Below are 56435 nucleotides of genomic sequence, written 5' to 3'. Positions count from 1 at the left end.
CACGACGCGCCCGTCACCGAGCGCTGCTACGGGCTCATCGGCAGAATCGAACAGGGCGGCGACGACGTATTCGTCGAAATGTTTTTCAAAAGCGAAGGGCATATCAGATCCTCATACTCCCCCGGCTGCCGGGGGAGGTGGGTTTTACCGAAGGCAAAAGACGGAGGGGGGCTTACACGGGAGGAGGGGCAAACGCCAGAGCTTGCCGTTAGATCGCAAGATACCCCACCACCACGCCCTACCGGGCGCGGTCCCCGGCTCCCCAGCAAGCTGGGGAGGTATAAATTTGGCTTACTGCGCGATACATGCCTCGAAACCGGCGCGCAGGGCGGCCTCATCGAGGTGGCGACCGATAAATACGGCGCGGCTCAGGCGATGTTCGCCCTCTTTCCACGGCTGTTGCAGTTCACCTTCGAGGATCATGTGCACGGCCTGAAACACCAGACGCTTCTCCTCGCCCTTGATGCTGAGGATGCCCTTGGCGCGCAGGATGTCCTGCCCCTTTTCGGCCAGCAGCTTGTCCAGCCAGCGTGTGAACTTCACCCCATCGACCGGTGCTTCCGACGACAGGGAGACCGAGCGGATTTCATTATCGTGGATGGGGTTCAGATGACCGTGCGTGTGATGAGAGTGGTCATGGTCATGATGATCATGGCCGCAGTGTTCATCATGCACGTGACCGGGTTCGCCATGCGCCGGGTTATGGCCGTGGTGGTGATGCCCGTGGTCGTGCCCATGGTCGTGATGGTGGTGATCATGCCCGTGGTCATGATCGCAATGGTCGCCGCAATCGGGGCCATGCTCATGGTGATTGGCGACCGATTCCATCTTGTCGAGATCGAAACGGTGCTGGTTCAGCAAGCTTTTGATCTCCACGCCTGAGCGTTCGGCGCGCTCAATGGTGGCCAGCGGGTTGAGGCCACGGATGCGCGCTTCGACTTCGTTCAGTTCTTCCGGCGTCGCCAGATCGGTCTTGTTGAGGATAACGTGGTCGGCAAAGGCAATCTGTTCCTTGACCACGCGGTCGGTCTCCAGCGCCGAACGGAAGTGTTTGGCATCGACCAGCGCCGTCACCGAGTCGAGATAGGTGCGGGCCTTAACCTCTTCATCGACAAAGAAGGTCTGGGCCACCGGGCCGGGATCAGCCAGGCCCGTGGTTTCGACGATAATAGCGTCAAAGCGGCCTTTGCGCTTCATCAGGCCCGACAGAATGCGGATCAGGTCGCCACGCACCGTGCAGCAGACGCAGCCATTGTTCATTTCGAACACTTCTTCGTCGGCACCGACGATCAGGTCGTTGTCGATGCCGATTTCACCGAACTCATTGACGATGACCGCGTATTTTTGCCCGTGGTTTTCGGACAGGATGCGGTTCAGGAGCGTCGTCTTGCCGGCCCCCAGATAGCCGGTGAGGACGGTAACGGGCGTTTTGGCAACGGAAGCGGCGGTATCGGCCATGGGGGAACCTTATATAAGTAGAGCCATCTGCACATATGGCGAGCGCAACCCGAAAAGTGCCATAAGACTTTGAATGGCGGTTTTCGGGTAAAGTGGCGCGACCCGCCCGCAGGGCGAAAACACGCCTTAAGTAGGCTTTTGCCGGGGGAAATCAAGCCTCGCGCGGACCGGGTGTCAGATTCCTGCGGCAGGGGCGTAAACAGGCGTTGACTCACTGAGCAAAAACTATATAAAGCGCCCCTCTCTTCCGAGGGTCATGCCCTGCGGAAAACCTGATTTTTGCGCGAACCATTGGTTTTTATACCGGTCGGGTTTGCCAGTCACTAAAGCTTAGAGGCTAAACCGATGTATGCGGTAATCAAGACCGGCGGTAAGCAATACCGCGTTGCGGCGGGCGATCTGCTCGTCGTTGAAAAGCTGGAAGGCGACGCGGGCGCTGCCATCCGTTTCGAAGACGTGCTCCTCGTTGGCGACGAAGCCGGTGCCGTGGTTGGCGCGCCGCTCGTTGACGGCGCTGTGGTCGAAGGCACCCTGATCGAAACCCGCAAGGGTAAGAAGGTGAAGATCTTCAAGAAGATCCGCCGTCAGGGCTATCGCCGCACCACCGGCCACCGTCAGCCGGAATCGGTCATCCGCATCACCGCTCTGAGCGGTGCGGGCAAGTCGGCCGCCTGGGAAGGCACCGTTTCGCTGGTGACCAAGGCTGAGCTGGACGCCCGCGCCCGCGGTCTGGCCCCGAAGGCTCTGGCTGAAGCCGTTGAGGCTCCGGTCGTCGCCGAGGAAGCCGCTGCGGCTCCCAAGAAGAAAGCCGCTCCGAAGAAGAAGGCTGCCGAAGCCTCTTCCGAAGAAGCGTAATCGCAACCGTTTAGAGGAGTTCAACAATGGCTCACAAAAAGTCCGGCGGCTCGTCGCGTAACGGCCGCGATTCAGAATCGAAGCGCCTTGGCGTAAAGCGTTTTGGCGGTGAAAGCGTCCTCGCGGGCAACATCATCGTCCGTCAGCGCGGCACCAAGTTCTTCCCCGGTGACAATGTCGGCCTTGGCCGCGACCACACCCTGTTCGCCACCGCGAACGGCAATGTGAAGTTCACCACCAAGCGTGACAACCGCTGTTACGTGTCGATCGTGCCGCTCGCCGAAGCTGCCGAATAAGCGACCTGATACAGATGCTTCAGGTCGCGCTTAGTCACTAAGCCGATCTGGACATGGCCTTTGAACGGGGAGTCCGGATCAGTTTCCGGGCTTCCTTTTCTTTTGGCCCCTTCTCTTGTTCCCCGTTCGTCAGGCCCCAGCTATTTGCGAAAAGCTTATTTTCGCAGGGGCACGGGCGGCGGAAATTTTATGCGGTCTGTGTCACCTTAGGACCACATAAAAACCGAAACCTCCCGACATCCTGATCTGGGTCTGAAGACTATCGGACCCATCGCACGCCGGCGCCTTTCCCGAAGCGAAAGCCGTCCTTCGTCTTTATCTTTAAAGGAACGGGGTATCATCATGATCATCAGAACACCCGAAGCCCATGGATTCACTGGCTCTCATCCGGCTGTGGCTGGCCTCAAGCGCGAAGACCTGCGCGCCGGCCGCAGCGGCTATGCCGTGCAGACCAAGCGCCTTTATCTCAGCCCGCTGTGCCTGGATGATGTGGACGATGTAAAGGCGATCTTCGGCCATCAGTCGGTGGCCCGCATGACCCACGCCATCGCCCATCCGTTCAGCGACGCCGATGCGCGGGCCTATGTCGAAAAGGCGCGGCACAATTCCTCGCCGCGCCTGCCGGTGTTTGGCATCCGTGACGCCGACGAAACCCTGATCGGGGTGGTGGGTCTGGAGCGCACGACCTGCGGTCAGGCGTCGGGCCTGCATCAGTTCGGCCCGTCCGTCGGCATCTGCATTGCCCCCGAACATCAGGGGCAGGGCTTTGGCGTCGAAGCGCTGGAAGGCCTGATCGGCTATGCCGAACGCTTTGGCGGTCACCGGGTGCTGCATGCGGCGCACTTTGCCGACAACGCGGCCTCGGCGCGGATGCTGGCGCGGGCGGGGTTCCTGTACACCGGCCGCCGCACACCGGAAACCTCGCTGGCCCGTCAGGGCCCGCACGAGGCGCTGCATATGATCCGCCTCCTTTAAATTCAGACATGTGATCAAATTGAGCATAAGGCCTTTCGCAAAATTTGATCTTCCCTTCAACTTGGTTCACAAAGGCGGCTTCCGCTTCCCGGCGGTAGCCGCCTCGCTTTTTGATCACCTCTCGCCCCTGATACCCCACTCATGAAATTCCTGGACCAGTGTAAAATCTTCATCCGCTCCGGCAATGGCGGCGCGGGCTCCGTGTCGTTCCGCCGCGAAAAGTTCATTCCGAACGGCGGGCCGGACGGCGGTGACGGCGGCAAGGGCGGTTCGGTGTGGGTTGAGGCGGTCGAAGGGCTGAACACCCTGATCGACTATCGCTACCAGCAGCATTTTAAGGCCAATACCGGCACGCACGGTATGGGGCGGCAGATGCATGGTGCCAATGCCGAAGACCTCGTGCTGCGTGTGCCGGTCGGCACTCAGGTGTTCGAGGAAGACCACGAAACCCTGATCGTCGATCTCGACACGCCGGGGCAAAAGGTCATGCTGCTCAAGGGCGGCAATGGTGGCTGGGGCAATACGCGCTTCAAAGGCCCGGTCAATCAGGCCCCTGACTTCGCCCTGCCCGGTCAGGACGGCGAAGAAAAGTGGATCTGGCTGCGGCTGAAACTGATCGCCGATGCCGGTCTTCTCGGCCTGCCCAATGCCGGGAAATCGACCTTCCTTGCGGCCTCGTCTGCTGCGCGCCCCAAGATCGCCGACTATCCCTTCACCACCCTGACCCCCAATCTGGGCGTCATTGATCTGGGGGCCGAACAGCGTTTCGTGATTGCCGACATTCCCGGCCTGATCGAAGGCGCTTCGGAAGGGGCCGGGCTCGGCACGCGCTTTCTGGGCCATGTTGAGCGCACCAAGGTGCTGATCCATCTGGTCGATGGCACGCAGGAAGACCCGGTCAAGGCCTATAAGGTCATCCGTAACGAGCTGGCCGCCTATGCCGAAGACCTGGCCAAGCGCCCGGAAATCGTGGCCATCAACAAGGTGGATTCGCTCGATGCCGAGGCGCGCAAGGACCTCACCAAAAAGCTGAAAAAAGCATCGGGTCAGACGCCCTACCTCATTTCCGGCGTCACCGGCGAAGGCGTGCGCGACCTGTTGTTTGCTGCCCATGCCAAGATCGTCGAAGGCGAGAAGGCCGAAAAGGCCGGCGACTCGCCCGCCCCTTCCACCTATGATCCGTGGGATAGATAAGGCGTGGTGTGGGGCGTCGCAGCGATTGGCTTCCCTTCCTCCTCCCCTGCGTCAGCGGGGGAGGTGTCGCGGCGCGCGCGTCAGCGTGGCGTCCGTGACGGAGGGGGCGCACGCTGATGTGGTTCGCCGGTCCAGCCCCCCTCTTCCATACACTGAGCCACGGTGCCTTGCGACCGGGATTCCATCTCGAACGCGGCATGAAGATCGGCCTGTTCGGCGGGTCATTCAACCCGGCGCACGAAGGCCACGCCCATGTGGCCGAAACGGCGCGCATGCGTCTGGGGCTCGATCGCATCATCTGGCTCGTCTCGCCCCAGAACCCATTGAAATCGAAGCGCGATACGGCCCCTCTGAGCGAGCGCATCGCCGCCATCCGTCCGTTTGTCGGGCCCAAGGACATTATTTCGGATTTTGAGACCCGCATCAGCGCCACCTATACGCTCGATACGCTACGCGCCCTGAAAGCCCGCTATCCGGGGGTGCAGTTCGTGTGGATCATGGGCGGGGATTCGCTGGCGAGCTTCCACCGCTGGCGCGGCTGGGTGCAGATCGCGCGCATGATCCCCATTGCCATCGTCTCGCGCCCCGGCGTCCTGATGAAAAGCCGACTGTCGCCCGCCGCCCGGCGCTTTGCCCACTACCGGCGCAAGGAGCGCGAGGGCCGCATCCTCAGCGGACTTCCGGCCCCGGCCTGGGCCTATCTCAAAGGGCCGCTGCACAATATCTCTTCGACGGCCCTGCGCGCCCAGCGCAAGAAGGTCGCCGAGGGGGAAACCCCGCCCTCATTATAAAATTGGCGGCGGTTGCATTACTAACCGTGACCTTGGCCCCTGTCTGTGCTAGGGTGCGGTCAACTTATCCACATATGGAGTAAAACCCTGTCTCGTCAGCTTGCGCAAGACGCGCATTCGGAACCCGCCGCCCTCCCGGCGGACATCGACCAAAGTACCGCCGATTTCGAGGAAACCTCGCTCGAAACCCTCATCCTGAACAAGCTGGATGACGACAAGGCGCAGGACATCGTGTGCATCGACCTGCGCGGCAAAAGTTCGGTGGCCGACACCCTGATCATCGCTTCGGGCCGTTCGCACCGCCACGTCGGCGCTCTGGCCGATCACGTCATGCGCGCGCTGAAAGACGCGGGCTTTGGCAAGGCGCGCGTCGAAGGTCTGCCGGCCTGCGACTGGGTGCTGCTCGATGCCGGCGACGTGGTGGTCCACCTGTTCCGTCCGGAAGTGCGCAGCTTCTACAATATCGAAAAGATCTGGTCGGTGTCGTCGAACCACACGGTCGATAGCCACTAATGTCTTTATACCTCCCCGGTTCGCTGGGGAGGGGGCTGATCGTGTGCGATTTTGGGGGCCTCGCGGCTCCCTTTTTATTTTAGCCTCTCATGAAACTTATCCTCGCCGCCGTCGGCAAGCTCGGCAACACCCCGGAAAACACCCTGACACGCGACTATCTCAGTCGCGCCACCCTGAGCGGCCGCCCGCTGGGGCTGGGTCCGGCGGAGTTGCTGGAGATCGAGCCGAAAAAGACCGCAAAGTCTCAGGACTCCCTGCTCAACAAGGCGCGGGAAGCCGAGGCCATTCGCGCGGCACTAGGTGAGGGCGTGTGCCTGATCACCTGCGATGAGCGGGGTGAGCTTCTGACCTCGCGTCAGATCGCCCAGCGCGTCGATAAGCTGAAAGACTCCGGCGAGCGCAAGCTGGCCTTTCTGATCGGCGGGGCGGACGGGCTCGACGCCGAACTGGTCAAATCGGCGCGCTTTTCACTGGCCTTCGGGCCTCAGACCTGGCCGCACGCGCTGGTGCGGCTGATGCTGGCTGAGCAGATGTACCGGGCGACGACGATCCTTAGCGGGTCGCCCTATCATCGGGATTAGAAGAGTTTTTCCGGGCGCTTCTGGAGCGTGCAATAGCCTTCTTCGTATTCACCCGGCCCTTCCTTGATCAGGGTCGAGCCCCCCAGCGGCAGCTTGCCGTCGGTGCGTCGCGCCAGATAGGCCCCCGTATGACGATCCAGCGTCACGCGCAACTGCGCGCCGCGTTTGGTGCGGGCATTATAGAGGTCGTAATAGTTGGCGCTGATCGTTACGCGGCAATCGAGCGTTTCGCAGGCCGTGTCCTTCAGCAGGCTCTGATGGCGCGGATCGGCCATCACCATTTTGAAGCGCGCCGTGTCTTCGGGAAAGACGTCCGACAGCTCGACCTCCAGATAGAATTGACCTTTGGAGATCAGGCCCTTGGGCCCAACGACCTGGGTTTCGCACTTCAGGTCGTGGGTGACGCTGGGGCTCAGCGGCAGGGCCTCGGAGGGGGCGGTCGGCGTCACTATGGGTGGCACGGCGGCTATCACGGGCGGCGGTGGCAGCGACACGGACGGAGCCATATGGGCGACCACAGCCGGGGAGGTGTGCGCGTCGGTTTTGGCGACCGGGGCGTTCTGTAACTGCGTATAGGGGATTGGTCCCTCCGGCAGTCTGGGCGCGGGCGCGACGGCCTTGGGCTTGGGTTTCGCCTTGGGACGCGGCTTGGGTTTGGGCTTGGGTGCGCTCTCTTCCCCCACAGGTCCCGACGCGCCTTCGCCGTCGGGCGGTTCGGCATACGCGGCGCTGCTCAACAGCGCACAGGCAAGGAGGAGGGCGAGGCGCTTCATCCTACGATTCTTCCCCGAAGCGGTCGGACACCAGCGCCACCAGCGCATCGACGGCGGCCTGCGCCTGTTCGCCCTCGGCCTCGATGTCGATAAAGGTGCCTTTGGACGCCGCCAGCATCAGCAGGCCCATAATCGACTGCGCATCGACGCGCGACTCGTCTTTGAGCACGTAAATCTGTGCGTCGAACTGAGCGGCGGTTTTGACGAACTTGGCAGAGGCGCGGGCGTGCAGCCCCTTGTCGTTGACGATTTCGACGCGCGCCGTGATGGGAGTGGTGTCGCTCATGGGGCCCTGTACCGGTATTGCGGCGATTTTAACCGCCTCTGTCTTAGCGGGGCGTTAACACCTGTTTACCCTAAGCGCAAATCCCTTACCCCCTCGGTTCGAGATACTGTGTCTGCATGGAGCGCTGGGTGTCGTCGAGGGCCATTCGGATGAGGGATTCCATGCACCATCTTGCGGCGCCGGCGTCCTGGCGCTTGATGGCATCGAAGACGCGTCGATGGTCAGGGATGGGATCGCGGGTTAGGGCCTGATGGCGCTGCTTGAAGCGCGTGGACCAGGCGACAGCGGCGCCGATGGAGTGGCTCAGGGAGGCGAGGGCCTCGTTATGTGTGGCGTGCATGAGGGCGTCGTGGAAGTCGAGATCGGCCTTTCGCCCGGCCTCGGTGGCCAGGGTCTCGGCCTGCATGAGGTCGAGCGCCTTATCCATCAGGCGCAGATGCTCGTCCGTGCGGCGCAGCGCCGCCAGTTCGGCCGCCGCCGGTTCGGTGATCAGACGCAGCTCAAACAGGCCCTTGATGAAGTCCTCCGACGGCTCGGTCTCGAACATCCAGCCCAGCACCTCCGGATCGAGCACGTTCCAGCGGCGGCGCGCCGTGACGCGCGTCCCGGCCTTGGGGCGGCTTTCAACCATGCCCTTGGCCGCCAGAATGCGGATGGCCTCCCGATAGGCCGAGCGGGAGATATCGAGGGTCGAGGACGAGTCGATCTCATTGGGCAGGACTTCGCCGGGCTGATAGACGCCCTTGAGGATGTCCACCCCCAGCCGGTGGGCCAGTGCCCCGTGCAGGCGCCCCTGAAAATGCACGCCGTAAGCGGAACTTGGGGCGGAACTGTCCCTGGCCGGGGAGCGGTCAAACGAAGCGGCAGGTCGGGTGTCGGTCATGCAGGTCCCTGGCTAATTCCCCGTCTCCCCGCTCGCGGAGAGACGGGTGTAGGAGAATCTCCGTATGATCATAAACTCGATTTGACAAACGGCAAAGGCGGGCCTAAGTCACAATCAATTGTCTGAGTTTTAAAGAGTTAATGGCCGCGCATCCTGCCCCTAACCGCCAGACACTTCCGGGGGATGCGCTTGATCTATCGGGAGCGACCGCATGACCCTTCGCCTGATCCAGTTTGTCGATGCCCACGCAACGCGTGGCGTGGCCGCCGCCGAGGATGACGGCTCGGCGAAGCTTATTCTGGGCGTGACCACGACCTATGAGCTGGCCAGGGCCGCCATCGCGGCCAAACGCTCGATTGCCGATCAGGTGGCGCAGCAGGGGCTGGGTGATGCGGTGGACATTGCGCTGGCCCTGTCCGAAGGCCGCGTGCTGGCCCCGATCGACCATCCGGACCCGGCCCACCTGCACCTGACCGGGACGGGCCTGACGCACCTGGGCTCGGCCGAGGGCCGCGACAAGATGCACGCCAAGGCCAAAGAGGCGGGTGGCGAAGAAAACCTGACCGATTCGATGCGCATGTTCCTGATGGGCGTGAAGGGCGGCAAGCCGGCCTCGGGCACGGCGGGGGCGCAGCCGGAATGGTTCTATAAGGGCAATGGCTATGCGTTGGTCGGGCCGGGGGCCGAGCTGGTGTCGCCGGGCTTTGCCGAGGACGGCGGCGAGGAGCCGGAAATGGCGGGCATCTACGTCATTGGCGAGGATGCACAGCCCTATCGCATCGGCTTTGCGCTGGCCAATGAGTTCTCAGACCACGTGACTGAGAAGCAGAACTATCTGTGGCTGGCCCACTCCAAACTGCGCCCGGCAAGCCTCGGTGTCGAGCTCCTGACCGGAGAGCTGCCGAGCCACGTCGAAGGCACGTCGAAGATCGTGCGCGGCAATGAAGTGATCTGGGAGAAGCCGTTTATCTCGGGTGAGGACAACATGTCCCACACGTTTGAGAACCTTGAACACCACCACTTCAAGTACGAGCTGTTCCGGGTGCCGGGCGATGTGCATGTGCACTGCTTCGGGACGGCGACGGCGAGCTTTGCTGATGGCGTGAAGACGCAAGCCGGCGACGTGTTCGAAATCGACGCCCGCCCCTTCGTCCACCCGCTCAGAAACCCACTCAAAACCACCGAACCTCTCTCCCACACCGCAAAGGTCGTGCGGTTGTAACGCCTGTCTTACACCTCCCCGGCACGCCGGGGAGGTAGGATTACCCTGCAAACGGAAACGCCGTGGCCGACTTGATCCACTCATCGACGGATAGGGTCTTGGTCACCGGCGGGGCGGCGCGTTCGCGGCAGTTGGGGCGTTCGCACAGCCGGCACATGGGGCCGGTTTCGACAGCCGCCGGGTTGCTGAGGTCGAGCCCCTTCGCATAGACCAGCTTGTCGGCGTATTTCAGCTCACAGCCCAGCCCCAGCGCCTGCTCGCTATAGGCCCCGCCGTCCCAGCCGCGCAGGCCCCGGTCGAGCGTGCGCGCCAGCGTGAAATAGCGCGACCGCTCGCCGCTCGGGCTTGCGGGGGTTTCGATCACCTGGGTGAGGATGCGGCCCGGCGACTGAAAGGCCTGATGCAGGTTCCAGCGCGGGCAGGCCCCGCCAAAGCGCGAAAAGGGAAACTTGCCCGCCGCAAAGCGTTTGGAAACATTGCCGGCGGAATCTATCCGCATCATGAAAAAGGGTACGCCGCGGCGGCCGGGCTGCGACAGGGTGGTCAGGCGGTGCGCCGCCTGTTCAAAACTGACGCCGAAGGGGGCACGCAGCAGCTCCAGATCGTAGCCACAGGCTTCGGCGGCGTCGTGAAAGCGGCCATAGGGCATCAGGGTCGCCGCCGTCAGATAGTTGAGCAACGCAATCTTGAACAGGCGCGCCGAGGCGAGGTCCGGGGCCTTGGCGCGTTCGACACGCGCATTCAGCTCCGCGCCGTATAGCGACAGGGCCAGTTGATAGACGATGGCAAAGACGCGCGAGGAGGGGGCCAGCGTCTCCGACAGCATCAGCCGCCGCCGGTGCGGATCGTAGCGCCGCTGATAGATCAGCATGACCGAGGCCGGCATGAAGCGCACCCCGATGCCAAATTCACTTTGCAGTCGGCGTTCGGCGGCGGCTTCGAGCGTGTGCGGATCACCGCCCAGCGCCTCGAACAAAGCCTCGCCGCGTTCATCGAAGTCCGGGAAGTGGTTATTGGCCGCCTGCACCTGATCGCGCGTCCAGTCGGCGGGCGAGTGTTCATTGAGGATTTCTGCCGAGCTGAGGTCGATCACCTCACGCACCTTGCGTTCTTTATAGGCGCGGTACAGCCGCAGCATGGCCTCGGCCACCGTGGGAGAGGCGGCGACCAGATCGGCGATTTCGCGGCGCGGTGCGTGCAGGTCCTTGAACAGCGGATCGCTCAGCACCTCGGCCAGATCGGCCTCACCCGACGGATCGGCCTCCGAGGTGAAGCTGCGCATATCGAGATCATAGGTCGAGGCCAGCTTCAGCAGCACCTGCGCCGTCACCGGGCGCTGATTGCGCTCCAGATGGTTGAGATAGGAGGGCGACACGCCAAGGTCTTCGGCCATGCGCGTCTGGGTCAGGTTCAGGTCGTGCCGCAGACGTTTGAGGCGGCCGCCCAGGAAGAGTTTGCGATCAAGTTCGGACATGGCTTAGTCCACGACCTTCAACTGAATCTGCCCGCCATTCGGTACATCTTTAATCTGAAAAGCGACATGGCCCGCAGAAGCAATCACCTCATCAGTGGGGGCTTGAGCTATATTGTCCGCTACATATTCACCGCCCAGAGGTGTCCAGAGCTTAAGACAGTAGCTGTAGCCCTCATGCAGATCGCCAATGGTGTCGCGTGCCATTTCGACCAAGCATCCCATTTTCCAATCCAACTGAAAATCCGCGTCCTGTAACAACAGCCTGTAATCTACCTCCCCACTGGCAATAGGTTCGCACAAAAGGTCTTCGGGGCATATTCTCCAGCGCTGGCCATCCATAGAGCTAAACAGAACATTTCCGAAGGCGTTCACCTCCAGCACCTGATCGACTTCGAAGCCAAGCCAGCCCCATTCCTTTTGAATGATGTCGCGCATGTTCATAACGGCCTTAGCAAGGGTGATGTTTCAGTCATTTAGTCATAAATTTACAAAGCGAACAAGGTCGCCTTTTGCCAAATGACGCGGCATTTACCCGCCAAACCCTCCCTTTTTCTGATTTTTGGCGCTTAATCGTCCCATCAACAGCGCGGCCAAGCCGCCGGAAAGGAGACGTATTATGACAAATTCACCCAACTTTACACCGTTCCTGAGCCCGTTCGACCTTGTGGCCGTCTATGCGTCCTCGTTCGGCGCGGCGGCCGTCCTGTCGCGTCAGGCCGCCCTGATGGCCCACCGCGAAAGCCTCAATCCCACCACCCCCCGACCTGAGCGTCGGGATACGGAGACCCTGTCATGACCACTTTCGAGCAACTGGTGCCCAATGCCCCCAAGGGGCGCTTCGACGGCATTACCCGTCCGTACACGCCGCAGGAGGTCGAAAAGCTGCGGGGTTCGGTCCTTGTGCACAATACGCTGGCCGAGCGCGGGGCCAATCGCCTGTGGCAACTCCTGCGCGAGGAGCCCTTTATCAATGCGCTGGGGGCCGTCACCGGCAATCAGGCCATGCAGATGGTGCGCGCCGGGCTCAAGGCCATCTACCTCTCCGGCTGGCAGGTGGCGGCGGATGCCAACACCGCTTCGGCCATGTATCCGGATCAGTCGCTGTACCCGGCCAATGCCGCCCCGGAACTGTGCCGCCGCATCAACCGCACGCTTCAGCGCGCCGATCAGATCGAGCACTCCGAAGGTGGCGCCAAGCGCGACTGGTTCGCGCCCATCGTCGCCGATGCCGAGGCCGGTTTCGGCGGGCCGCTCAACAGTTTTGAGATCATGAAGGCCTTTATCGAGGCCGGGGCATCGGGCGTGCATTTCGAGGATCAACTGGCTTCGGAAAAGAAGTGCGGCCACCTCGGCGGCAAGGTGCTGATCCCGACCCAGGCGCATGAGCGCAACCTGATCGCGGCGCGTCTGGCGGCCGATGTGATGGGCGTGCCCACCCTCACCGTGGCGCGCACCGATGCGGAGTCGGCGCAACTGATCACCTCGGACATTGACGAGCGCGACCACCCGTTCATCGACCGCGACAGCCGCACGCCGGAAGGCTTCTTCCGCCTTAAGGCCGGGACGGGGCTCGATCACTGCATCGCGCGCGGTCTGGCCTATGCCAAATATGCCGACCTGCTGTGGTGGGAAACCTCGCACCCGGACCTGGACGACGCGCGTCGCTTTGCCGAGGCCGTGCACAAGGTCCATCCGGGCAAGCTCTTGGCCTATAACTGCTCGCCCTCCTTCAATTGGAAGGCCAAGCTGGACGAGGCGACGATCGCCAAATTCCAGCGTGAGTTAGGGGCTATGGGCTACAAGTTCCAGTTCGTGACCCTGGCCGGCTTCCACTCGCTGAATAACGGCATGTTCGAGCTGGCCTCCGGTTACCGCGACCGCGGCATGGCGGCCTATTCCGAGCTTCAGCAGCGCGAATTTGCCAATGAGGCGGCGGGCTATACCGCTACCCGTCACCAGCGCGAGGTCGGCACCGGCTATTTCGACAAGATCGCCATGACCATCACCAATGGTCAGTCCTCGACTACCGCGTTGAAGGACTCGACCGAAACCGCTCAGTTTCAGGCTGAGCCCGCAGAGTAAAACCCTCAGAGTAAAACCCCCAGAGTAAAACCCGCAGAGTAAAGGAGAGTGCCGTATGAACGCTTACACCCGTCCTGATGCTATTATCGACTTCTGCCTCGCGCCGTTGAACCTCAATGCGGATGCGGCCGCCACGCAGGAAACCCGTCGTCGCCTTGAACACGTCCTGCGGACCTATCAGCTCAGGCTGGCGCAGCCGGTCGAGGTCGATTTCACCCGTATGCCGACCCTGACCATCAATGAGGCGGCCCACGGCTACGAGTAAGGGCGTCACCCCTGACAGAAATGACGCCTTTTCCACCTGCCCCTTCGCTGAACCTCGGCGGAGGGGCTTTGTTCATTTGACGCGCGGCGCGGCTTTCAGTAAGGCTTGGCCTCATCTCCCTGAGTTAGCTGGGCCTTATATCTATGAGCACCGTTCCTCCTCCCGAAGTCATCTATGTCGATGGTCACAAGGTCGCCTGCAATGGCGGCGGTGGCGCGCTGGGTCACCCGCTGGTCTATCTGGAACTTGGGGCCAATGGTGAGGTCGAGTGCGGCTATTGCGACCGCAAGTTCGTGCACAAGGACCACGCGCACGAGTACCAAAGCCCGGCACCGCGCCTCGAAGGCGATCACTAAAGCCAGCCGATCTGAGGGCATCCGATCGGCGCTTTCGTTTTTTGTTTAGCGCACTTTTTCATCCAAAAAGTGCGTCCCACTTTTTGGAAAGTGCTCTGATGAGATACCTTCACACCATGGTTCGTGTGAAAGATCTGGACGCGGCGCTCGATTTCTACTGTCGCGGTCTGGGTCTGTTCGAAGTGCGCCGCACGGTGAGCGAAAAGGGCCGCTTTACGCTGGTCTTTCTGGCGGCACCGCTCGATTCGGCCACGGCGACCGTTAATGGTGGCGACCGCGCCGCGCCGCATGTCGAGCTGACCTATAACTGGCCCGACGAAAACGGTAAGGTCGAAGACTATGCGGGCGGGCGCAATTTCGGGCACCTGGCCTATGAGGTCGATGACATCTATGCTGCCTGTCAGCACCTGATGGATATGGGCGTGGTGATCAACCGCCCGCCGCGCGATGGCAATATGGCCTTTGTGCGCTCTCCGGACGGCATCAGCGTCGAACTGCTACAAAAAGGGGCACCCAAGGCCCCGCAGGAACCGTGGGCCAGCATGCCCAATACGGGGAGCTGGTGATCACGCCACCTTGAGCGGTTCGATCTGGGCTTTTAACTCGTCGAGTCGTTCGCGCTTCGCCTTGCGCAGATCGTAGTCCTTTTGCAGGTTGAGCCAGAACTCCGGGCTGGTGCCGAGGAACAGGCCCAGGCGCAGCGCCATTTCTGCCGTGATGGCGCGGCGGCCTTCGATAATGGCTTTGATGGCCGCGCGGTCCACCTTTATGGCCGCCGCCAGCGTGCCGGGGCGGATGCCCAGATCGTCCAGAAAGTCTTCCTTCAGCAGGACGCCCGGCGGGTCGATGTCGATATAGTCCGTCATTTTCTGTGCTTTCCAGAGGCCTTGTGCTGTTTCAGTGATAGTCCACGAATTCGACTTCATAGGCCTTGCCGTCCTGCCATTTGAAGACAATGCGCCATTGGTCATTGACGCGGATCGAATAGAAGCCTTTGCGGTCGCCTTGCAGGGCTTCCAGCCGGTTTGACGGCGGAACGCGCAGATCATCCAGGCTTATGGCGGCGTGAAGGTAGATCAACCGTCGAAGTGCCTGTTTTTGCAAACTGCCATCCATGCGCTTGACGGCGATGCCCTCAAACAATTGATGGGTCTGACGATTAGCGAAGCTTTCAATCATGGTGTTGTCTATCACACAACGTATATGAGAGCAAAGCAATTGTTGTGCGTCGCGCAACATTGGCCTGCTGTCGCAATTTGACGGTTTGAATTGGCATCGTGCGCGGATGGCTTTATGAAGCCTGCACACCCCTTTTGAAGCGAGCCCTCATGTCCCCCAAACGCCTCGTCCTGATCGACGGTTCCGGCTATATCTTCCGCGCCTATCACGGCCTGCCGCCCCTGACGCGCAAGTCCGATGGCCTGCCGGTTGGGGCCGTGTCGGGCTTTTGCAACATGTTGTATAAGCTCATCAAAGAGAACCGCGGCGACGATGCGCCGTCGCATCTGGCGGTGATTTTCGACGCCGGGGCGCACACCTTCCGCAACGACCTCTATGATCAGTATAAGGCGCACCGTCCGCCGCCCCCCGAAGATCTGATCCCGCAATTCCCCCTGATCCGTCAGGCGACGAAGGCCTTTGGCATCCACAATGTCGAGCTTCTGGGCTTTGAAGCCGATGACCTGATCTGTACCTATGCCCATCTGGCCGTGCAGCAGGGGTTCGAAGTCACCATCATCTCGTCCGACAAGGACCTGATGCAACTGGTCAACGATCACGTCTCCATGCTCGATCCGGTCAAGGGCACGCATGTCGGGCGCGAGCAGGTGATCGAAAAGTTCGGCGTGCCGCCTGAGCTGGTCGTTGATGCGCAGGCCCTGATCGGCGATTCGACCGACAATGTCCCCGGTGCGCCCGGCATCGGCATCAAGACCGCAGCTCAGCTTATCCTCGAATACGGCTCGCTCGATGCGCTGCTTGAACGCGCGCATGAGATCAAACAGCCGAAACGCCGAGAGGCCCTGACCGACTTCCGCGATCAGATACTGATGTCGCGTGAGCTGGTGCGCCTGCGTTGCGATGTGCCGCCGCCGTGCCCCATCGAGGAATTTGCCCTGAAAGACCCGAACGCCGCCGAACTGGGGGCGTTTCTCGCCGAGATGGAGTTCACCTCTCTGGCGCGTCGCGTCGGCGGGTCGCTGGCGACGCTCGAAACGGCGCAGGCCACCCCGCGCGACCTCACGGCACCCGTGTCCAAGCCCCTGTTCGGCACCACGGCTCAGGTGAGCGCGCCGCGCCCGGCCACCCCCGAAGCGCTGCTGACACCGGTCGATTATGGCGCCTATCAGTGTGTTCAGGACATAGAGGCGCTGAAGGCCTATCTGGCGCAATGCCGCGCGGCGGGGGTGTTTGCCGTCGATACGGAAACCGACTCGCTGTCGGCCACGGCGTCGGGTCTGGTCGGCGTTTCTCTGAGCTGCGCGCCTGGGTCGGGCGTCTATATCCCGCTGGCGCACCAGTCGGACGATGGTGGCCTGGCCCTGTCCGGGGATGAGTTGAAACAGATCGCCCTGGTCGAGGCTCTGGCCGAACTGAAGCCGCTGCTCGAAGACCCGACGGTGCTGAAGGTGGGGCAGAATATCAAATACGACCTGTCGGTCTTTGCGCGTTACGGCATCCGCGTCGCGCCCTATGACGACACCCTGCTGATTTCCTACGTGCTCGAAGGCGGCCTGCACGGGCACGGCATGGATGAGCTGTCGGAACTGCATCTGGGCCACACGCCCATCCCGTTCAAGCAGGTCGCCGGCACGGGCAAGAGCGCCAAATCGTTCAAATTCGTCGATCTGAAACCCGCCACCGAATACGCCGCCGAAGACGCCGACATCACGCTGCGTCTGTGGCACGTGCTTAAGCCGCAACTGGCGCAAAAGCGGCTTCTGACCGTCTATGAGACGCTGGAACGCGCCATGCCGACGGTTCTGTCGGACATGGAACTGGCGGGCGTGCGCATCGACCCGCAGGTGCTGCGCATTCTGTCGCAGGACTTTGGCGTGCGTATGGGCGAGATCGAGGCCGAGGCGCACACCGTGGCCGGCCATCCGTTCAACCTCAATTCACCGCAGCAACTGGGGGCCATCTTCTTCGATGAAATGGCCCTGCCCGGCGGCAAGAAGACCGCGACGGGTCAGTGGGCGACCGACGTCAAGGTGCTGGAAGAGATCGCCGATAAGGGCACGCACGATCAGGCGCAACGTCTGGCGCGCCTGCTGCTCGATTATCGTCAGATGGCCAAGCTGAAAGGTACCTATACGGACGCTCTGGTCGAATATGCCGATCCGCAGACCCACCGCATCCATACCTCCTATCAACTGGCTTCGACCACGACGGGCCGCCTGTCGTCCAACGAACCCAACCTGCAAAATATCCCCATCCGCACGCTGGAAGGGCGCAAGATCCGCACCGCCTTCGTGGCGCGTCCGGGCCACAAGCTGATCTCGGCTGACTACTCCCAGATTGAACTGCGCCTGCTGGCCCATATCGGTGACATCGGCCAGCTTAAAAAAGCGTTTCAGGACGGCATCGACATCCACGCCCTGACGGCGTCTGAAATGTTCGGCGTCCCGGTCGAAGGCATGCCGTCCGAAGTGCGGCGCCGCGCCAAGGCCATCAATTTCGGCATTATCTACGGCATTTCGGCCTTTGGTCTGGGCAATCAGCTCGGCATCGACAATCAGGAGGCCGGTCGCTACATCAAGACCTATTTCGAGCGCTTCCCCGGCATCAAGGCCTATATGGACGCCGCCAAGGAACAGGTGAAGGCGACGGGCTATGTCGAAACCATCTTCGGCCGCCGCATCCACATCCCCGACATCCACGCCAAGTCAGCGGGCCAGCGTGCCTTTGCCGAACGCGCGGCGATCAATGCGCCTATTCAGGGCACCGCCGCCGACATCATCCGCCGCGCCATGATCCGTATGCCGGGCGCGCTCGAAGCGGCGGGCCTGACCACCACCATGCTGCTTCAGGTGCACGACGAACTGATCTTCGAAGCCCCCGAAGCCGAGGTCGAGGCCGCCAAAGCGGTGATCGTCAGGGTGATGAAACACGCAGCCCTCCCGGCGCTCGATATCTCCGTGCCGCTGGAGGTCGAGGCCAAGGCAGCGGACAACTGGGACGAGGCGCACTGACGCCTTATCCGGCTAACTACTTCCGCACCCCGGCGCTCTTGTCGCGCACGGGGCGGAATTCCGAACCGGCCTTCCATTGCGGCCAGTCGCGGCTATGGGCCAGATCACGCCCCAGCCGGTAGGCGAGGTCGATATCTTCGACCGCGCCGCTGAGGTCCCAGTCGGCGCTCCACGCATCGCAGGTCTTGTGATAGCAGTTGGCCGTATAGTCGGCGACCCAGCGCTCTCCGGCGGGGCGTCCACCTTCGATCAGATCAGCCCCGCCGCCCAGACCCATGATCAGCAGGGTCGGCACACCCCGCTTGGCCACCGAAAAGTGGTCGGCGCGATAGAACAGGCCGCGTTCGGGGGCGGAATCGGGCGTCAGGGTGCGCCCCTGAGCCGCCGCCAGCGTCGCCAGACGGTCTTCCAGATCGTTCTGCCCCATGCCGATCAGCACCATATCCTTTGCCTTGCCCGCCGTTTGCAGCACGTCCAGCGTGATATTGGCCACCGTGGTTTCCAGCGGATAGGTCGGGCGATTGGCATAGGTTTCCGAGCCCAGCAGCCCGCGTTCTTCGGCGGTCCATAGCGCAAAGACGACGCTGCGGTCAGGCCTTGGTCCCTGCACAAACTGACGGGCGATTTCCAGCACGGCAGCGGTCCCTAAGCCGTCATCATTGGCACCGGGGCGGATGGTGCGGCCCTGCGCGTCCGCCGGACCTATGCCATAGGCGTCCCAGTGCGCGCCGTACAGGATCGACTCGTCCGGACGGGTCTTGCCGGGCAGGCGGGCGATGACGTTGTGGCTCTGCACCTGATCGCTCTTGACCGCGGCCTCGATCGACAGGCGCGCATCCCCGATGGCGACCGGCTTGAAATCATCCCGACGCGCCGCCACGCGCAGCGCCTTGAGGTCCAGCCCGGCCTTGCGGAACAGGTCCTCGGCCGCCGCGCCGCTCAGCCAACCCTGAAACGGCACGGCCTGAAGCGCATCGGGTTGGCGCACCACGTCGAAGACTTCGGAATGCGGGGCGGTGACCGTGCTCCAGCCATAGCCCGCGCCCGGCGTTTCGTGGATGATCAGGGCACCGGCGGCCCCCAGACGCGCGGCAATCTCATACTTATAGACCCAGCGCCCGTACCAGGTCATGGCCCGGCCACCGAAACGCCCGGCCACCGGCTCACCGGCGGCGGCTTCGAAATCCGGATCATTGATCAGGAAGACGGCGATCTTGCCTTTGAGGTCCACGCCCTTGAAATCGTCGCGCTGACGCTCCGGGGCCTTCACGCCATAGCCGACAAAGACCAGAGGCAGGTCCTTGACCGACAGGCGCTCGACCGGGCGGGCTGTGGCCAGATAGATGTCCTGTTCGTGGATGAGGGGCTGCACACCTGCCGCCGTGCGCAGGCTCAGCAGCGAAGGTGGCGACAGGCGCGTATGGGTCAGTGGCACGGTCTGAAGATAGGTACCGTTTTCACCACCGGGCTCAAGGCCCAGCGCCTTGAAGCGTTCGCTCAGCCACGCAATGGTCTTGGCTTCGCCTGCCGTGCCGGGGGCGCGGCCTTCAAAGGCATCCGAGGCCAGTACCTGCACGTCCTGCGAAATCCGCGCGCCGTCGATACCGCCGGACAACTGCGCCAACGCCCCACTGGCGGCGAAGCTGGCGATCAGGCCGAGGCAGAACAGCGTGCGTTTCATGATCGGCTCTCCGTTACCAAACGCCTTTTATAGGTCCGCCCCCTGATGATGCGCAATCGGCATTTGCCCCTTCGCGGTTAGCTCGATAAGCTGGGGTCATGACCACTGTAAAACGCCTCGATCACTTCAATATCCAAACCCATGACATGGCGGGCACCATCGCCTTCTATGCCGATCTGCTGAATCTGGAGGCGCGTGCGGCGCCGGAGCGCGACCCGGCGGACCGCATGTGGCTCTATGATTCCGGTGACCGCGCCGTGATCCACCTCAACCGGTTTGGCACCGATAACACCATCCCGCGTGGAGTGGTGCCCGGTAACCCCACCGGGGCGATCCACCATATCGCCTTTGAATGCGACGGCTATGAAGAGACGATTCAAAAACTGAAAGACAAGGCTCTTTACTACGCCACCAATGATATTCCGCGTATTTGTTTGCGACAGATATTTGTCACCGATCCCAATAATGTTCTGCTTGAGCTGAACTTTCGTCAGTAGAGCGTTTCAATATTTACGAAACGGATTTTGAAGTTTCGTTTTTAAACCCGCATTTGTACTATAGTTAACGCTCTGTTCAGCATTAATGCGGAAAATTGGGAAGCATCCGCTCTTGATGTTCCTCCCCTATTTCCGTGTGCTCAATGTTTAAAAATTTTACCATTCGTGCGCGTATCATCGCCGCGTTCGCGCTCATCCTGTTCGGAACGGTCGGGCTGGGTCTTTTCAGCATCAACCAGTTAAACGCCGTCAATCGGTCTGTGGACGATCTGGGGTCCAACTGGCTGCCGACGGCCAATACGCTGGGGGACGCCTCGCAAACCTTTGAACTGATGCGTCTGCGTCAGGCGCAACTGCTCATTGTCGATGAGGCCGGGCGTCCGGAAATCATCGAGAATATTGCCAAGGCGTCGAAGGAGATGGACGCGACGCTCGAAAGCTACAAGACCATGATCGCCAATAGCGACGAGCAGGCGCTTGCCGACAAGATCTATGGCACGATGGACGGGTATCGCACCAACAGTCAGCGCTATCTGGATCTGGTGGCTGCGGGCGATATGGTGGCGGCGCAAACCTTCTTCATGAACGATATGCAGACTCAGGCACGTACGCTGCGCGACGCTATTCGTGCCGACCGCGCCTATCAGGTCGAGGAAGGTAACAAGGCCGCCGCTCAGGGTATCGCCACGGGCAAGTCGGCCGCGATCCTGATCCTGATCGCACTGGCGGGCACGGCCATTTTCGCTTCCATCATCGGCTTCCTGATGATCCGCAGCGTCTCGGTGCCCATTGCCCATATGTCGGATGTCATGCGCGCCCTGTCCGGCGGTCAGACCGATGTGAAGGTGCCCAATCTGGGGGAACGCAACGAAATCGGTCAGATGGCCTCCGCCGTTGAGGTCTTCCGCGACGGCATGATCCGCAATCTGGCGCTTGAGGCCGAGGCCTTGAAGGCGCGCGAAGACTCCGAATATCAGCGCAAGCAGGCCATGCGTGAGCTGGCGGCGGATTTTGAAGGGGCAATCGGCGGCGTGGTCGATATGGTCTCTTCGGCCGCCACGGAAATGCAGGCCACGGCGGCACAACTGACCGCGTCAGCGCAGGAATCCTCAGCGCAGGCGCAATCGGTATCGGCCGCGGCCGAAGAAGCCGGCACAAACGTCACCTCGGTCGCCGGTTCGGCCGAGGAACTGGGCGCTTCGGTGTCTGAAATCAGCCGTCAGGTTCAGCATTCGCTCGTCAAGGCGCGCGAGGCGGTGGGTGAAGCCGAGGCCACATCTGCCATCGTCAACGAACTGTCCGAAGCTGCCGGCCGCATCACCGGCATTGTGGATATGATCTCCGGCATCGCCTCGCAGACCAATCTGCTGGCGCTCAACGCCACCATCGAATCGGCACGCGCCGGTGATGCGGGCAAGGGCTTCGCGGTCGTCGCTGCTGAGGTGAAGACTCTGGCTACCCAGACGGCGCGCGCCACAACCGAGATCAACCAGCAGATCGCCGGTATTCAGGCGACCACCGAGCAGGCGGTGCGTGCCATCGAAAATATCTCGCAAACCATCCGCATCATCAACGACTCCTCGGCGACCATCGCGGCGGCGGTGGAACAGCAGGGGGCGGCGACAAGCGAAATCGTGCAGGCCGTCAATCAGGCCTCCATCGGTACCAGCGAAGTCACGCAAAACATCACCGGCGTGGCCCGCATGGCCGAAGAAACCGGCATGGGCGCGTCTCAGGTGCTCAATGCCTCCTCCGAACTGGCGCAACAGGCGGAGAAACTGCGGGCGCAGGTCAACAGCTTCCTGACGCAGGTGCGCGCGGCGTAAGGCGGTTCAACCCTCAAATGGAAGAGCCCGGCGGTGTCGCCGGGCTTTTTCTTTGTCGCGCCGGGCCTTTATGGTCGCATGAGCGGGTTCATGGCCAGGGCCAAACGTGTTCAGCGCCGCGGGCCGCCGCTATCAGGCCGCCAGTCCCGCCTGCACCAGCATGGGCTTCAACTGCCCCAGGGCAGCGGGATCCCCCATCAGGCTGGTCCGCACATCCGGGGCGCGCAACTGCTTCATCACCTCGGCCTTGGCCAGTTCGCTGAGCGCGCCCTGCGGCCCGGCCTGACCGGTGGCGAAGCTGAGCAGGGCGGTAATGCGCTGGATCGGGGTTTTGGAGCCTTTGAGGATGTGGGGAATAAGCTGAATGTCGCCGGCGATCTGCGCCCCGATCTGCCCCAGCCGCGCATGGGCGGCTTCGGTATCGGTTTCGCCAAGGCTCGCCTTGCTAACGCGTCGTTGCAGCAGGGCAAGAAGCTGAAGCCGTTGCCCCGCCGGCCGCTTGGGGTCGCGCAGATCGGTTTCGAAACGGTGCGCCGTAAGCGACGACATCAGCCAGCGCGCCGCCTGCTTCTTGTTGGCCGCGCCGACGACGTTCTCACACAGCCACAGGATGCGCTCAATCTCTTCGAGGCAGTGGGGCGCCCCGCGGGTCAGGCCTTCGACAAAGGCGCTGGACACCAGCATCTTGGAGCGTTCGATGAAAGCGTCGGAAATATCCTCGCGCTCGACCTGCTGCTGGCTGCCCGCGGTGAGCGCCAGCGCCATGGCGCGCAGGAGGTCGATTTCGCCGACCGGGTTTTCAGGCATCAGCCGCTTCACGCCGCGCAGTTCACTCAGCACATTGCGGAAGGCCTGAAGCCGCAGATCGCGGAAATGGCCCTGCCGGATCAGGCGGGCAAACTCTTCGAGGTGCGCCGGCGGCGCGGGCAGGGCGCGTCCAATGGCGCTATCCACCGCGCTCAGACGTTCAATGGCTTCGCCACTGACCATGTGGGTCAGAAAGGCCAGACCCTGGCCGAGCGTAATGTCGCTCCCCAGAATTTCGGCCAGCCCGCCCTTGCGTGCAAAAAGTTCGACCAGAGGCGTCTCAATTACGTCGAGCGCCCATTTCAACTCTGGCTTGCCAGCGATAGCCGTTGCGATGCGCGTCAGCGGCATCAGCTTGCGACCGGCATTGCGATCTGTGATCGTCAGTCGGGCCACAGCGCCGCCAAAGGCATAGCCGCGTTCCGGGGATTGCCCGAGGCGCGCCACCTGAGCCGCGATGTCGCCCGTGAGGTCGATCTCGCCGAAGACCTTTTTGCGTCCGTCACCGATGACACGGTTGATAGCCTTGTCCGACAGGTTGTTCCAGCGGCGCATGATCTCATGGATCGACGCCCCGGTCTCTTCGGACTCTGGAATGGCGATCTTCTGGATGGCGTGGGTCAGGTCGTTGGTCGAAACGTCGAGCCGTTCGCACAGGACTGGGCTGTGCAGAAGCTCAAACACGGTCGCACCCTGACGACGCAACCAGTCTTCGAGCACACGGGCAATGGTTTCGCGGGCGTGGCGGCTGTAAAGGTCCTGCGGCGAGGTGCAGACTGGTTCGGTAGGGCTGACCACCTTGGGCTTGCTCTTAGTCTCGGGCAGACCCTCAGTCAGCAAGGTGTAGGAGCGGAATTCGCCGGTATCGTCAGAAAAGACTTCCTTGGTAACCTTAATGGCGGCGGCCCGGCGGGCGGTCAGAAGCTCACGCGCCTGAGCGATGGCGGAGTCGCGGTCATTGAGCGCGTTCTGCAATACCCAGCCCGATTGCGGCGTTTTGCGCGAGAAAACTTCGTAGTGAATTTGACCGGCCATGAAGCCCCGACACGTTTCGTCAATATTGGCTCTTTATGACCCGCTTGTCACAAATGCTGCCATTCGCGTCGAATTGTGGACGAATCCTGTTAAATTAACGTTGAAGGCGCTGTGGGGCCTGATTATGACCCCGGAGCGGCCTATATTTGGTCAATAATTGAGTGTTTGGCGTAAATGGCGTTATAGGTTTACGCCAGACGACAGAGAACCGGAGGGCTCATGGCCAGAATTACCCTTGTCGATGATGACGAAAACATTGTCACCAGCGTTTCGCTGGCGCTGGAAAGCGGGGGACACACGGTGCAGGCCTATCATGACGGTGCGGCCGGTCTGGCTGCGCTTGAAAAGGATCCGCCCGATCTCGCCATTCTCGACGTCAAAATGCCGCGCATGGATGGTATGGAGGTTCTGCGCCGCCTGCGTATGAATTCCAACCTGCCGGTCATCATCCTGACCTCGAAGGACGATGAAATCGACGAGGTGCTGGGTTTCAACCTCGGTGCCGACGACTATATGCACAAGCCCTTCTCGCAGCGCCTGCTGCTTGAGCGGGTCAAGGCCGTCCTGCGCCGCGCCGGCGTTGTCGATCAGGGCGAGCCGCCCGAAACGCAGGAAGCTCTGAATGCCAAATCGCTAAAGCGCGGCAAGCTGGTCATGGACGCCGCACGTCACGAGTGCACCTGGGATAGCAAGCCGGTCCGCCTGACCGTGACCGAGTTTCTGCTGCTGCACGCTCTGGCGCAACGTCCGGGTTTTGTCAAAAGCCGCGACAACCTGATGGATGCGGCTTATGACGATCAGGTCTATGTCGATGACCGCACCATCGACAGCCATATCAAGCGGATGCGCAAGAAGTTCCGTTTGGTCGATCCGGAGTTTGACTCCATCGAAACCCTTTATGGCGTAGGCTATCGCTACCGCGAAGTGTAAATCATGGTGTCTGGCCGCCTCCCTCAGACCTCCCCGGTTGGCTGGGGAGGCATACCGCTCGACGTGAATCGCGCCGGATGCGGTGGAGAGGGACGCGCCTGATGCCCGGCACCGAACCTCAAACTCGCCTTTTTCTGCCCCTCTTCGCACGCATCGGCTTTTTCCGGGCGCGTTTGGGGCGGCTGATCCTGCTGCTGAATCTGGCCGGGCTGCTGATTCTGGTCGTCGGTGCGCTGGTGCTCAACGAGTTCCGTCAGGGCCTCATCGACAACCGCAAGGAGTCGCTGATGGCGCAAGCGGAGACGATGGGCGAAATTATTGCCGAAGTCGCCACCGCCGGCGATCCCGAGCCTTATCTGGAGCCGCAATACGCCGTCCTGGTTCTGGGGCGCTTTGTCCCGGCCGAACAACGCGCGCGTCTGTTTGACGCCAAAGGGCACCTGATCACCGACTCCTATTCGGTGTCTGAACAGGTGGATGTGCGTAATCTGCCGCCGATCGAGACCTCTGGCCCGGACCCGGAGCGGCGCAAGGCCCGTAACCGCAAGCAGGAACTGGCGCACGAGGCACTGGAGGCCGAGGTCAGACAGGCCCTGAGCGGTGAAGCCGTCGCCTCCGTGCGCTATAACGAAAAGGGCGAAAAGGTCGTTTCCGTCTCCGTGCCGCTCAAGCGGGTCAAGGCCATACTGGGCGTTCTGACCATTGAGGCCGGGGATGTGGACAAGATCGTGGCCGCGCAGCGCTGGGCCATGTTGCCCTTTATTCTTGTGGCGCTGGGCGTCAGCCTTTTCTCGTCTCTGCTGCTGCACTGGCTGGTCAGCCGGCCGATCCATCGTCTGTCGGATGCGGCCGATGCGGTCCGGATGCAAAAGGCACGCACCTTCTCCCTGCCGGACCTCGAATCGCGTCACGACGAGGTGGGCAGTCTGGCCCGTTCGCTGCAATCCATGACCGAGGCGCTGCAAAAGCGCATGGACGACATCGACCGCTTCGCCGCCGACGTGTCGCACGAAATCAAGAACCCGCTGACCTCGATCCGCAGCGCGTTGGAGACCCTCAGCCTCGTCAAGGACGATGCGGCCAAGGCGCGCCTGATGGCGGTCATCCAGCAGGATGTGCGCCGTGCCGACCGGCTGATTACCGATATCTCCAATGCCTCACGGCTTGATGCCGAACTGGCAAGGGATGTGCCCAAACCCGTCGATGTGGGGGCGCTGCTCGAAGACATTGTCTCGCTCTATCAGCACATGCCCGACGGGGCAGCAGTTAGCCTTGACCGGCAACTGACCCCGGCGGCCTCAAAGGTGATGGGCCGCGAAGGGCCGTTGGGGCAGGTCTTCCGCAATGTCATCGACAATGCGCGCTCCTTCTCTCCCGCCGGCGGCACGGTGCGCGTCTGCGTCGCCTATTCCGATGCCGACCCGAAGCGGCCGTTGCAGATTGTTATCGAAGACGACGGCCCCGGTATCCCGGCGGAAAATCTGGAGACCATCTTCCAGCGCTTCTACACCTCGCGGCCCAAGGGGACGGACTTCGGGCGTAATTCGGGTCTGGGCCTGTCGATCTCGCGTCAGATTATCGAGGCGCAGGGCGGCCTTATCTGGGCCGAGAACCGTCTGAACAGCGACGGCAGCGTCGCCGGTGCCCGCTTTACCATCACCCTGCCGAACGTGTATCAGTAACCCATACCTATCCCTCCCTAGTAAACTGGGGAGGGATGATTATCCGGAGCCCGTAGTTGTCCCGAATCATCCTTCACGCCACGTCGCTGACCGTGCCTGTCCGCCGACAGTGGCGGGGCGTGCTGCTGATGGGGCCATCGGGCATCGGCAAGAGCGATCTGGCCCTGCGCGCCCTTGAGGCCGGTTTTCAACTGGTCAGCGATGACTACTCCGTCCTGTGGGCCTCGGGCGATCACATTTTCGCCAGCGCCCCGGACACGATTGCCGGACGCATGGAGGTGCGCGGCATCGGCATCACGCCCCAGCCCCGCCGCACCCTCACGCGCGTAAGTCTTTGTGTACACTGTCAATTATCGCCGCCGGAGCGCCTGCCCGAAGCCGAGCTGACCCCCCTATTGGGTCATGAATTACCCACGCTGAGGCTCAACCCAAGGGAAGCTTCCACTGTGGCCAAACTGCTCACCCGGCTGCGTCTTCTGTCGTGATCCCGCGGATCGGCCTTGGCACCGTCGCATTTTCGTCCTAAATCGAAAGACCTTTTTGCAGTGCAGTGAATTGGGTCTATAATCGGGCTCTTGTGCCGCTCCCCGGACTCCCCTTCCGGGACAATCGGGCGGTCACGTGTAGGGATGACGTCTATATGATCGGACTGGTGATCGTGACCCACGGCGGTCTGGCGGAAGAGTTCGTATCCGCCATGGAACACGTTGTGGGACCGCAGGATCAGGTGACGGCCATCTGTATCGGGCCCGAAGACGACGTGGCTCAGCGCCGTCAGGATATCCTCAAGGCGACCTTTGCCAATGACAGCGGCGACGGTGTGATTCTGCTGACCGACATGTTCGGCGGTACCCCGTCGAACCTAGCCATCTCCGTCATGGAACAGACCAAGGCCGAGGTGATTGCCGGGCTCAATCTGCCCATGCTGATCAAGCTGGCGACCCTGCGCAAGCTGGAAGCCCTGTCCGATTGCGTGCAGCACGCGCAGGAGGCGGGCCGCAAATACGTCACCGTCGCCTCCTACGTCCTTTCGGGTGATAACTGATCGTCACCGCCCGAATTTAACCGCAAGGCGCGGGAAGCGCCGACGGGCCGTTGGCGTCACAATGGAGGTATCCGGTGAGTGAGGAACCATCCATGACCGCTGCCTTTGCCCTGACCGAAGACCCGCGCTGGCGGGCCCTGACCACCCGCGATGCGACGCAGGACGGCGATTTTGTCTATGCGGTGAAGACCACGGGCGTCTATTGCCGCTGCACCTGCCCGTCGCGCCGACCGAAGCCGGAGAATGTGCGCTTTTTCACCAGCGGGGCCGAGGCGCAAGCCGCCGGGTTTCGCCCCTGCAATCGCTGCACACCGGATGAGGTCAGCCCGCGCGCGCGTCAGGCGCAGTGGGTGGCCGAGGCCTGCCGCGAGATCGAAACCGCCGAGGTCGAGCCGACGCTGGACGCACTGGCGCAGCGCGCTGGCTTAAGCCCCTTTCATTTTCACCGGATGTTCAAGGCCGCCACGGGTCTGACGCCCAAGGCCTATGCCCGCGCCCATCGTAGCGGCCGGATGCGCGCCGCGCTAAAAGCCAGCGGCAGCGTGACCGAGGCGATCTATGAGGCCGGTTTCAATGCCCCCAGCCGCTTCTACGCCGATACAGCCCATGCGTTGGGCATGTCACCACGCACTTTCCGTAAAGGCGGCGTGGCCGAGGTGATCCGCTTCGCCGTGGGGCAGTCGCGTCTGGGGGCGCTGCTGGTGGCGCGCAGTGAAAAGGGGGTCTGTGCTGTATTTCTGGGCGACGAGCCGGAAGGGCTGGTGCGCGATCTTCAGGACACCTTCCCCAAGGCTGAACTGGTCGGTGGCGACGCGGCGTTTGAAGAGACCATGGCGCGTGTCGCCGGGCTGATCGAAGCACCGCAAACCGCGCTCGACCTGCCGCTCGATATTCGCGGCACCCTGTTCCAGCAGAAGGTATGGGCCGCGCTTCAGGCCCTGCCCGCCGGCACGCGCGTCTCTTACAGCGATCTGGCTGAGCGGGTGGGCCTGCCCGCCGCCGTGCGCGCCGTGGCCTCGGCCTGTGCCGCCAACAAGATCGCTGTGGCCATCCCCTGTCACCGCGTAGTGCGTACCGACGGCAGCCTGTCGGGTTATCGCTGGGGCGTGGAGCGCAAGGCGGCGCTTTTAGACGCGGAACGCTAAATTTAGAGCCGCTTGATTTGTTCTCTTTTTGTGCTATGTTCGCATTACGTTCTAAAGTGCAATCCGATAAAGTGGAAACCACTTTTCGGAAAAATTGCGCGACAGAACAAAAATTCGCTGCGGAACCGCACCATGGAAAACGAGAACATCGAACCCCTGCGCAAGATCATCCATGTGGATATGGATGCCTTTTACGCCTCAGTGGAACAACGCGATAATCCCGAACTGCGCGGTAAGCCGGTGGCCGTGGGCGGTCTGGAACGCGGCGTCGTGGCGGCGGCCTCTTACGAGGCGCGCAAATACGGCATCCGTTCGGCCATGCCGTCGGTGACGGCGCGGCGCAAATGCCCGGACCTGATCTTCGTCAAGCCGCGCTTCGACGCCTATAAGGCCGTATCGAAACAGATCCGCGAGATTTTCGAGGACTATACGGAACTGGTGGAACCGCTGTCGCTCGATGAGGCCTATCTCGATGTCACACACAATCATAAGGCCATCGCCTCGGCGACCCTTATCGCGCAGGAAATCCGGGCGCGGATCAAGCTGGCGACCGGGCTGACGGCCTCCGCAGGCGTGTCCTATAACAAGTTTCTGGCCAAGATGGCCTCGGACTATCGCAAGCCGGACGGGCTCTACGTCATCACGCCGCGCATGGGGCCTGAGTTTGTCGAAACCCTGATGGTGGGGCGTTTTCACGGCATCGGCCCGGCGACCGAAGAGAAGATGAACCGTCTGGGCATCCTGACCGGGGCCGATCTCAAGGCGCAGGACCTGGCCTTTCTGCAAAAGCATTTCGGCGTGTCAGGCGACTATTACTACAATATCGCGCGCGGCATCGACCATCGCCGCGTGCAGCCCGACCGGGTGCGCAAGTCGGTGGGGGCGGAAAACACCTTCTTTCAGGATATCTTCTCGCTGGAGGCGGCGCGTGCGGCGCTTTCCCCCATCGTGGACAAGGTGTGGCGCTACTGCGATCAGCACGGCACGCGCGGGCGTACCGTGACGCTGAAGGTCAAATATACCGACTTCCAGCAGATCACCCGCAGCTATACGGCGGCCGCCACCGTCCTCAACAAGGACGAATTGGCGCGCCTGTCGGGTAGCCTGCTCGAAAGCGTCTTCCCGATCGCCAAGGGTATCCGTCTTCTGGGCGTCACCCTGTCGTCGCTGGGTGGCTCGGAGGCGCAGGCCGAGCCGCAGCAATTATCGCTGGCCATTTAATTAAAGGTGGTGGCTATGTCCGCCCCTTCCTTGAGCGTCAGGGTGACCGGTGTGCGTTCGACCACCTCGGCCAGTCGCGCCCTCTGAGCGTCATCCAGCGCGCCCGTCAGCGTTAAAACGCGCGTAATCTTCGAGCGCTTGTCGTCCTTTGTGTGGTGCAATTCGACGTCAATCGCCTCCAGCGGCCAGCCCTTGCGCGCCGCATACATACGCAGCGTGATGCAGGTGCAGGCCGCCAGCGACGCCAGCAGCAAATCGTAGGGGGCAAACCCGGCATTGCCGCCCCCCAGCGCTTCGGGCTCATCGGCGTTCAGGCGGCGTCCGCCGGTGTCGATGGTGGTGAGAAAGTCAGTGGTACCAATATGAGCGCGCGCATGGGCCATGGAGGGTCTCCTTTGCGGCAACACTATATCCGCCGGGGCGCCCTTCCTATGGCTATTTTACGCAGCGACACCGCAAATAGACAGAGGCGGCGGGGTGCTAGAGCATTCGTCGGATCAGTTGAGCTGCCGTGTTGCTCTAATTTTTGTAGCGCCTCATGTCTTTCCAAAAAGTGGTGTTCACTTTTCGGCATGAGGCTCTAGCCAACCCAAGAGGTAAACGCATGACCACCCTGTATGGCCCTGAGGCCCGCGAACGCATCTGGTCCCTGATCAAAGACACCAGGGTGGCCATGCTGGCGACTCACACAGCGACGGGCCTGCTGCACGCGCGGCCCATGATGCCGCAAATCCGCCACCCGGAAGACAAGGCTTTTGACGGCGTGCTGTGGTTCTTCACCGGGGCCGATACAGGCAAGATGGCTGAAATCGAAGCCAATCCGGCAGCGCTTCTGACTTTTTCCGATCCGAAGGGCCACAACTATGTCGCTATGAATGGCACGGTCACGATCAGCCGCGACCCGGCGATCATTGAGGAACTGTGGTCGGCCGCAGACAAGGCGTGGTTCCCCGATGGCAAGGACGATCCCAATCTGCGCCTGCTGCGTTTCGAAGCGAGCGACGCGGAATTCTGGGACAGTCCCGGTCTGGTTGCCGCCGGTATCGCCTTCCTTCAGGCTCTGGTTACCGGTGAACGCGCCGACCCGGGCGACCACGGTCAGGCCGATCTCGACATTCCGGATTTTCCGGAGGCGCGTTCCGCCTCGCGCGGCGACGGCCCGCGCTCAGCCAGCGAACCGCTGCGCGAAAAAGTCCCGGCGTCCGTCGCCCCGCGTGATCCGCTCTAACCCTGTTGAGGCGACGGCCAAGGTGGCAAAGGCCCATAGAGAGACCAAACAAAAAAGGCAGTCACGGGATTAAAAGCGTGCTGCCGGTGGTGGCGCGGCTCTCCAGAGCTTCATGAGCCGCGCGTGCCTCGGTGAGGGCAAATCGTTGATCAATCCGTATACGGACCTTACCACTCAGGATGACGTCGAACAGGTCCTGCGCCGATTCCAGAAGCGTTGCCCGATCACGGTTATAGCCAAAAACCGAGGGCCGGGTGAGAAACAGCGAACCCTTGGCATTCAGCACCGAAATATCGACGGGCGGCACCGCGCCTGACGACTGGCCGAACGACACCATGAGGCCCAGCGGTTTCAGCACCTCCAGCGATCCGTCAAACGTGTCCTTGCCCACCGAGTCGTACACCACATCGACCTTGCGGCCGTCGGTGATTTCCAGAACGCGGGCAACAAAGTCCTCCGCGCGATAATTGATTAAATGATCATAACCGTTCTGCCGCGCCAGTTCGATCTTCGACTCAGAACCGGCCGTGCCGATGACCGTAGCGCCCAGGGCTTTGGCCCACTGCCCGGCGATCAGCCCGACGCCCCCGGCCGCGGCATGGATAAGGACCGTATGCTCCGGCCCGACGCGGAAGGTCCGCCGCAGCAGATATTGCGCCGTCAGGCCTTTGAGAAAGGCCGCCGCCGCAACCTCATCGCTAATGCCGTCGGGAACCGGGATCAGCTTGTCGGCAGCGATCAGGCGCGTCTGCGCATAGCCGCCGGGGGTCGCCGAATAGACCACCCGGTTACCGGGTTTCACGAAATCGACGCCTTCGCCCACGGCTTCGACAATGCCCGCCCCTTCATTGCCCGGCACAAAGGGCAGGGCGGTCTTGTACAGACCGGAGCGGAAATAGGTGTCGATGAAGTTGACGCCGATGGCGGTGTGACGCACCCGCGCCTCACCGGGCCCCGGATCGCCGACCTCGATCTGTTCTACGCTGAGAACCTCCGGCCCGCCGGTCTGATGTACTTGAATGGCTGTGGTCATAATCGTTTCTTTCCTCCTCCCTGTTGCGCAGCAATAGGGAGGTGTCAGCGCCATTTATGGCGATGACGGAGGGGGATGACTCCGAGGCTTCTCCCCCTCCGTCTTTTGTCGCTACGCTCCAAAATCCACCTCCCCACGCCAAGGCGCAGGGAGGAGATTAAACCACCTCGCCCGCGCGGAAAATCAGCGATGATCCCGGTTCGACCGTCGTCCATACCTCATCGTGGGTGAGGGGCTGGGTGGCGATGATGATGACCTTGTCATCGGGTGTGGTTTCCTGCGCGAAATCGACCTGCATTTCGGCGTCGATCAGGGTCGCACGACCGAAGGGGGCGCGGCGCTGGATATAGGTCAGCTTTTTCGTGCAACTGGCGTAAAGCGACCGCCCGTCGGTCAGTAAAGCGTTGAAAACGCCCATCTTGCGCAACTCGGCAAACAGTCGCTTGACTTCTTTGTCCAGAACGCGGGCCGGCGGATAGTCCATATATTTGCGCACCAACTGATCCAGAATCCAGCAAAAGGCGTGCTCGGAATCGGTGGTGCCGATCGGACGGAAAAAGCTCAGCGGCAGGGCTTTGACGCCTTTGAGCTGTCCATTGTGGGCAAAGGTCCACGCCCGGCCCCACAGTTCGCGGGTAAAGGGATGGGTGTTTTCCAGCGCCACGCGGCCGCGATTGGCCTTGCGCACGTGGGCGATGACCGTCTTGGACTTGATAGGGTAGTCACGCACCAGCGCCGCCAGCTCGGACGTCGCCGACGGGTTCGGGTCGTGAAAATTGCGGCAGCCCTTCTGCTCATAGAAGCTGATGCCCCAGCCATCGGCGTGCGGGCCGGTGGCCCCGCCGCGTTTGGCCAGGGCCGTAAAGGAAAAGCGGATGTCGGTGGGCACATTGGCGCTCATGCCCAGAAGTTCGCACATGTCTCAATACCCGGATATAAACCTCGTCTCACCTGTAACAGGCGCGCACCCCGACCGGCAAACGAGGCTTTCTATCGCGTTGGGTAAGAAGAGATACGCAACAGGATTGCCCGTTTACACATCCCGGTTTACCAATCGTTCCCGTACTGGCCGCGTTGGGGCCGCCTTATTTTTGCAACGCCTCATGTGTTTCCGAAAACCCCTTCACACTTTTCGGCATGAGGCTCTCGATGGAGACTTCGGATGAAACGCACGGCGACAGCCCAGTGGCGCGGCGACGGAATGACCGGCACCGGCACGCTCACCACCCAGAGCGGTGCCTTTACGGCCCAGCCCTACAGCTTCAAGACCCGCTTCGGCGACGAAGAGGGTAAGGCCGGGACCAATCCGGAAGAGCTGATCGCGGCAGCCCATTCGGGGTGTTTTACCATGGCCCTGTCCTTCGCCCTGGCCAAGGCCGGGTTCACGGCGGAGTTGCTGGAAACCGAAGCCGTGGTTGAGGTTACGCCCTCCGAAGCGGGCTTTTCCATCACCGCCATCACACTGAAACTGAAGGCTCAGGTGCCGGGTGTGTCGGCCGAGCAGTTTCAGGAACTGGCCGCTGGCGCCAAGGCCAATTGCCCGATCTCAAAAGCGCTGGCCGCAGTGCCGATCACGCTGGACGCTACACTGGCCTAGTGATCTGATTTTGACATTTGCTAGCACTTGCCACACGCTCAAGGGCAAGGGGCAAGTTCAGTCCACCACCACAACCCTCCCTCCCGGTAAAAGTGCCGGGAGGGAGGGCGCTTTCAGGCCGCCGTCCAGCCGCCGTCGATGGATTGCAGCGCGCCGGTGATCGACCTGGCGGCGTCCGAAGACAGGAAGAGGACCAGTTCGGCGATGTCGTCGGTTTCGACGAATTTTTTGGTCGGCTGGGCCGCCAGCAGCACGTCCTTGATCACCTGTTCCTCGGTCAGGCCGCGCGCCTTGGCGGTGTCCGGGATCTGCTTTTCGACCAGCGGCGTCAGCACATAGCCGGGGCAGATGGCGTTGCAGGTGATGCCGTGTTCGGCCCCTTCGAGGGCGATCGTCTTGGTCAGGCCGGCAATGCCATGCTTGGCCGCCACATAGGCCGCCTTGAACGGCGAGGCGACAAGGGCGTGCGCCGAGGCGATATTGATGATCCGCCCCCAGCCGCGATCCTTCATGCCCTTGAAGCTGAGGCGCGTGGTGTGGAACGCCGCCGACAGGTTGAGCGCGATGATCATGTTCCACTTATCGACCGGAAAGTCTTCGATGGGCGACACGTGCTGAATACCGGCATTGTTGACCAGAATATCGAGCGCACCCAGCTTTTGCGTCGTGTCCGCAATAAGCGCCTCGATGGCCTCGACCTTTGTCAGGTCAGCCCCGTTAAAAGCCACCTCAACGCCGAATTCCGACGCCATACCGGCGCGCAGGTTTTCGATTTCGGTCGGGTCACCCATACCGTTCAGCATCACCTTCGCCCCCTTTGAGGCCAGCTTGCGCGCGATGGCCAGTCCGATGCCCGACGTGGAGCCGGTTACGAGCGCGGTTTTGCCTGTCAGCATGGGAAACTCCTATTCGGGTTGGGACTCTGCGGGGGGGAGGTCGTCTGTCGGCGGCACCGAGGCGTTGAGCGCCTGAAGGCCGCATTGTTCGACAAAATTCATGGTGGCGCGGGTCTGGTTCTGCCCGTATTTGACGCAGGTTTTCGCCCACTGGCTCTGAAGCTCGCGCAGTTCGGCCGGATCGCGGGTCTGGGCGGCCTGCTGCATCAGCGACAGGGCATCGCGCGTAAACGCCGTGGTTTCCTGCGCATAACGGTGGGAGGAGGCCGAAATCATGCCGATGAGATTGACCAGACTGCGCGCCGCCAGTTGCTGCTGCGTGCCCATCATCTTCAGGCCCTGCTCAAAGGGTGAATGGGGTTTGGTCATCGGTCGGTCTCCCCTGTGTAGAGCGCCGGCTCCGTTCAGACTGAAGCGAAATCCGCGTTCTGTTCTTGTGTGGGCGTGGGCCAAAGCTCGGGCGCTTTTGTCTGATAATAAGCGCGTTTGCCATGACCTTGCCAGAGGTATTTATCCGATTTGTGCGCTGCAATAAAGTCGGAAATTGGGCCTCCCTGTGCCGCCCCTACATGACAGCTTTTTAACACCGCGGCCCCTTCACAGGACCAGCGGCGCGCTTTACTAAAGAGAAATGATTTCTGTAATCATTCCGCTCAAGCCGCCATCGAGGCGGCGGCCAAGGTGGCGCAGCCACCGCCCGGCGAGGGGGTAAAACAGGGACAATCACACGGTTGCGCGGGGCATTCAGCACATGACCAAGGTATTGATAGTCGAGGACGATGTCGAAGCGGCCCTGACCATGCAGAAGGGCCTGTCCGAACAGGGCTTCGACTCTGTGGTTACGCACGACGGTGAGGCGGGACTGAAGGCGCTGCGCGACGGTGAGTTCGACGTGGTGGTGCTCGACCGCATGATGCCAGGTCTTGACGGGGTGTCGATGCTGGAAATCGCACGCTCCGAAGGGATCGACGTGCCGGTGCTGTTCCTGAGCGCGCTGGGCGAACTCGAAGACCGCGTCTATGGCCTGAAGGCCGGGGCCGATGACTATCTGGTCAAGCCCTATGCGCTGGTTGAACTGGTGGCGCGGCTTGAGGCGCTTCTGCGGCGCAAGGACACGGGTGCCGTGGAAACCACTCTGCGCGTCGGCGACCTCGAAATGAACCTGATCACCCGCGTGGTTAAGCGCGGCACGTCCGAGATTGACCTGCAACCGCGCGAGTTTCAGCTTCTGGAGTTCCTGATGCGCCACGTGGGGCAGAGCGTGACGCGCACCATGTTGCTGGAAAAGGTGTGGGCCTATCATTTCGACCCGCAGACCAATGTCATCGACGTGCATATTTCCCGCCTGCGCGCCAAGCTGGACAAGGGCTTCGACCGCCCGATGCTGCATACGGTGCGCGGCGAAGGTTATCAGCTCAAGCCGTAAAATCAGGTCGTGTTCGCGCTCCCCAATCTTACGCGCTTTTCGCTGAAAGCCACCATGTTCAGGCAGACGCCGTTCCGTCTGACCCTGATGTTCATTACCGTCTATTCCTTCGTGGCGGTGCTGATCTTCGCCTATATCTACATCGCGTCTTCGGCCGAGACCAAGGCGGTGTCCGATGCGCAGGTCAAGTCGCGCATCGACTATCTGGCGGAGGTGTACCGCGAGCAGGGCGAGGCGGCGGTGCTGGAGACGCTCAGTGAGGAGGACATTACCGAATGGTTTTTCGTCAAGATCGCCTATCGCGGTGACGGTGATATCCTGGCTGAAAACCGGCGCGCCACCACCGAGGTGTCGCCGCAGGTTTTCGACCACATCCGGGAAAAAGCCCGGATTGTCGGCGCAAACGAACGGCCGTTTCAGATCAATTACCGCCTCACCGATCCGTCGGGCAAGCGCAAATCCTATGCCTATCGCGGTCAGGTGCTGACCCTGAAACCCGGCCTGTACCTCTATGTCGGCATGGACACCTCGTGGTCGGAAAAGGGCTTCGACATGGGCTTCAAGGCCCTGTGGGGCGGCGGGGTGCTGGTGATCGTGCTGGGTCTGTTTGCCGGTATGATCATCAATAACGAGGTGTCGCGGTCGGTGCAGGGCCTGATGCAGGTTTTCGATCTGGTCAAGGAAGGCGACCTCAAGGCGCGGGCGAAACTGCGCAATTCGGGGGATGAATTTGACGCCCTGGCCGAGCGGGTCAATGAGACGCTGGACCGCATGGAAAAGACCATGGGCAATCTCAAATACGCCGGCGACGCCATTGCCCACGATCTGAGAACCCCCTTGTCGCGCCTGCGTTCCAAGCTCGAAGTGTCGCTTTACGATGTCGAGAAGGACCCGTCGCAAGCCCCGGAGGTGATCGAGCGGGCGCTGGCCGAAACCGATCAGCTATTGCGCACCTTCCAGACGGTGTTTTCCATCTCGCGCCTTCAGGCCGCGGGTCAGGCCCCCGATCAGAAGCTGTTTGACGCGTCGGCGCTCGCCGAGGACATGCGTGAGTTGTTTGAAATTCTGGCGGAGGATAAGGGGCTGGAATTTACCGCCGAAATTGAGCCGGGCGTGAAGGCCTATGGCAATCGCGATTTTCTGGCGCAGGCCATGGCCAACCTGCTCGATAACGCCATCAAATATACCCAGACGGGCGGCATCACCCTGCGGCTGCGGCACAATTCGCGGCGTGAGATCGAGTTTTCCGTCACCGATACGGGGCAGGGCGTGCCCGAAGCCGACCGCGCGCGCATCACCCAGCGTTTCGTGCGTCTGGAAAATTCGCGCTCGCTGCCGGGTGTGGGGCTCGGTCTGTCGATGGTCGAGGCCGTGGCTGTGGCGCACAAGGGCCGCCTGAGCATCGACGAGGGCCCCGGTGTCTATGGCGATCAGGGGCCGGGTCTGCGCACGGCGCTGGTCCTGCCGCCAGTGGGTTAGGGGAGAGGGAATATGCGCGTAGCTCTGGGTCTGGCCTGTCTGATCTGGGTGCCGGTCATTGCTGAGGCGCAGGAGCGTCCGACGCGCGACGCCGCCGGCTATCTCGCCGATGTCACCGGCGTGTGGCGATCCCCCGACTATGGCCTGCTGGCCGAGATTCGTCGCGACGGGCTCAGCCTCTATCACGAGGCCGGGGGGCTGTGCCTGCCCGACGCCCGCGACGCCGAAGCACAGGCCGAGGGCTTTGCTGTGTGGTCGCCCGTCGAAGGGCCCGTGGCCGAGGCGGTGTTTGCCGAGGTGCCGGGCGGTACACCCTATCTGTTCGAGGGAGCGTCCGGTGTGCCTGCGGCGTGCCATCAAAAGCTGACGCCCGCCCAACGGTTTGATTTCGCGGTTGCGACCCTGCGTCAGCACTATGCGGGTTTCGCGGCGCGGCACATCGACCCTGAGGCCCTGCTGGCCGAGGTGCGGCAGGCCTATCCGGTCATCGACACGGATGACGCGCTGTGGGGCGCACTCAGCCGCATCTTCATCAGGCTCAATGACCCGCATAGCGAACTGCACGGCGTGATCGGGGGCGTGGAAATCGAACTGGCGGCGGGTGAGGCCCCCACTCTGACGGCTGTAGGTGACGCGGCCGCGCAAAAGACGTGGCTGGCCGCCTATCGCGACGGGATACTGTCCGGTTTGTTGCACGGGCAGGGGCATCATGTGGGAAATAACCGCCTTTTCTGGGGCGTGCGCGATGGCGTCGGCTATCTGAATATTGTCACCATGGGGGCGTTTGATGCCAAGGCCGATCCGTCCGACACACAGGCGCTTGAGGCTATTCTGGACGAAGCCCTGACGGCTTTTCAGGGGACGCGGGCCGTCGTGGTCGATGTGTCCAATAATCGCGGCGGTTACGATTCCGTCAGCCGGACCATTGCTGCGCGCTTTTACGATCAGCCGCGTCTTGCCTATCAGAAACGCCCCTGGCGTGAGGGGCAGACAACGACCTCCACCTCGGTGGTGATCCAGCCGTCGTCACGGGTGCGCTATACCGGTCCGGTCTATGTGGTGACGAGCGACATTACGGTCAGTGCCGGGGAAATCTTCGCCCTGGCCATGCGGGCCCTGCCTCAGGTACGGCTTGTGGGGAGTACCACGCGCGGCGCGCTGTCGGACCAGATCGAAAAGCCGCTGGGCGAAGGGTGGCGGTTTTCCCTGTCGGGCGAACTTTATACCAACCCGCAGGGCGAGGTGCCCGAAGGCCGGGGGATCGTGCCGGACACGCCGTGGTCCGTGTTTGAAGGTCGCGGACACGCCGCCAATCTTGCGGCCTTTATCGACGGTCTGAAACCTTAGGGTCCAAACCCAATCAGGATTTGCGGCGTGATATGAGCGCAGATGGTTCCGTTTCAGGAGCCAAATCGCAGGAAGGGTGACCCCTTTCAAGATTTTGCGACGTCAAACGGGGCGATCTGCGCCATACCCCTTCGGGGCGCGGTGATTTTTGCGCCCGGAGGCGTCGGTTGTCGCTTGTGGAGGTCACTCCACGGCGCGCCAATCTCCTGTCCGGACACAAAAGTCACGTCGCGTCACGTCCGAAACCTGATTGGGTTTGGACCCTAGAGCGGATTTCGTTCGGCTTGAATCGAAGTTCCGCTTTACCGGGTTGTTTTGTCGCGCATTTGATTCCGAAGCGGCGTTCGGCGAAGCCAAAACCCTCGCACATGTTTCGCAAAGCGCTCCAGGATCAGGCCTCAGGCCTTTCCGCCGCGCCACTGACGGTAGAAGGTCGCCCACATATAGTCGAGCAACAGATAGACGAAGACCGTCTTGACGAAGGGCAGGGTCTCAATCTCCGTGAACCGCTCGACGGCAATGGCCAGCCATAGCGTGCAGATCATCACCCATCCGGCGATGAGGATTTTCTTCGGCATCAGAAGCGATTGAGCAAAGGACATGGACGCGATACTTCCGGCGGTTGCAGATAAGGCGGTAATAACGGCTCTGGCTTTATAACGGGTTAATTCAAAAACCGCGACTGTATTTGACTTGATTTCTTATTTTTTAACCTTTCCTTCTTTCGTGAAACAAAGGGGTTCACAGTAAAAGACGCAGCCCGGCGCGCAGGGGTGGCCCGCGCACCCTAAGACAAGCCCAGTCGTAAAGCGGGAAACCCAAGGCCACCCTTGTGTCTGCGATGCGATTCACCTAACACAGACATATGGCGGATATTCTCTTTTCCTCGCTGGTGGATCGACTGCATCCCTGCGGGCCGGTGCTGAACGACGGCGCGGCGCTGTACGCCTATGAGGCGATTGCCGAAGTGGCCGAGGCCGAAGGCTGGCCCGACCTGCTGCAACGCGCCGGTCCGGCCCTGATGCCGGTGCTTGGGGCCTCGCCCTATCTGGCCGGGCTGATGCGGCGCGAACCGCAACGTCTGCGCGAAACCCTGATGTCGCCACCCGAAGCGCGGCTGAAGGCCATCCTGCTGGCTACCGAAGCCCTGGCCGATCAGGCCGATACCGTCGAAACCCTCGACGTCGAGGCCGCCAAGCGCGTGCTGCGCCACCTGAAGGCCGATACCCACCTGCTGACGGCGCTGGCCGATCTAGGCGATGTGTGGAAGCTCGATCACGTCACCGCCGCCCTGACGCGCTTTGCCGACGCTGTGACCCATGCCGGGATCGCGCTGGCCGTGCGCGAAGAACGCGACCGCGGCCGTCTGATCGACTATGACATCAAGGGTGAGCGCGGCATCATGCCGGGCCTGTTCGTGCTGGCCATGGGCAAGCACGGGGCGGGCGAACTGAACTATTCGTCGGATATCGACATCACCTTCTTTGCCGAACTGGACGCGCTGCCGTTGAAAGAGGGCGTGGAGGCTCAGGTCTTTGTCGATCGGCTGGCGCGCCGCGTGTCGAACATCCTCAGTGAGCGCACCGGCGACGGCTACGTCTTCCGCGTCGATCTGCGTCTGCGCCCGGACCCGTCCTCGACGCCGACCGTGGTCAGCGTGCCCTTCGCGCTGAACTATTACGAGACGGTGGGCCAGAACTGGGAACGCGCGGCCTTCATCAAGGCGCGGCCCATTGCCGGGGACATGATCGAGGCCAAGGCCTTCATGCAGGCCCTGTCGCCCTTCATCTGGCGGCGCAGCCTCGACTATCCGGCCATTGCCGATATTCAGTCGATCAAGCGCCAGATACACACCTATAAGGTCGATGAACGCCTCGACCCCGCCGGGGCCAATCTCAAGCTGGGCGTCGGCGGTATCCGCGAAATCGAGTTTTTCGTTCAGACGCAGCAACTGATCCTCGGCGGGCGCGACCCGTCGCTGCGCTCACGCCGCACGCTGGACGCGCTCGATGCCCTGCGTCGTGCCGGGCATCTGGCCCCCGCCGTGGCCAAGGAACTGAAACAGGCCTATGTGCGGCTGCGCGACTGGGAACACCGCGTGCAGATGATCGCCGACGAGCAGACCCACACCCTGCCCGAAGCCGAGGACGAGCGGATGCGCGTCGCCGCCATGTGCGGCTTTTCCAACCTCAGCCGCTTCGATCTGGCTGTGTCGCGCACCCTGCGGCTGGTCAATGGCCACTATGGCGAGCTGTTCTCCGATTCCGAGGACCTGTCCTCGTCGTTCGGCAGTCTGGTCTTCACCGGGGTCGAGGACGATCCGGAAACGCTGAAGACGCTGGCCCGCATGGGCTTTGAGCACCCGGAGCAGATTTCGGCCACCATCCGCGGCTGGCACCACGGGCGCATCCCGGCGACGCGCACGCCACGCGGCCGCGAACTGTTTACCCGACTGGTGCCGCGCCTGCTGGAAGCGCTGAACGAAACCGGCGCGCCGGACATCGCCTTCACGCGCTTTGCCGTCTTCTTTTCGGGCCTCAGTGCCGGGGTGCAGATTCAGTCGCTGTTCCTCGCCAACCCCAAGCTGTTCAAGGCGATTGTTGAAATCATGGGCTTCAGCCCGCGTCTGGCGCAGTTCCTGTCGCGGCACCCGACCATTTTCGATGCCATGCTGGACGCCGGCTTCTTCGACCCGCTGGGCGAGGAACTGGATCGTCTGATTCAGGCAGAGGTCGAACGCGTGCCGCCCGACCCGGAAAACGCGCTGGAAAACGTGATGAACGCCCTGCGCCGCATCTGCCGCGAGCAGCAGTTCCGCATCGGGATGCAGATTCTCAACGGCCGCCTGACGACCGAGGCGGCGGGCGCGGCCTATGCGCGTCTGGCCGATGCCTGCATCACCCATCTGTCGCCGCTGGCGCTGGAGGAGGTGCGGCGGCTGGGCGGCCATCTGTCGGGTCAGGTGGCCATACTGGCGCTGGGCAAGCTGGGCGGGCAGGAGATGACGGCGCGCTCCGATCTCGACCTGATGACGGTCTATCTGCCGGACGATCCGTCGGAAATGTCCTCGATCAAGGGCTGGGGGGCAGAAACCTTCTTTGGCCGCTTCACGCAGCGCCTGATCGCCGCCCTGTCGGCCCCGACCCACGAAGGTACGCTGTACGAAATCGACATGAAGCTGCGCCCCACCGGGGCCAAGGGGCCGGTGGCGGTGTCGCTGGCGGCGTTTGAAAACTACTACACCAAGGACGCCGATACCTGGGAGTTTCAGGCCCTGACGCGTGCCCGCGTGGTGTGGGCGACGTCCGAGGATTTTGCCGACCTTGTGCGGCTGAAGCTTGAAACCATCCTGCGCGCCACGCGGTCTGAGGCGCGAACGGCGCTGGACGTGCTCAATATGCGCGCCCTGATGGAGAAGGAACGCCCGGCCAAAAATTTCTGGGATTTCAAGCTGGCCGTCGGGGGGCAGGTCGATTGCGAATTCGCCGCGCAGTATCTGCAACTGGTGCACGCCGCCAATGGCGGGCCGCTGCGCGTCGGCACCATTGCCGCGCTTCAGGCCATGCAGCGCGCCGGTCTCGCAAAAGCCGACGATATCGAAGCGCTGAGCGCCGCATGGCGTGTGCAGCAAAGTCTGGCGCAGGTGATGCGCGTTTCGCTCGACGCCAATGATGACCCGTCGAAAGAACCGGAAGCGTTTCAGCGCAAGCTGGCGCGTGCGGTGCATACGCGCCGTCTCGATACGCTGGAAAAGAAGCTGAAAGACCTGCGCAAACGCGCCCGCAATGCGTTTGAAACCGTGGTCGCGCCGCGCGACGAACGCTAACGACGGATTGTCGGTCTCACCGCGTAAAAGCCTGTAACAAACGGATCGGTCAGATGGCCGCAAACGGTTGCCCAAACCCTTGTTGCTTAAAGGCCCCGCTTATGAGTAATGTGACGCCTGAGGCGGACTATCGTCGCCCGAAAGAACAGGGGACAGGACAGGCCATGACCACAGGCCTAGACCCGGATGAGGCGCAGATTGAGGCCGTGGCGCGCGGAGACGCTGCCGCCACACAATCCCTCGTGGCGCGCAAACTGCCGCGCATCCTGTCTCTGGCGCGGCGTCTGCTCAATGACGCCGCCGAGGCCGAGGACGTGGCGCAGGAGGCCCTGCTGCGCCTGTGGAAGCAGGCGCCGCTGTGGGTGCCGGGTCGGGCGCGCGTCGATACCTGGCTGCACAAGGTGGCGGTCAATCTGTGCTACGACCGGCTGCGGCGGCGGCGCGATACGGTCGATCATACCGAAATCGAGCTGGCCGACCCTTCGGCCAACCCGACGCGGCGGCTGGATCAGCAGCAGATGAGCCAGACGGTCGAAGCCGCCCTGGCGACCCTGCCCGAACGGCAGCGGGTGGCCATCGTCCTCTGCTACTATCAGGAACTGTCCAATATCGAAGCGGCGGCCCTGATGGAGGTTTCGGTCGAGGCGCTGGAAAGCCTGCTGTCGCGCGGTCGGCGGCAGCTCAAGGCGAAGCTGAGCGAGGCGCGCGGCGACCTGATCGGCGGATCAGCAGCCAGCGGCCGGCCGGTGTTAAAAGTCATTCAAGGCAACAAGAGTTAGGAAAGGAGCGTTATGATGCAAAGTCAGATCACATCCGAACGCTTCGAAGCGATCGTCGAGGCCTATGGGGCCGACCCCCAGCGCTGGCCGGCGGACGAGCGCGCCGCCGCCCTGCTGTTCAGGCAGCAACACCCCGAAATCGCCCGCCGCGTTCTGGCCGAAGCGCACACGCTCGATAACTGGCTGTCTTCGGCGGATGAGGTTGAACCCTCCGTCGCGCTGCAATGGGAGGTTCTGGCGCGCATGATGCCGGCGGGGGTGGCGACGCGTCCGGCACCGGCCATTGTGCGCCCGCGCCGGCGCTGGCTGGCCGGGGGTATCGGCTTAGCGGCAGCCTGTGCCGCCGGGATCGTGTTCGGCCTCAATATCGGCCTGATGACCCTGTCCGAGGCGCGCGCCGAAGCGGTGCTGGCTTCGGCCAGTCTGGCCGAGGTGGATAACTGGTAATGCCTGAGACCGTTCCGCCTGCGTCTCCGAAAAAGCGGCCCACCGCCCGCACCTGGCTGGGGGTGTCGCTGGCGCTCAACGTGTTTTTGCTGGGCTCGCTGATCGGCGTCGGCGTTATTGCGTCCAAGCATTTGCGGCCGAAGCCGGATCGGTCGGCACCGGCCCTGCTGCACATGATCGAAGGGTTGAGCCCCGCCAACCAGGAAGTCGCGCGTCAGATCCTGACCGATGCGGCGCTGGCCGGCGAGAGCGATATGGACCAGAGCCGCGCCTTCCGCAAATCGGCAGCGGAACTGATGCTGCAACCGAAGCCCGACCCGGTTGCCATTCAGGCGGAAATCACCAAGGCGCGCCGCGCCGAGGCCTCGGCCAAGGACAAGATCGAAACGGCGATCATCTCGCTGCTGATCCAGTTGCCGCCCGAGGAACGCGCCAAGGTCGCGGAACCGCTGATCAAGACGCCGTTCCGCGCGCGGTCCAAGGCCTTGTCGGATGTGCGTAAGGCGGAAGAAAAGGCGAAGGCGGCGGCGGCTTCGGCCTCACGCTGACGCTTGTGGCGTGCGTGGTCGGTGAGCGGCGGCGCAGGTCAGCACGCTGGCGCACAGAAGCCCCATGGCGACGACTTCGCTGAGGTAGGGCCAGCGGCCTTCCCACAGGAAGCCATAGAGCAGGGCAAACAGCGTCTCGAACAGGATCATCTGCCCCACCAGTGTCATGGGCAGCAGGCGGCTGGCGCGGTTCCAGAAGGCATTGCCGATCACCGAACACAGGAGCGCCACCGCAGCCATCAGCCCGGCAAAGCCCCACCACTGAACGCCCGAATGTATGCCCGGCGACAGGAGAAAGGCGGGCACGGCCAGAACGAGCGCCAGTGCCCCGGTGACAAGGCCGGTCAGCAGGCTCCAGTCCTGCGATGAGATCGTGTCGAGACGACTCAGCCAGCGGCTGTTGTCCACGGCGTAGAGCGTCCAGGCGATCAGCGCGCCGAAGGCGCAGACAATGCCAAACAACGAGCCGGAGGTGCCGCCGATACTGCCCCAGACGGTGCAGGCAATGCCGGCCACACCGAGTGCCAGCGGCAGGGCCAGCCGCCGCAAGGGCACCGAGCCGTGGTCGTGACGGCCCAGCACGGCGACGCTGACGGGCAGGAGGCCGATGATCAGGGTGGTCATGGCCACGCCGCCCGACTGCACGGCCTGCGCCAGACAGATATAGTAGAGGATATTGCCGAGCAGGCTGAGGCGGATCAGGGCGCGCCAGCCCTTCATGTCGATCAGCGTGCGCACGCGGTTCCAGCGCGGAGCGATCAGGACGGCGGCGATCAGGCCATAGGCGAGGTAGCGTCCGGCGGACAGTTGCAGCGGCGTGAAGCCCGCCGCCAGTTCGGGGGTCAGAAACACAAGGCCCCATAGAGCCCCGGCGATCACGCCGCAGCCCACGCCCCACAGGGTGCGCCGGTCGCTCACAGTCTCAGGCTTCGGGTGCGGGGTTCAGTCATCTCACGCCGCCGCAATGCGGCCGGCCGTATCGGGGCTGTCCGGCGTGTCGTCGGCGCTGGCCCCGGAGGTGGTCTGGGTCAGGGGCAGGATGATGCTGACCGTGGTACCCTGACCGACGGTGGAATCGACCTCCAGACGTCCCGAGTGCATTTCGATCAGCGACTTGGTGAGGGCAAGGCCGAGGCCGGTGCCTTCCTTGGTGCGCGAGAACTGGTTTTCGATCTGTTCGAACGGACGGGCAAGGCGCTCCATGTCCTTTTCGGCGATGCCGATGCCGGTATCGGCGACATAGAGGTGCATGAAACTTTCGGTCGGAACAGCGGACACGGTGATGGTGCCGCCCGACGGCGTAAACTTGATGGCATTGGTCAGGATGTTGAGCAGAACCTGTTTCAGGGCGCGATAATCGGCCTGAATGTCGGGCAGTTGCGGCAGGTGTACGCGCATTTTGAGGCCCGCCTTTTCCGCGCGCTGCCGCACAAGGCGCAGCGTATCGTCCACCACCTCTTCGACCGAAACCGGTTCAAACTTCAGCGTCATCTTGCCCGCTTCGATCTTCGACATGTCGAGAATGTCGTTGATCAGGGCCAGAAGGTGCTGGCCTGAGCTGTGGATGTCGGCGGCATATTCCTTATACCGCGCATGACCCAGCGGTCCGAACATCTCTCCCGCCATGATCTCCGAGAAGCCATTGATGGCGTTGAGCGGCGTGCGCAGTTCGTGGCTCATATTGGCCAGGAATTCCGACTTGGCGTGATTGGCCTGTTCGGCGCGGATCTTGGCCATTTCGTACTTTTTGGCGAGATCGGTCTGGATGCGGCGGCTCTGCTCCAGCTTGTCCACCATGGCCTGAAGCTGTTCCTCGTTGCGCCGGCTCATCTCCTCCTGAATCTTGATGGCGGTGATGTCGGCCCCGGTAACGACCGTGCCGCCTTCAAGGGTGCGGCTCTCGGAAATCTGAATCCAGCGCCCGTCATTCAGCTCGGCCTCGATCACGCCGTCACGCCCGTCGGCCATGGCTTCCTGACGGCGGATGGCGATGGCCATGACCTTTTCGATCAGTTCGCGCGACGTACCAACCTTGAGGAAACGCGGGTCGATATTGAAGGTCTTGCCAAAGACGGCGTTCCAGATGACCAGCTTACCGCGACGGTCCCACAGCACAAAGGCGTCGGAGACCGAGTTGATCGCCCCGGTCAGGCGCGCTTCGGCGCGCTGGGCCCGCGACTGGGCGGCGCGTTCTTCGGAAACGTCCAGCGCCACGCCGGACAGGCGGGTAAAGCCGGTCAGGCCGCGCGGTCCGGTCGCCTGACCCCGCGCATCGACCCAGATGGCGCGTCCGTTCTCGCCAGGGACACGGAAAGAGACGTCGAGCGCACCGTGCCCCTGCGCATTGACCAGCGCCTTGCGCACCGTGTCGCGGTGTTCGGGCGCGATGCGCAGCAGGACTTCGCTGGTGCTGGCCACGCCGCTGCCGCCCCAGCCGAACATGACGCCCGTGACTTCGGACATAAAGACCTGATCGCTTTCGAGATCCCATTCCCAGATGCCGCAGCGTGCCGCTTCGACGGCCAGCCGGTAGCGGGTCTCCTTGGCCTCATACTGACGGGCCGCTTCGGAATTGCGCCGGCTCTGCACGATCAGCAGCAGACCGAACAGCGCGCCGATGATCAGTGGCCCGATAAACAGCGTCGCCGTCGCCAGCCAGTTAAAACTGGCCGCCCCATCGGAGGGCACAAGGTAGAGGGTGGTCAGGCCGTTTTCACCTTCGCGCGCCGCCGCAATACGCACAAAGCCCTTTTCCTCCAGCGTGCCTTCGGTCAGGCGCGCATCATTGGCATTGTCGCGGATCTGTTCCGGCGTCACGGTCAGGGCGATGCGGATGTTTTCCCCGGTCAGGCTGTCGTCCGAAGCCCCGATGATGTCACCGGCGGCGTTGATCAGCAGCACCTGATTGTCGCGCGTATTCTCAGCCGCCCGCAGGGGGTTGTTGAGGCGCGCCACGGCCCGGACGCGTCCGGGGGCCGGGGTCCGCACCAGATAGGAGCGCGCCGTGCGCGTCAGGCGCGACCCGAGGGCCAGGGCGACAAAGCCCTTGTTTTCAGAGCGTGCCGCCTCGGTCAGCAGGCTGGCCTCGTCCTGACCGGCGCGGGCGATAATGCGGCCTTCGGCATCAATGAGGGCCAGCGAGGCTACGGCACCGCCCGACGCCTCAAGCCCGCGCTGCACGGCGGCCTCGGCCGCTTCGGGGCGGGCATCATAGGTGGACAGGGCCCCCTCCATGGCCGCGCGCGCCACCGACACGGTCTTGTCAGCCCGAAGCGCGTTCAGGCGGGCCTGCGCGTAGGCGGCAGCATCGCGCGCCGCGCGTCCGGACGAAAAATCGTTTTGCAGGCGCGCCGAAGAGACACCGGCAAACAGCATCAGCCCCAGGGCGAGGCTGAGGCCGCCCACGCGCATCCACAAGGGCATACGCGGGCTGACCTGCGTCAGCAGGCTCGACTTCAGCGACCGCTCATTTCCACCGCCCAGCCGGAAGCGGAGGCCGGTTTGGGCCCCACCGCTGTCGGACTGTGACGAAAAAAGCTTCATGCGCGTCGGGCGATCCGGGTAGGGGCTGCGTGAGGGGTGGAAGGGGCGAAGACCGGATTTGATTCGGGTACAACTGAAAAGGTAAACGGGGCGTTAACCCTTTGTCGAGAGTCTTGCGGGACGGAAAGCGGCAGGACTGCGATTGCGCTGTGGGCAAAAAACGCCGCTTTTTGCAGCCGCCTCAGTGGCGGCGTGCGCGCAATGAGGCCCACAGACGTCATACCGCTCTAACCGGCGGCTTTTTCTTCCGCCGGCGGCGCGGCCTCCTTCGCCGGGGGCTTGTGGTCCTCGCTCCACCCTTCGCGGCGTTCCGGTCCCTGATACTTGGCGTCCTGACGACGGCGGCGGTCGGGTCCGAAATAGTTGGCGGTCTTGATAAAGGGGCGCGGCTTGTCGATGACGGCGGCCACCTTGCGGTACAGTTCCAGTGCCGTCACCGGCTTGGCGCAGAATTCATTGACCCCGGCATCGCGCGCCGCCATGACCCGCGAGCGCTCTGAGTGCGCCGTCAGCATGATGATGGGGACGTAGCGGTTGGGGCTGTCGGAGGAGTTGCGCACCATATGGACGAATTCGACCCCGTCGAGCACTTCCATCATGAAGTCCACGATCACGATGTCGATGGCGTCATTGCGCAGGCGCTGAAAGGCATCGCCCGCATCGCGCGCTTCGAACACATGGGTGGCCCCGAACCCGCGCAGAATCGTTTTCACAATGTGGATCATGTGCGTGTTGTCATCCACCACCATGAACCTGACGCGCTCAAGTCCCGCCACTCTCGCCTCCCTTACGCACATACCGGATCTGAGGCCGTTGCGGGCGGCCCCTGTGGACGGTTTTAATCGTCAAAGTTTGTCAATAGGTTAAGCGAATGTTTGCGCTAACCGGCCAGCGCCTTCCCGGCCAGTTCAGCGACATTTTTCGACAGGCCTTCGGTGCCTAAAATCCGTTCCAGTACCGCCTGCATCAGCCCCCTGTGGGGCTCGGCATAGCGTTTGAAACCGCCAAAGGCTTCGATCAGGCGGGCTGCGGTCATCGGATTAAAGCGATCGACGCTGAGGATTTCCTCGGCGATAAAGGCATAGCCTTCGCCGGAGGCGTCGTGGAAAATGGCCGGATTATTGGCGGCGAAGGCCTGCGCCACGGCGCGCCAGCGATTGGGCACCTTGCGGTCGAAATCCGGATGCGTGATCAGGCGACGCACCCGCGAAAGGGTTTCGGGGTGAGGGCAGGCGGCCTGCACGGCGAACCATTTGTCGAGCACCAGCGGTTCGGACTTAAAGCGCGCATAGAAGTCCTCCAGCGCGTCCTGATACGCGGCGCCGTGGATCTGCGACAGGGCCGACAGACCAGCCATCATGTCGGTCATATTGCGGGCGTCGTGGTAGTGCGCTTTGGCGATTTTTTGTTTTGCGCTCAGGGGCTTCGCCGCATCTCGTTCGAGAGGGGCTTCGCCCTCCGGGCGGCGTACAGCCTGCGCTCCCGCTTGGTCGCTAGTCGCTTCGCTCCTATCCGCGTCACTGTCCGGAGCGGCAACGATCAGGTCAAGCAGGGCGTTGCGCAGGGCGCGGCGGCCCGCCGAGGCGGCATCCGGGCTGAAGGTCGTTTCGGCGGGCAGGGCCGCATAGAGGGCTTCGGCATCGGTTTTCAGCGCCGCCGCCAGTTCCGCCTTGAACGCCTTACGCCGGGTATGGATGAAGGCCGGATCGACCGGCGTCAGGCTCTGGGCGAGGTCCATCTCGGTCGGCAGGCCGGTCATCAGCGCCTTGAACGCCGCATCGAGCGTCGGGTCCGTCAGGGTGGCGCGCAGCGCCTCGGCATAGTCGGCGGCGGCCCCGTGCGGATCAAGGATCAGGGCCTTGGCCAGGCTTTGCGCCGCCTCCCAGCGGTTGAACGGGTCGGGGTCGCCGCGGAAGCGCGCAAACCGGTGCGCTTCGGGCTCGGTCAGTGTGAGCTTGACCGGGGCAGAGAAGCCCCGCAGGGCCGAAATAACCGGCGCTTCGGTCACGTCTTCGAGCACCCATTGCGCCCGGGCCTCTGTAAGCACAAAGAGGGCCTCCGGCACCGTTTCGCCCGCGAAGCGGAAAGACAGCGGGGCCCCGGCCCCGGACAACAGGCCCAGCCGCACCGGGATCGGCACCGGCGCCTTATGCGCCTGCGCCGGAGTGGGCGGCGTCATCTGGCTCACCGTCAGCGTAAGGCGTTGCGTGTCGCCATCATAGGTCGCGGAAAGGCTGAGCACGGGTGTGCCGGCCTGGACATACCATTTCAGCCACGGCGAAAAGTCCTGCCCCGTCACCGCTTCGAAGCTGCTCAGGAAGTCTTCCAGCGTCGCCGCCGTTCCGTCATGCGTTTCGAAATAGTGGTCGAGCGCGCGGCGGTAGGTCTCCGCGCCGACGACCGTCTTCAACATGCCGACGATTTCCGCCCCCTTCTCATAGATGGTGGCGGTATAGAAGTTGTCGATTTTCAGATAGGTGGCCGGACGCACCGGGTGGGCCAGCGGTCCGGCATCTTCCGGGAACTGCCGCGCGCGCAGCATCTTGACGTCCTTGATGCGCTGCACCGCGTGGCCGCGCTGATCGCCGGAGAAGCTCTGATCGCGGAAGACGGTCAGGCCTTCCTTCAGGCACAACTGGAACCAGTCGCGGCAGGTCACGCGGTTGCCTGACCAGTTGTGGAAATATTCGTGGGCCACGACGCTTTCGATCCGCTCATAATCGAGATCGGTCGCCGTTTGCGCATCCGCCAGCAGCAGCGAAGCGTTAAAGATGTTGAGCCCCTTGTTCTCCATCGCCCCGAAATTGAAATCGCGCACGGCGACGATCATAAACAGGTCGAGATCGTATTCGCGGCCGTAGGTCTCTTCGTCCCACCGCATCGAGCGCTTCAGCGCGTCCATGGCATAGGCGGCGCGGGCGCTCATGCCCGGATCGACGAATATCTTGAGGTCCACCGTGCGGCCCGACATCGTAACGAAGCGGTCTTCGAGGACGTCCAGTTCGCCGGCAACCAGAGCGAACAGATAGGCCGGCTTGGGGAAGGGGTCTTCCCAGACGGCGTAGTGAAACGCACCCTCCTCTCCGCTGTCGATCAGATTGCCATTGGACAACAGGCGCGGGAAACCGGCCTTCGGTGCCCGCAGCCGCACTGTATATTTCGACAGCACGTCCGGCCGGTCGGGGAAATAGACGATCTTGCGAAAGCCCTCGGCCTCGCACTGCGTGCAGTAACGGCCGGAGGACATGTATAGCCCTTCCAGCATCTTGTTGTCCTGAGGATTGATCTCGACATCTATCTCAAGCGTGAAGCGATCGGGCACCCCGCTGAGGGTCAGACATTCCGGCGTGAGCGCATAGGCCTCCGGCGCCACCTCGACCCCATCAAGCCGCAGCGTCTTGAGGATCAGCCGTTCGCCCAGCAGGACCAGCGGTGCATCCGCCGCCCCGCGCCGTTCTATGCGATAGGTGGCTTTGACCTGTGTCTGCGTCGGGTGAAGATCAAACGCCAGCCGCGTTTCGGGGATAACGAAATCAGGTGCGCGATAATCGGTCAGACGGATGGGACGGGCGATATCGGTACGGTACATGCGCGCGGCGTCTCGCAAAACAGGAACAAAGGTGACAGCAGCTTAGCCGTCCATCTTTGCATAGTCTTGCAAAAAGCCAATGCCGACGTACCTAAAATTGGGTATGCCGCCCATGCGTTTCCTATTCTGCCGCAGCGGCCCCGACCTCCGGCTCGGCCTGCGCCTCTGCCGGGCGGGCTTGCGCTTCGGGCGGCGGGGTTTCGATCACGCGGCGCAGTTGCTCGAAACGGCGGGCCAGACGCACCAGCGGCTCCGGCAGGGTGGTGCCTTCGCTCTTGACATAGTCGCTCAGTTCGCGCGCCAGACGGAAAAAGCGCGGCGCGGCGGTGATCAGGCGCGCCTGCATCTCGATCAGGGCCGGATCGCGGTCATATTCCGCCCCCGGCACGCGCCACCCGCCCCAGTCATTAGGATCGGTGACGATGACTGGATAGGTGCCCGGATAAGGATGGTGGGCGCAGTCTTCGACCGGTTGCACGCGGTTGCGCGCCCGCATCAGCCGCCACGGCGTGTGGCCCGGCGCGTCGCCGGGTGCCGCCTCGATCTCGGTTTCCGCGGTCAGTTCTTCGGCGCGAAAGTCCCGGCCCAACCCGCAGTCATAGGTGACCCGGATCGGTTCCTCGAACCCCGCGACCCACACCGGCTTTACCTGTTCGATCGTCGCCCAGGTGCCGACGGGTTCGACATAGACGCGTTGATGACGATGAAAAACAGCCTTGGCCATACCGGTTCCTCTGAGGCATACTGTACGCGGGCGAATTTGTCACATGGCGCGAAGGGGCTCGAACCTTTACGGGAAACGCGCTGACCCTCGACCCTGGTGTCCTGAATCTGAAATTCGCATGCGCTTGATACCGCTCACTGGCGAATTTCCGATTGATCAGGACATTAGCAACTTATTGTATCTCATATCGTTTTTGAATTTGAAGTTCGCCCGGCTTTCGATATCAGACTGAAGCGAACTTCAAATTCACGACACTAGCGCGCAGGGCTTAGCAATTGGTGACGGAGTGCGGTTAAGGCCTGTTAATAGATAAGCATGAGCGATCCGACCTATCCCCCCGCAGAGCTTCGCCGTCTGGTCGAACAATTCTATGAACGGGCGCGTGCCGATGCCCTGCTGGGGCCGGTGTTTGAAGCCGCCGTTGATGACTGGCCCGCGCATTTCGACATGCTGACCGCCTTCTGGAGTATGGTGATGAACGGCCCGCGACCGGACATGCCGGTCTTCAAGGGCCGGCCCCTGCCGAAGCATCTGGCCTTACCGCTGAAACGTCAGCATTTTGACCGCTGGCTGGACCTTTGGGCGGAAACGACGGCAGAGGTACTCGACGCGCCGCGCGCCGAGGCGCTGCGGGAAAAGGCCTGGCGCATCGGTCTGTCGTTTCAGGCGGCGCAGGCGATGAATGAGATATTGCGCTAGATATTTGCCCTAGCCGGACGTGTTACCGTTATCTTCGGATACGGTATAAGTTTCAAATAAAACGAGTTTTCTTCAATCTTGTCAGACATTTAATTTTATTGCATCACGATCATATGGCAAGCATTTGTAATTGTTCGTCATATTAGTGCGGTGCAAAAATCTGCGCCTGAACGCTCTTGCGGCGCACAAATTTTGCGCTAGGGTGGAGAAATTCCTGCCTGGGGTCTGCCGTTCGCGGCAGGTTTTGTGTGTCCTCAGCCCCGCCCGCCCTGATCCGTCGGCCCCCATCGTCCGGATCGGCCCGCCCGGTCTCCGCACACGCCTCAGGCTGCACCGACACAGATTCAGGAGGCCCGCGATGACCGACGCTATGATCGATCACGTCAAGCAGAACACCGCCATGCTGGAGGGGTTTCTCACCGACGCCGTCAATAGTTTCGGGCGCGGCAGCGTGTTGTCGAAGATCGAGGCCCTGCGCGCCGACAGCGCCGATGTCGATGACCTGAGCGAATCCGAAGCCGCCCACGCGGCGCGTGTCCTGACCTGCCTGTCCACCCTGACCGTCCTGTCCGAGGATGTGGCCAATCTCAAGCGCGTCGAGACCTTTCCCGGTACGCAGGAGGCTATTACGCTTGCCAATGCGGTGCAGCAGGCGCGCGCCAAGGGCTATTCGCAGGCCGAAATCGAAGACACGCTGAACAGTATTCTGGCCTCGCCGGTGTTTACGGCCCACCCGACCGAGATGCGCCGCGCCTCGGTCGTTGAGCGTGAATACGACATCACGCAGTTCCTGTCGGCCTATGAGCGGACAACGCGCGCGTCCGAGCGTAAGGCGCTGGAGGAAGACCTGTTCCGCGCCGTGGCGCTGCTGTTCAATACGCGCCTTAATCGCCCCGAACGGATCACGGTCGCCGACGAGATTCAGAACTCGCTGGGGGCCGTGCGCCGTGCCATCCTGCCGGCGCTGGTTGAGCTTTATGGCGACTGGAACCGCGAGATCGAGCTGGAGGGCGAACTGCCCAACGTGCTGAAACTGGGCTCTTGGATCGGCGGCGACCGCGACGGCCACCCGCACGTCGATGACACGACCATGAATTTCGCCTTCCACAATCAGGCGAAGCTGGTGCTCGACTTCTATTTTCAGCAGCTCGACAAGCTCGATATCGAACTGACCCTGTCCGAGGAACTGGCGCCGGTTACCGACGCGCTGCTGGAGCTGGCGCGCAAATCGTCCGACACCAATGTCCACCGCGTCGATGAGCCGTATCGTCGTGCCATCACCTTTATCAAGACGCGTCTCGCCTCGACCTCTCAGGCTATTCTGAAAATTCCGCACCCGCTGGCCTCGCCGCTGGCCGGAGCCTATGAGACGGCGGAAAACTTCGTGCGCGACCTGCTGATCATCCGCGATTCGCTGATCGAATATGGCGGCAAGCGGCTGGTGGGGCGCACGCTCAAAAGCACCATCCAGATCGCGCGTTCGTGCGGCTTCCACCTGCTATCGCTCGACATGCGGCAAAACTCCGCCGTGCATGAGCGCGTGATTGCCGAACTGTTCGCGCAGTCGTCGGAACTGCTCGACTATAGCTCGCTGTCGGAAAACGAGCGCGTGTCGGCGCTGGTGGCGGAACTGACCAATGACCGCCTGCTGCGCTGGCCCTTCGCCAAGTATTCCGATGAGACGCGCCGCGAACTGCGCATTATCGACGCGGCGGCCGAAGTCATCCGCACCTTCGGGCCCGACGCCATCGGGGCCTATGTGGTGTCGATGGCCAAGTCGGTATCGGACATCCTTGAGCCACTGGTCCTGCTGAAACAGGCCGGTCTGGTCTATGGCGGGCCGTCGCCGCACACCATGATCCGTGTGTCGCCCTTGTTTGAAACCATCGAAGACCTTGAGGCGGCGCCCGACATCATGAAGCGCTGGCTGGGCCTGCCGGCCATGCGCTCGCTGATGGGGCGTCCGGCGGTGCAGGAGGTCATGCTCGGCTATTCCGACTCCAACAAGGACGGTGGTTATACGGCTTCGCGCTGGAGCCTGCACAAGGCCTCATCGGCTATCAAGGCGGTGTGCAATCAGAAGGGCGTGGCGCTGCGTCTGTTCCACGGTCGCGGCGGTTCGGTTGGTCGCGGCGGCGGCCCGTCCTTCAACGCCATCATGGCCCAGCCCGAAGGCACGGTCGGCGGTCAGATCCGCGTCACCGAGCAGGGGGAAATGATCGCCCGCAAGTTCGGCAACAAGACCACGGCCGGAAAGACGCTCGATTCCTTCTCGGCGGCGGTCTTCCTCGCCTCCTTGCCGGTCAAGGAGCGCGACGCCCACCACGTCAAGGAGTCCGAGGCCGAGGCGAAATACGGCCCGCTCATGGATAAGCTGTGCAAGGCGTCGTTCGAGGCCTACCGCGCCCTAGTCTATGACGACCCGCACTTCCTCGACTTCTTCCGTTCGGTGACGCCGATTTCGGAGATTTCCGACCTCAAGATCGGTTCGCGCCCGGCCTCACGCACCAAGTCGGGCAAGATCGAGGACCTGCGCGCCATTCCGTGGGTCTTTTCGTGGTCGCAGTCGCGCATGGTTCTCCCGGGCTTCTACGGCTTCAATGCGGCAGTCAAGGCGCTGGGCGTCGATGACCAGACCCTGATCGACATGTGTAACGAATGGGACTTCTTCGAAGTTTTCCTGGCCAATATGGAAATGGCGCTGGCCAAGTCGGATATGGAAATGGCCGCGCTCTATGCCGGCATGGCCTCCGATCCGGTCGAGGCGCAACGCATCTTCGCCACCATCCGTCAGGAACACGAAGAGATGACGGCGCTGGCCAAACGCATCCGCAAGGCGGGCACGCTTCTGTCCACCCATGAGCAGTTGCGCGGCTCGATCGAGCGCTCGCACGCCCTGCTTCAGACGCTCAACCGGATGCAGGTCAAGCTGCTGAAAAAACGTCGCGAAGGCAATAAGCACAAGCTGGTCAAGCTGGCCATGCAACTGACGGTCAATGGCATCGCCTCGGCCCTGCGCAATACGGGGTAGGGCGCGCGGACCGGTCGCGCGATAATACCAATTTAATACCTTGAGGCGCGACCCCGGCCCCTATATACAGCTTCCTGGATCATTATGGTTTCTGGCAGAAACATAATGATCAGGTTTTGTTTTTGCCCCTCGCCGGGCGGTGGCTTCGCCACCTTGGCCGCCGCCTCAATGGCGGCTTGA

55 protein-coding genes (1 of these 55 cut by a window edge) are annotated in these 56435 nt (G+C 62.4%); 33 read left to right on the top strand and 22 right to left on the bottom strand.

Going from position 1 to position 56435, the window contains the following annotated elements:
* Window positions 1–102 carry the 5' end (the start) of a WD40 repeat domain-containing protein gene (locus tag AACH73_RS09330; RefSeq protein WP_338734660.1) on the bottom strand. 885 nt of this gene lie to the left of the window's left edge, so only the first 102 of its 987 coding nucleotides appear in the window; the start codon lies at window positions 100–102; its stop codon lies off the left edge, out of view.
* A gap of 189 nt (window positions 103–291) precedes the next feature.
* Window positions 292–1458, bottom strand: a complete 1167-nt coding sequence (locus AACH73_RS09325) for a GTP-binding protein (RefSeq protein WP_272742719.1) — start codon at window positions 1456–1458, stop codon at window positions 292–294.
* A gap of 345 nt (window positions 1459–1803) precedes the next feature.
* Between AACH73_RS09325 and rplU the strand changes: the two genes are divergently transcribed.
* From rplU to rlmH, 7 genes are all read left to right on the top strand, one after another.
* Window positions 1804–2313 (top strand): 50S ribosomal protein L21, encoded by a 510-nt coding sequence (gene rplU / locus AACH73_RS09320; protein WP_272742720.1) that lies wholly within the window; start codon window positions 1804–1806, stop codon window positions 2311–2313.
* 26 nt (window positions 2314–2339) lie between these two features.
* A complete protein-coding gene (rpmA, locus tag AACH73_RS09315) occupies window positions 2340–2609 on the top strand; it encodes a 50S ribosomal protein L27 (protein WP_126421658.1) in 270 nt (89 codons plus the stop codon).
* A gap of 342 nt (window positions 2610–2951) precedes the next feature.
* Window positions 2952–3584 carry a GNAT family N-acetyltransferase gene (locus AACH73_RS09310; protein WP_272742721.1) on the top strand — a complete coding sequence of 211 codons (633 nt, stop codon included), beginning with the start codon at window positions 2952–2954 and terminating at the stop codon, window positions 3582–3584.
* Between the two features lie 141 nt (window positions 3585–3725).
* Complete coding sequence (gene obgE / locus AACH73_RS09305) at window positions 3726–4778, top strand: GTPase ObgE (protein WP_338734657.1); 1053 nt, start codon at window positions 3726–3728, stop codon at window positions 4776–4778.
* A 116-nt stretch (window positions 4779–4894) separates the two neighbouring features.
* Window positions 4895–5569, top strand: coding sequence for a nicotinate-nucleotide adenylyltransferase (locus tag AACH73_RS09300; RefSeq protein ID WP_338734656.1), 675 nt, complete (start codon window positions 4895–4897; stop codon window positions 5567–5569).
* Between the two features lie 144 nt (window positions 5570–5713).
* Window positions 5714–6082, top strand: coding sequence for a ribosome silencing factor (gene rsfS / locus AACH73_RS09295; protein WP_041658436.1), 369 nt, complete (start codon window positions 5714–5716; stop codon window positions 6080–6082).
* 89 nt (window positions 6083–6171) lie between these two features.
* A complete protein-coding gene (rlmH, locus tag AACH73_RS09290) occupies window positions 6172–6663 on the top strand; it encodes a 23S rRNA (pseudouridine(1915)-N(3))-methyltransferase RlmH (protein WP_272742724.1) in 492 nt (163 codons plus the stop codon).
* Here the strand turns inward: rlmH and AACH73_RS09285 are convergent.
* From AACH73_RS09285 to AACH73_RS09275, 3 genes are all read right to left on the bottom strand, one after another.
* Window positions 6660–7436, bottom strand: coding sequence for a hypothetical protein (locus tag AACH73_RS09285; protein ID WP_272742725.1), 777 nt, complete (start codon window positions 7434–7436; stop codon window positions 6660–6662). The two genes, rlmH and AACH73_RS09285, sit on opposite strands and share 4 nt — an antisense overlap.
* A gap of 1 nt (window position 7437) precedes the next feature.
* Complete coding sequence (locus AACH73_RS09280) at window positions 7438–7722, bottom strand: HPr family phosphocarrier protein (RefSeq protein WP_338734655.1); 285 nt, start codon at window positions 7720–7722, stop codon at window positions 7438–7440.
* Window positions 7723–7807: 85 nt separating this feature from the next.
* Window positions 7808–8605, bottom strand: a complete 798-nt coding sequence (locus tag AACH73_RS09275; RefSeq protein WP_338734653.1) for a FadR/GntR family transcriptional regulator — start codon at window positions 8603–8605, stop codon at window positions 7808–7810.
* Between the two features lie 211 nt (window positions 8606–8816).
* On the opposite strand from AACH73_RS09275, the gene araD1 reads away from it, so the two are divergent.
* Entirely contained in the window at window positions 8817–9827 is a 1011-nt protein-coding gene (gene araD1, locus AACH73_RS09270; protein ID WP_338734652.1) for an AraD1 family protein, read from the top strand.
* Between the two features lie 40 nt (window positions 9828–9867).
* Here the strand turns inward: araD1 and AACH73_RS09265 are convergent, their stop codons facing one another.
* Window positions 9868–11301, bottom strand: coding sequence for a short-chain fatty acyl-CoA regulator family protein (locus AACH73_RS09265; protein WP_338734651.1), 1434 nt, complete (start codon window positions 11299–11301; stop codon window positions 9868–9870).
* Between the two features lie 3 nt (window positions 11302–11304).
* Window positions 11305–11736, bottom strand: coding sequence for a hypothetical protein (locus AACH73_RS09260; RefSeq protein WP_338734650.1), 432 nt, complete (start codon window positions 11734–11736; stop codon window positions 11305–11307).
* Between the two features lie 181 nt (window positions 11737–11917).
* Here AACH73_RS09260 and AACH73_RS09255 point away from each other — a divergent pair, with 181 nt between their 5' ends.
* The 5 genes from AACH73_RS09255 to AACH73_RS09235 all read left to right on the top strand — a co-directional run bounded on the left by AACH73_RS09255 (window position 11918) and on the right by AACH73_RS09235 (window position 14570).
* Window positions 11918–12097: a hypothetical protein gene (locus AACH73_RS09255; protein WP_272742532.1), complete on the top strand. Its 180-nt coding sequence runs from the start codon at window positions 11918–11920 to the stop codon at window positions 12095–12097.
* The gene (gene aceA / locus AACH73_RS09250; RefSeq protein ID WP_338734649.1) at window positions 12094–13383 is read left to right on the top strand and encodes an isocitrate lyase; all 1290 of its coding nucleotides are present in this window, start codon (window positions 12094–12096) and stop codon (window positions 13381–13383) included. Before AACH73_RS09255 ends, aceA begins: the two co-directional genes overlap by 4 nt.
* Window positions 13384–13438: 55 nt before the next feature.
* Entirely contained in the window at window positions 13439–13648 is a 210-nt protein-coding gene (locus tag AACH73_RS09245) for a hypothetical protein (RefSeq protein WP_272742530.1), read from the top strand.
* A 143-nt stretch (window positions 13649–13791) separates the two neighbouring features.
* A complete protein-coding gene (locus AACH73_RS09240; RefSeq protein WP_272742529.1) occupies window positions 13792–14004 on the top strand; it encodes a zinc-finger domain-containing protein in 213 nt (70 codons plus the stop codon).
* Between the two features lie 98 nt (window positions 14005–14102).
* Window positions 14103–14570 carry a VOC family protein gene (locus AACH73_RS09235; RefSeq protein ID WP_272742528.1) on the top strand — a complete coding sequence of 156 codons (468 nt, stop codon included), beginning with the start codon at window positions 14103–14105 and terminating at the stop codon, window positions 14568–14570.
* Here AACH73_RS09235 and AACH73_RS09230 read toward each other — a convergent pair whose 3' ends face one another.
* Entirely contained in the window at window positions 14571–14870 is a 300-nt protein-coding gene (locus AACH73_RS09230) for a HigA family addiction module antitoxin (RefSeq protein WP_272742527.1), read from the bottom strand.
* Window positions 14871–14901: 31 nt separating this feature from the next.
* Window positions 14902–15183 carry a type II toxin-antitoxin system RelE/ParE family toxin gene (locus AACH73_RS09225; protein WP_272742526.1) on the bottom strand — a complete coding sequence of 94 codons (282 nt, stop codon included), beginning with the start codon at window positions 15181–15183 and terminating at the stop codon, window positions 14902–14904.
* A 149-nt stretch (window positions 15184–15332) separates the two neighbouring features.
* Between AACH73_RS09225 and polA the strand changes: the two genes are divergently transcribed.
* Window positions 15333–18194: a DNA polymerase I gene (polA, locus tag AACH73_RS09220; protein WP_338734648.1), complete on the top strand. Its 2862-nt coding sequence runs from the start codon at window positions 15333–15335 to the stop codon at window positions 18192–18194.
* 16 nt (window positions 18195–18210) lie between these two features.
* Here the strand turns inward: polA and AACH73_RS09215 are convergent, their stop codons facing one another.
* Window positions 18211–19875 (bottom strand): M28 family peptidase, encoded by a 1665-nt coding sequence (locus AACH73_RS09215; protein ID WP_338734647.1) that lies wholly within the window; start codon window positions 19873–19875, stop codon window positions 18211–18213.
* A 98-nt stretch (window positions 19876–19973) separates the two neighbouring features.
* Here AACH73_RS09215 and AACH73_RS09210 point away from each other — a divergent pair, with 98 nt between their 5' ends.
* Both AACH73_RS09210 and AACH73_RS09205 read left to right on the top strand, forming a co-directional pair.
* Complete coding sequence (locus tag AACH73_RS09210) at window positions 19974–20372, top strand: VOC family protein (protein WP_338734645.1); 399 nt, start codon at window positions 19974–19976, stop codon at window positions 20370–20372.
* 143 nt (window positions 20373–20515) lie between these two features.
* Complete coding sequence (locus AACH73_RS09205; RefSeq protein ID WP_338734643.1) at window positions 20516–22198, top strand: methyl-accepting chemotaxis protein; 1683 nt, start codon at window positions 20516–20518, stop codon at window positions 22196–22198.
* 132 nt (window positions 22199–22330) lie between these two features.
* Here AACH73_RS09205 and AACH73_RS09200 read toward each other — a convergent pair whose 3' ends face one another.
* Window positions 22331–24040 carry a hypothetical protein gene (locus AACH73_RS09200; RefSeq protein ID WP_338734642.1) on the bottom strand — a complete coding sequence of 570 codons (1710 nt, stop codon included), beginning with the start codon at window positions 24038–24040 and terminating at the stop codon, window positions 22331–22333.
* Between the two features lie 219 nt (window positions 24041–24259).
* Here AACH73_RS09200 and AACH73_RS09195 point away from each other — a divergent pair, with 219 nt between their 5' ends.
* The 6 genes from AACH73_RS09195 (at window position 24260) to dinB (ending at window position 30063) form a co-directional block, all read left to right on the top strand.
* Window positions 24260–24970, top strand: coding sequence for a response regulator transcription factor (locus tag AACH73_RS09195; protein WP_272742520.1), 711 nt, complete (start codon window positions 24260–24262; stop codon window positions 24968–24970).
* 101 nt (window positions 24971–25071) lie between these two features.
* Complete coding sequence (locus AACH73_RS09190) at window positions 25072–26652, top strand: stimulus-sensing domain-containing protein (protein WP_272742519.1); 1581 nt, start codon at window positions 25072–25074, stop codon at window positions 26650–26652.
* 56 nt (window positions 26653–26708) lie between these two features.
* Window positions 26709–27137, top strand: coding sequence for an HPr kinase/phosphatase C-terminal domain-containing protein (locus tag AACH73_RS09185; RefSeq protein WP_272742518.1), 429 nt, complete (start codon window positions 26709–26711; stop codon window positions 27135–27137).
* A gap of 155 nt (window positions 27138–27292) precedes the next feature.
* Complete coding sequence (locus tag AACH73_RS09180; RefSeq protein ID WP_272742517.1) at window positions 27293–27697, top strand: PTS sugar transporter subunit IIA; 405 nt, start codon at window positions 27293–27295, stop codon at window positions 27695–27697.
* A gap of 92 nt (window positions 27698–27789) precedes the next feature.
* Window positions 27790–28842 (top strand): bifunctional DNA-binding transcriptional regulator/O6-methylguanine-DNA methyltransferase Ada, encoded by a 1053-nt coding sequence (gene ada / locus AACH73_RS09175; protein ID WP_338734641.1) that lies wholly within the window; start codon window positions 27790–27792, stop codon window positions 28840–28842.
* A 132-nt stretch (window positions 28843–28974) separates the two neighbouring features.
* Window positions 28975–30063 (top strand): DNA polymerase IV, encoded by a 1089-nt coding sequence (gene dinB / locus AACH73_RS09170; RefSeq protein ID WP_272742515.1) that lies wholly within the window; start codon window positions 28975–28977, stop codon window positions 30061–30063.
* Here dinB and AACH73_RS09165 read toward each other — a convergent pair.
* Window positions 30060–30446 (bottom strand): OsmC family protein, encoded by a 387-nt coding sequence (locus tag AACH73_RS09165; protein ID WP_272742514.1) that lies wholly within the window; start codon window positions 30444–30446, stop codon window positions 30060–30062. The two genes, dinB and AACH73_RS09165, sit on opposite strands and share 4 nt — an antisense overlap.
* A 221-nt stretch (window positions 30447–30667) precedes the next feature.
* Here AACH73_RS09165 and AACH73_RS09160 point away from each other — a divergent pair, with 221 nt between their 5' ends.
* A complete protein-coding gene (locus AACH73_RS09160) occupies window positions 30668–31291 on the top strand; it encodes a pyridoxamine 5'-phosphate oxidase family protein (protein WP_338734640.1) in 624 nt (207 codons plus the stop codon).
* 61 nt (window positions 31292–31352) lie between these two features.
* Here the strand turns inward: AACH73_RS09160 and AACH73_RS09155 are convergent, their stop codons facing one another.
* Both AACH73_RS09155 and AACH73_RS09150 read right to left on the bottom strand, forming a co-directional pair.
* Entirely contained in the window at window positions 31353–32324 is a 972-nt protein-coding gene (locus AACH73_RS09155) for a quinone oxidoreductase (protein ID WP_272742512.1), read from the bottom strand.
* Window positions 32325–32481: 157 nt separating this feature from the next.
* Window positions 32482–33243 carry a class II glutamine amidotransferase gene (locus tag AACH73_RS09150; protein ID WP_272742511.1) on the bottom strand — a complete coding sequence of 254 codons (762 nt, stop codon included), beginning with the start codon at window positions 33241–33243 and terminating at the stop codon, window positions 32482–32484.
* A 243-nt stretch (window positions 33244–33486) separates the two neighbouring features.
* On the opposite strand from AACH73_RS09150, the gene AACH73_RS09145 reads away from it, so the two are divergent.
* Complete coding sequence (locus AACH73_RS09145) at window positions 33487–33921, top strand: OsmC family peroxiredoxin (protein ID WP_272742510.1); 435 nt, start codon at window positions 33487–33489, stop codon at window positions 33919–33921.
* A 113-nt stretch (window positions 33922–34034) separates the two neighbouring features.
* Here the strand turns inward: AACH73_RS09145 and AACH73_RS09140 are convergent, their stop codons facing one another.
* The gene (locus AACH73_RS09140; RefSeq protein WP_272742509.1) at window positions 34035–34817 is read right to left on the bottom strand and encodes a 3-hydroxybutyrate dehydrogenase; all 783 of its coding nucleotides are present in this window, start codon (window positions 34815–34817) and stop codon (window positions 34035–34037) included.
* A 9-nt stretch (window positions 34818–34826) separates the two neighbouring features.
* Entirely contained in the window at window positions 34827–35186 is a 360-nt protein-coding gene (locus tag AACH73_RS09135) for a phasin (protein WP_272742508.1), read from the bottom strand.
* A gap of 382 nt (window positions 35187–35568) precedes the next feature.
* Between AACH73_RS09135 and AACH73_RS09130 the strand changes: the two genes are divergently transcribed.
* Genes AACH73_RS09130 through AACH73_RS09120 form a run of 3 tightly spaced genes read left to right on the top strand, consistent with a single transcriptional unit; the run spans window position 35569 to window position 39069 of the window.
* Entirely contained in the window at window positions 35569–36243 is a 675-nt protein-coding gene (locus tag AACH73_RS09130) for a response regulator transcription factor (RefSeq protein ID WP_272742507.1), read from the top strand.
* Window positions 36244–36252: 9 nt separating this feature from the next.
* Entirely contained in the window at window positions 36253–37722 is a 1470-nt protein-coding gene (locus AACH73_RS09125; protein WP_272742506.1) for a HAMP domain-containing sensor histidine kinase, read from the top strand.
* 12 nt (window positions 37723–37734) lie between these two features.
* A complete protein-coding gene (locus AACH73_RS09120; protein WP_338734639.1) occupies window positions 37735–39069 on the top strand; it encodes a S41 family peptidase in 1335 nt (444 codons plus the stop codon).
* A 398-nt stretch (window positions 39070–39467) separates the two neighbouring features.
* On the opposite strand, the gene AACH73_RS09115 is transcribed toward AACH73_RS09120, so the two are convergent.
* Complete coding sequence (locus AACH73_RS09115; protein ID WP_272742504.1) at window positions 39468–39671, bottom strand: hypothetical protein; 204 nt, start codon at window positions 39669–39671, stop codon at window positions 39468–39470.
* Window positions 39672–39934: 263 nt separating this feature from the next.
* On the opposite strand from AACH73_RS09115, the gene AACH73_RS09110 reads away from it, so the two are divergent.
* From AACH73_RS09110 to AACH73_RS09095, 4 genes are all read left to right on the top strand, one after another.
* Complete coding sequence (locus tag AACH73_RS09110) at window positions 39935–42895, top strand: bifunctional [glutamine synthetase] adenylyltransferase/[glutamine synthetase]-adenylyl-L-tyrosine phosphorylase (protein WP_338734637.1); 2961 nt, start codon at window positions 39935–39937, stop codon at window positions 42893–42895.
* Window positions 42896–43059: 164 nt separating this feature from the next.
* Entirely contained in the window at window positions 43060–43674 is a 615-nt protein-coding gene (locus AACH73_RS09105; RefSeq protein WP_338735725.1) for an RNA polymerase sigma factor, read from the top strand.
* 12 nt (window positions 43675–43686) lie between these two features.
* Entirely contained in the window at window positions 43687–44121 is a 435-nt protein-coding gene (locus AACH73_RS09100; RefSeq protein WP_338734636.1) for a hypothetical protein, read from the top strand.
* On the top strand, window positions 44121–44669 hold the full coding sequence (locus tag AACH73_RS09095) for a periplasmic heavy metal sensor (RefSeq protein ID WP_338734635.1): 549 nt from the start codon (window positions 44121–44123) through the stop codon (window positions 44667–44669). Before AACH73_RS09100 ends, AACH73_RS09095 begins: the two co-directional genes overlap by 1 nt.
* On the opposite strand, the gene AACH73_RS09090 is transcribed toward AACH73_RS09095, so the two are convergent.
* From AACH73_RS09090 to AACH73_RS09070, 5 genes are all read right to left on the bottom strand, one after another.
* Window positions 44661–45587, bottom strand: a complete 927-nt coding sequence (locus tag AACH73_RS09090) for a DMT family transporter (RefSeq protein ID WP_338734634.1) — start codon at window positions 45585–45587, stop codon at window positions 44661–44663. The genes AACH73_RS09095 and AACH73_RS09090 overlap by 9 nt on opposite strands.
* Window positions 45588–45620: 33 nt before the next feature.
* Window positions 45621–48212, bottom strand: coding sequence for an ATP-binding protein (locus AACH73_RS09085; protein ID WP_338734633.1), 2592 nt, complete (start codon window positions 48210–48212; stop codon window positions 45621–45623).
* 227 nt (window positions 48213–48439) lie between these two features.
* Complete coding sequence (locus AACH73_RS09080; RefSeq protein ID WP_272742498.1) at window positions 48440–48988, bottom strand: response regulator; 549 nt, start codon at window positions 48986–48988, stop codon at window positions 48440–48442.
* 104 nt (window positions 48989–49092) lie between these two features.
* Entirely contained in the window at window positions 49093–51801 is a 2709-nt protein-coding gene (gene pepN, locus AACH73_RS09075) for an aminopeptidase N (RefSeq protein WP_338734631.1), read from the bottom strand.
* A gap of 121 nt (window positions 51802–51922) precedes the next feature.
* The gene (locus AACH73_RS09070; protein ID WP_272742496.1) at window positions 51923–52525 is read right to left on the bottom strand and encodes a hypothetical protein; all 603 of its coding nucleotides are present in this window, start codon (window positions 52523–52525) and stop codon (window positions 51923–51925) included.
* A 315-nt stretch (window positions 52526–52840) separates the two neighbouring features.
* Between AACH73_RS09070 and AACH73_RS09065 the strand changes: the two genes are divergently transcribed.
* The gene (locus AACH73_RS09065) at window positions 52841–53224 is read left to right on the top strand and encodes a group III truncated hemoglobin (protein WP_338734630.1); all 384 of its coding nucleotides are present in this window, start codon (window positions 52841–52843) and stop codon (window positions 53222–53224) included.
* Window positions 53225–53582: 358 nt separating this feature from the next.
* On the top strand, window positions 53583–56255 hold the full coding sequence (gene ppc / locus AACH73_RS09060) for a phosphoenolpyruvate carboxylase (protein ID WP_272742494.1): 2673 nt from the start codon (window positions 53583–53585) through the stop codon (window positions 56253–56255).
* The last annotated feature ends 180 nt before the right edge of the window (window positions 56256–56435 follow it).

This window comes from Asticcacaulis sp. DW145, from assembly GCF_037101385.1.
GTDB classification, from domain to species: Bacteria; Pseudomonadota; Alphaproteobacteria; order Caulobacterales; family Caulobacteraceae; genus Asticcacaulis; species Asticcacaulis currens.
This window is presented reverse-complemented; position numbering and strand designations above follow the sequence as displayed.

Coding starts and splice junctions, on each gene's coding strand:
- AACH73_RS09325 (WP_272742719.1), bottom strand. CDS start 1,458: ATGGCCGATACCGCCGCTTCCGTTGCCAAAACGCCCGTTACCGTCCTC.
- rplU (WP_272742720.1), top strand. CDS start 1,804: ATGTATGCGGTAATCAAGACCGGCGGTAAGCAATACCGCGTTGCGGCG.
- rpmA (WP_126421658.1), top strand. CDS start 2,340: ATGGCTCACAAAAAGTCCGGCGGCTCGTCGCGTAACGGCCGCGATTCA.
- AACH73_RS09310 (WP_272742721.1), top strand. CDS start 2,952: ATGATCATCAGAACACCCGAAGCCCATGGATTCACTGGCTCTCATCCG.
- obgE (WP_338734657.1), top strand. CDS start 3,726: ATGAAATTCCTGGACCAGTGTAAAATCTTCATCCGCTCCGGCAATGGC.
- AACH73_RS09300 (WP_338734656.1), top strand. CDS start 4,895: ATGTGGTTCGCCGGTCCAGCCCCCCTCTTCCATACACTGAGCCACGGT.
- rlmH (WP_272742724.1), top strand. CDS start 6,172: ATGAAACTTATCCTCGCCGCCGTCGGCAAGCTCGGCAACACCCCGGAA.
- AACH73_RS09285 (WP_272742725.1), bottom strand. CDS start 7,436: ATGAAGCGCCTCGCCCTCCTCCTTGCCTGTGCGCTGTTGAGCAGCGCC.
- AACH73_RS09280 (WP_338734655.1), bottom strand. CDS start 7,722: ATGAGCGACACCACTCCCATCACGGCGCGCGTCGAAATCGTCAACGAC.
- AACH73_RS09275 (WP_338734653.1), bottom strand. CDS start 8,605: ATGACCGACACCCGACCTGCCGCTTCGTTTGACCGCTCCCCGGCCAGG.
- araD1 (WP_338734652.1), top strand. CDS start 8,817: ATGACCCTTCGCCTGATCCAGTTTGTCGATGCCCACGCAACGCGTGGC.
- AACH73_RS09265 (WP_338734651.1), bottom strand. CDS start 11,301: ATGTCCGAACTTGATCGCAAACTCTTCCTGGGCGGCCGCCTCAAACGT.
- AACH73_RS09260 (WP_338734650.1), bottom strand. CDS start 11,736: ATGCGCGACATCATTCAAAAGGAATGGGGCTGGCTTGGCTTCGAAGTC.
- AACH73_RS09255 (WP_272742532.1), top strand. CDS start 11,918: ATGACAAATTCACCCAACTTTACACCGTTCCTGAGCCCGTTCGACCTT.
- aceA (WP_338734649.1), top strand. CDS start 12,094: ATGACCACTTTCGAGCAACTGGTGCCCAATGCCCCCAAGGGGCGCTTC.
- AACH73_RS09245 (WP_272742530.1), top strand. CDS start 13,439: ATGAACGCTTACACCCGTCCTGATGCTATTATCGACTTCTGCCTCGCG.
- AACH73_RS09240 (WP_272742529.1), top strand. CDS start 13,792: ATGAGCACCGTTCCTCCTCCCGAAGTCATCTATGTCGATGGTCACAAG.
- AACH73_RS09235 (WP_272742528.1), top strand. CDS start 14,103: ATGAGATACCTTCACACCATGGTTCGTGTGAAAGATCTGGACGCGGCG.
- AACH73_RS09230 (WP_272742527.1), bottom strand. CDS start 14,870: ATGACGGACTATATCGACATCGACCCGCCGGGCGTCCTGCTGAAGGAA.
- AACH73_RS09225 (WP_272742526.1), bottom strand. CDS start 15,183: ATGATTGAAAGCTTCGCTAATCGTCAGACCCATCAATTGTTTGAGGGC.
- polA (WP_338734648.1), top strand. CDS start 15,333: ATGTCCCCCAAACGCCTCGTCCTGATCGACGGTTCCGGCTATATCTTC.
- AACH73_RS09215 (WP_338734647.1), bottom strand. CDS start 19,875: ATGAAACGCACGCTGTTCTGCCTCGGCCTGATCGCCAGCTTCGCCGCC.
- AACH73_RS09210 (WP_338734645.1), top strand. CDS start 19,974: ATGACCACTGTAAAACGCCTCGATCACTTCAATATCCAAACCCATGAC.
- AACH73_RS09205 (WP_338734643.1), top strand. CDS start 20,516: ATGTTTAAAAATTTTACCATTCGTGCGCGTATCATCGCCGCGTTCGCG.
- AACH73_RS09200 (WP_338734642.1), bottom strand. CDS start 24,040: ATGGCCGGTCAAATTCACTACGAAGTTTTCTCGCGCAAAACGCCGCAA.
- AACH73_RS09195 (WP_272742520.1), top strand. CDS start 24,260: ATGGCCAGAATTACCCTTGTCGATGATGACGAAAACATTGTCACCAGC.
- AACH73_RS09190 (WP_272742519.1), top strand. CDS start 25,072: ATGCCCGGCACCGAACCTCAAACTCGCCTTTTTCTGCCCCTCTTCGCA.
- AACH73_RS09180 (WP_272742517.1), top strand. CDS start 27,293: ATGATCGGACTGGTGATCGTGACCCACGGCGGTCTGGCGGAAGAGTTC.
- ada (WP_338734641.1), top strand. CDS start 27,790: ATGACCGCTGCCTTTGCCCTGACCGAAGACCCGCGCTGGCGGGCCCTG.
- dinB (WP_272742515.1), top strand. CDS start 28,975: ATGGAAAACGAGAACATCGAACCCCTGCGCAAGATCATCCATGTGGAT.
- AACH73_RS09165 (WP_272742514.1), bottom strand. CDS start 30,446: ATGGCCCATGCGCGCGCTCATATTGGTACCACTGACTTTCTCACCACC.
- AACH73_RS09160 (WP_338734640.1), top strand. CDS start 30,668: ATGACCACCCTGTATGGCCCTGAGGCCCGCGAACGCATCTGGTCCCTG.
- AACH73_RS09155 (WP_272742512.1), bottom strand. CDS start 32,324: ATGACCACAGCCATTCAAGTACATCAGACCGGCGGGCCGGAGGTTCTC.
- AACH73_RS09150 (WP_272742511.1), bottom strand. CDS start 33,243: ATGTGCGAACTTCTGGGCATGAGCGCCAATGTGCCCACCGACATCCGC.
- AACH73_RS09145 (WP_272742510.1), top strand. CDS start 33,487: ATGAAACGCACGGCGACAGCCCAGTGGCGCGGCGACGGAATGACCGGC.
- AACH73_RS09140 (WP_272742509.1), bottom strand. CDS start 34,817: ATGCTGACAGGCAAAACCGCGCTCGTAACCGGCTCCACGTCGGGCATC.
- AACH73_RS09135 (WP_272742508.1), bottom strand. CDS start 35,186: ATGACCAAACCCCATTCACCCTTTGAGCAGGGCCTGAAGATGATGGGC.
- AACH73_RS09130 (WP_272742507.1), top strand. CDS start 35,569: ATGACCAAGGTATTGATAGTCGAGGACGATGTCGAAGCGGCCCTGACC.
- AACH73_RS09120 (WP_338734639.1), top strand. CDS start 37,735: ATGCGCGTAGCTCTGGGTCTGGCCTGTCTGATCTGGGTGCCGGTCATT.
- AACH73_RS09115 (WP_272742504.1), bottom strand. CDS start 39,671: ATGTCCTTTGCTCAATCGCTTCTGATGCCGAAGAAAATCCTCATCGCC.
- AACH73_RS09110 (WP_338734637.1), top strand. CDS start 39,935: ATGGCGGATATTCTCTTTTCCTCGCTGGTGGATCGACTGCATCCCTGC.
- AACH73_RS09105 (WP_338735725.1), top strand. CDS start 43,060: ATGACCACAGGCCTAGACCCGGATGAGGCGCAGATTGAGGCCGTGGCG.
- AACH73_RS09100 (WP_338734636.1), top strand. CDS start 43,687: ATGATGCAAAGTCAGATCACATCCGAACGCTTCGAAGCGATCGTCGAG.
- AACH73_RS09095 (WP_338734635.1), top strand. CDS start 44,121: ATGCCTGAGACCGTTCCGCCTGCGTCTCCGAAAAAGCGGCCCACCGCC.
- AACH73_RS09085 (WP_338734633.1), bottom strand. CDS start 48,212: ATGAAGCTTTTTTCGTCACAGTCCGACAGCGGTGGGGCCCAAACCGGC.
- pepN (WP_338734631.1), bottom strand. CDS start 51,801: ATGTACCGTACCGATATCGCCCGTCCCATCCGTCTGACCGATTATCGC.
- AACH73_RS09070 (WP_272742496.1), bottom strand. CDS start 52,525: ATGGCCAAGGCTGTTTTTCATCGTCATCAACGCGTCTATGTCGAACCC.
- AACH73_RS09065 (WP_338734630.1), top strand. CDS start 52,841: ATGAGCGATCCGACCTATCCCCCCGCAGAGCTTCGCCGTCTGGTCGAA.
- ppc (WP_272742494.1), top strand. CDS start 53,583: ATGACCGACGCTATGATCGATCACGTCAAGCAGAACACCGCCATGCTG.